The sequence below is a fragment of the Streptomyces stelliscabiei genome, assembly GCF_014873495.1.
Lineage (GTDB): Bacteria > Actinomycetota > Actinomycetes > Streptomycetales > Streptomycetaceae > Streptomyces > Streptomyces bottropensis.
Window position 1 is genome coordinate 4,356,584 of record NZ_JADBGF010000001.1, and the last position, 57,671, is coordinate 4,414,254.

General features: G+C 70.8%; 41 protein-coding genes, 3 rRNA genes and 1 pseudogene (2 of these 45 running past the window's edge). 19 read left to right on the top strand and 26 right to left on the bottom strand.

What is annotated here, in order from left to right; genetic code table 11:
* The 3 genes in view from mtrB to mtnA are tightly spaced (at most 8 nt apart) and all read right to left on the bottom strand, a layout consistent with a single transcriptional unit that may run on beyond the window.
* Positions 1-1,389, bottom strand: the 5' portion of a protein-coding gene (gene mtrB / locus H4687_RS19170; protein ID WP_046917251.1) for an MtrAB system histidine kinase MtrB. Its footprint begins 723 nt before the window's first position; the window shows 1,389 of its 2,112 coding nt (coding positions 1-1,389); it begins with the start codon at positions 1,387-1,389; its stop codon lies off the left edge, out of view.
* A gap of 1 nt (position 1,390) precedes the next feature.
* Entirely contained in the window at positions 1,391-2,080 is a 690-nt protein-coding gene (gene mtrA / locus H4687_RS19175) for a two-component system response regulator MtrA (RefSeq protein WP_189823911.1), read from the bottom strand.
* 8 nt (positions 2,081-2,088) lie between these two features.
* A complete protein-coding gene (gene mtnA, locus H4687_RS19180; RefSeq protein ID WP_046917252.1) occupies positions 2,089-3,234 on the bottom strand; it encodes an S-methyl-5-thioribose-1-phosphate isomerase in 1,146 nt (381 codons plus the stop codon).
* Positions 3,235-3,374: 140 nt separating this feature from the next.
* Here mtnA and H4687_RS19185 point away from each other — a divergent pair, with 140 nt between their 5' ends.
* From H4687_RS19185 to H4687_RS19205, 5 genes are read left to right on the top strand one after another with little or no spacing between them, the layout of a single operon-like run.
* Positions 3,375-4,709, top strand: a complete 1,335-nt coding sequence (locus H4687_RS19185) for a glycerophosphoryl diester phosphodiesterase membrane domain-containing protein (RefSeq protein WP_050399267.1) — start codon at positions 3,375-3,377, stop codon at positions 4,707-4,709.
* Positions 4,710-4,749: 40 nt separating this feature from the next.
* Positions 4,750-5,439 (top strand): DUF4129 domain-containing protein, encoded by a 690-nt coding sequence (locus H4687_RS19190; RefSeq protein ID WP_050399268.1) that lies wholly within the window; start codon positions 4,750-4,752, stop codon positions 5,437-5,439.
* On the top strand, positions 5,436-6,626 hold the full coding sequence (locus H4687_RS19195; RefSeq protein ID WP_050399269.1) for a DUF4350 domain-containing protein: 1,191 nt from the start codon (positions 5,436-5,438) through the stop codon (positions 6,624-6,626). The genes H4687_RS19190 and H4687_RS19195 overlap by 4 nt, the downstream gene beginning before the upstream one ends.
* The gene (locus H4687_RS19200; RefSeq protein ID WP_097250044.1) at positions 6,626-7,615 is read left to right on the top strand and encodes an AAA family ATPase; all 990 of its coding nucleotides are present in this window, start codon (positions 6,626-6,628) and stop codon (positions 7,613-7,615) included. Before H4687_RS19195 ends, H4687_RS19200 begins: the two co-directional genes overlap by 1 nt.
* Positions 7,615-8,925: a DUF58 domain-containing protein gene (locus H4687_RS19205; RefSeq protein WP_050399271.1), complete on the top strand. Its 1,311-nt coding sequence runs from the start codon at positions 7,615-7,617 to the stop codon at positions 8,923-8,925. The genes H4687_RS19200 and H4687_RS19205 overlap by 1 nt, the downstream gene beginning before the upstream one ends.
* 110 nt (positions 8,926-9,035) lie before the next feature.
* Here H4687_RS19205 and rrf read toward each other — a convergent pair.
* The 4 genes from rrf to H4687_RS19225 form a co-directional block, all read right to left on the bottom strand.
* Positions 9,036-9,152 (bottom strand): 5S ribosomal RNA (gene rrf, locus H4687_RS19210).
* 89 nt (positions 9,153-9,241) lie between these two features.
* Positions 9,242-12,365, bottom strand: a 23S ribosomal RNA gene (locus H4687_RS19215).
* A 315-nt stretch (positions 12,366-12,680) separates the two neighbouring features.
* Positions 12,681-14,208, bottom strand: a 16S ribosomal RNA gene (locus tag H4687_RS19220).
* The 16S, 23S and 5S rRNA genes sit together here, the layout of an rRNA operon.
* 597 nt (positions 14,209-14,805) lie before the next feature.
* A complete protein-coding gene (locus H4687_RS19225; protein WP_046920411.1) occupies positions 14,806-15,813 on the bottom strand; it encodes a stage II sporulation protein M in 1,008 nt (335 codons plus the stop codon).
* Positions 15,814-15,961: 148 nt separating this feature from the next.
* On the opposite strand from H4687_RS19225, the gene H4687_RS19230 reads away from it, so the two are divergent.
* Entirely contained in the window at positions 15,962-16,996 is a 1,035-nt protein-coding gene (locus H4687_RS19230) for an RDD family protein (RefSeq protein ID WP_192781693.1), read from the top strand.
* 43 nt (positions 16,997-17,039) lie between these two features.
* Here H4687_RS19230 and H4687_RS19235 read toward each other — a convergent pair whose 3' ends face one another.
* The 8 genes from H4687_RS19235 to H4687_RS19270 form a co-directional block, all read right to left on the bottom strand.
* A complete protein-coding gene (locus tag H4687_RS19235; RefSeq protein WP_050398372.1) occupies positions 17,040-17,654 on the bottom strand; it encodes a hypothetical protein in 615 nt (204 codons plus the stop codon).
* Positions 17,655-17,803: 149 nt separating this feature from the next.
* On the bottom strand, positions 17,804-19,261 hold the full coding sequence (gene ahcY / locus H4687_RS19240) for an adenosylhomocysteinase (protein WP_005485655.1): 1,458 nt from the start codon (positions 19,259-19,261) through the stop codon (positions 17,804-17,806).
* A 405-nt stretch (positions 19,262-19,666) separates the two neighbouring features.
* Positions 19,667-20,644 (bottom strand): cation diffusion facilitator family transporter, encoded by a 978-nt coding sequence (locus H4687_RS19245; protein ID WP_046919445.1) that lies wholly within the window; start codon positions 20,642-20,644, stop codon positions 19,667-19,669.
* Positions 20,645-20,829: 185 nt separating this feature from the next.
* Positions 20,830-21,981: a mannose-6-phosphate isomerase, class I gene (manA, locus tag H4687_RS19250; RefSeq protein ID WP_046919444.1), complete on the bottom strand. Its 1,152-nt coding sequence runs from the start codon at positions 21,979-21,981 to the stop codon at positions 20,830-20,832.
* Between the two features lie 65 nt (positions 21,982-22,046).
* Positions 22,047-23,174 (bottom strand): SIS domain-containing protein, encoded by a 1,128-nt coding sequence (locus H4687_RS19255; RefSeq protein WP_046919443.1) that lies wholly within the window; start codon positions 23,172-23,174, stop codon positions 22,047-22,049.
* Positions 23,175-23,282: 108 nt separating this feature from the next.
* Complete coding sequence (locus H4687_RS19260; RefSeq protein ID WP_005485663.1) at positions 23,283-23,453, bottom strand: Trm112 family protein; 171 nt, start codon at positions 23,451-23,453, stop codon at positions 23,283-23,285.
* Between the two features lie 184 nt (positions 23,454-23,637).
* Positions 23,638-25,002 carry a phosphomannomutase/phosphoglucomutase gene (locus H4687_RS19265; RefSeq protein WP_046919446.1) on the bottom strand — a complete coding sequence of 455 codons (1,365 nt, stop codon included), beginning with the start codon at positions 25,000-25,002 and terminating at the stop codon, positions 23,638-23,640.
* Between the two features lie 211 nt (positions 25,003-25,213).
* On the bottom strand, positions 25,214-25,636 hold the full coding sequence (locus tag H4687_RS19270; protein ID WP_046919442.1) for a DUF3499 domain-containing protein: 423 nt from the start codon (positions 25,634-25,636) through the stop codon (positions 25,214-25,216).
* Positions 25,637-26,008: 372 nt separating this feature from the next.
* Here H4687_RS19270 and H4687_RS19275 point away from each other — a divergent pair, with 372 nt between their 5' ends.
* The gene (locus H4687_RS19275; RefSeq protein WP_097251401.1) at positions 26,009-26,464 is read left to right on the top strand and encodes a metallopeptidase family protein; all 456 of its coding nucleotides are present in this window, start codon (positions 26,009-26,011) and stop codon (positions 26,462-26,464) included.
* A 181-nt stretch (positions 26,465-26,645) separates the two neighbouring features.
* Here H4687_RS19275 and H4687_RS19280 read toward each other — a convergent pair whose 3' ends face one another.
* From H4687_RS19280 to H4687_RS19290, 3 genes and pseudogenes are all read right to left on the bottom strand, one after another.
* On the bottom strand, positions 26,646-28,166 hold the full coding sequence (locus tag H4687_RS19280) for a DUF5719 family protein (protein ID WP_046919307.1): 1,521 nt from the start codon (positions 28,164-28,166) through the stop codon (positions 26,646-26,648).
* A gap of 2,858 nt (positions 28,167-31,024) precedes the next feature.
* Positions 31,025-31,804 (bottom strand): annotated as a pseudogene (locus H4687_RS48710) (glycosyltransferase family 2 protein); the annotation flags it as partial.
* A gap of 202 nt (positions 31,805-32,006) precedes the next feature.
* On the bottom strand, positions 32,007-32,270 hold the full coding sequence (locus tag H4687_RS19290) for a WhiB family transcriptional regulator (RefSeq protein ID WP_003975777.1): 264 nt from the start codon (positions 32,268-32,270) through the stop codon (positions 32,007-32,009).
* A gap of 719 nt (positions 32,271-32,989) precedes the next feature.
* On the opposite strand from H4687_RS19290, the gene H4687_RS19295 reads away from it, so the two are divergent.
* The 4 genes from H4687_RS19295 (at position 32,990) to H4687_RS19310 (ending at position 37,015) form a co-directional block, all read left to right on the top strand.
* On the top strand, positions 32,990-33,487 hold the full coding sequence (locus H4687_RS19295) for a cysteine dioxygenase (protein WP_046919305.1): 498 nt from the start codon (positions 32,990-32,992) through the stop codon (positions 33,485-33,487).
* 73 nt (positions 33,488-33,560) lie between these two features.
* The gene (cofD, locus tag H4687_RS19300; RefSeq protein ID WP_046919304.1) at positions 33,561-34,544 is read left to right on the top strand and encodes a 2-phospho-L-lactate transferase; all 984 of its coding nucleotides are present in this window, start codon (positions 33,561-33,563) and stop codon (positions 34,542-34,544) included.
* A complete protein-coding gene (locus H4687_RS19305; RefSeq protein WP_046919303.1) occupies positions 34,541-35,863 on the top strand; it encodes a coenzyme F420-0:L-glutamate ligase in 1,323 nt (440 codons plus the stop codon). The genes cofD and H4687_RS19305 overlap by 4 nt, the downstream gene beginning before the upstream one ends.
* Before the next feature lie 150 nt (positions 35,864-36,013).
* A complete protein-coding gene (locus H4687_RS19310) occupies positions 36,014-37,015 on the top strand; it encodes a DNA-3-methyladenine glycosylase family protein (RefSeq protein ID WP_046919302.1) in 1,002 nt (333 codons plus the stop codon).
* Positions 37,016-37,168: 153 nt separating this feature from the next.
* Here the strand turns inward: H4687_RS19310 and H4687_RS19315 are convergent, their stop codons facing one another.
* Positions 37,169-38,251 carry a mannose-1-phosphate guanylyltransferase gene (locus H4687_RS19315; protein WP_005485687.1) on the bottom strand — a complete coding sequence of 361 codons (1,083 nt, stop codon included), beginning with the start codon at positions 38,249-38,251 and terminating at the stop codon, positions 37,169-37,171.
* Between the two features lie 263 nt (positions 38,252-38,514).
* A complete protein-coding gene (locus H4687_RS19320) occupies positions 38,515-39,957 on the bottom strand; it encodes a peptidoglycan recognition protein family protein (RefSeq protein WP_046919301.1) in 1,443 nt (480 codons plus the stop codon).
* Positions 39,958-40,077: 120 nt separating this feature from the next.
* Here H4687_RS19320 and H4687_RS19325 point away from each other — a divergent pair, with 120 nt between their 5' ends.
* The 4 genes from H4687_RS19325 (at position 40,078) to H4687_RS19340 (ending at position 46,744) form a co-directional block, all read left to right on the top strand.
* Positions 40,078-40,833 carry a TIGR03089 family protein gene (locus H4687_RS19325; protein WP_097251399.1) on the top strand — a complete coding sequence of 252 codons (756 nt, stop codon included), beginning with the start codon at positions 40,078-40,080 and terminating at the stop codon, positions 40,831-40,833.
* 678 nt (positions 40,834-41,511) lie between these two features.
* Complete coding sequence (locus tag H4687_RS19330) at positions 41,512-42,702, top strand: LCP family protein (protein WP_050398371.1); 1,191 nt, start codon at positions 41,512-41,514, stop codon at positions 42,700-42,702.
* Between the two features lie 245 nt (positions 42,703-42,947).
* Positions 42,948-44,702, top strand: a complete 1,755-nt coding sequence (locus H4687_RS19335) for an LCP family protein (RefSeq protein WP_046920353.1) — start codon at positions 42,948-42,950, stop codon at positions 44,700-44,702.
* A 281-nt stretch (positions 44,703-44,983) separates the two neighbouring features.
* A complete protein-coding gene (locus H4687_RS19340; RefSeq protein WP_050398370.1) occupies positions 44,984-46,744 on the top strand; it encodes an LCP family protein in 1,761 nt (586 codons plus the stop codon).
* Positions 46,745-46,808: 64 nt separating this feature from the next.
* On the opposite strand, the gene H4687_RS19345 is transcribed toward H4687_RS19340, so the two are convergent.
* Positions 46,809-47,837 (bottom strand): glycosyltransferase family 2 protein, encoded by a 1,029-nt coding sequence (locus tag H4687_RS19345; RefSeq protein WP_046914451.1) that lies wholly within the window; start codon positions 47,835-47,837, stop codon positions 46,809-46,811.
* Between the two features lie 108 nt (positions 47,838-47,945).
* On the opposite strand from H4687_RS19345, the gene H4687_RS19350 reads away from it, so the two are divergent.
* Positions 47,946-49,412, top strand: a complete 1,467-nt coding sequence (locus H4687_RS19350; protein ID WP_434977084.1) for an LCP family glycopolymer transferase — start codon at positions 47,946-47,948, stop codon at positions 49,410-49,412.
* Positions 49,413-49,542: 130 nt separating this feature from the next.
* Positions 49,543-50,817, top strand: a complete 1,275-nt coding sequence (locus tag H4687_RS19355) for an LCP family protein (protein WP_192781694.1) — start codon at positions 49,543-49,545, stop codon at positions 50,815-50,817.
* A 73-nt stretch (positions 50,818-50,890) separates the two neighbouring features.
* Here the strand turns inward: H4687_RS19355 and H4687_RS19360 are convergent, their stop codons facing one another.
* Positions 50,891-51,256 carry a four-helix bundle copper-binding protein gene (locus H4687_RS19360; RefSeq protein ID WP_005485702.1) on the bottom strand — a complete coding sequence of 122 codons (366 nt, stop codon included), beginning with the start codon at positions 51,254-51,256 and terminating at the stop codon, positions 50,891-50,893.
* A 176-nt stretch (positions 51,257-51,432) separates the two neighbouring features.
* The gene (locus tag H4687_RS19365) at positions 51,433-52,590 is read right to left on the bottom strand and encodes an acyl-CoA dehydrogenase (RefSeq protein ID WP_046914454.1); all 1,158 of its coding nucleotides are present in this window, start codon (positions 52,588-52,590) and stop codon (positions 51,433-51,435) included.
* 215 nt (positions 52,591-52,805) lie between these two features.
* Here H4687_RS19365 and H4687_RS19370 point away from each other — a divergent pair, with 215 nt between their 5' ends.
* A complete protein-coding gene (locus tag H4687_RS19370; protein WP_046914463.1) occupies positions 52,806-54,149 on the top strand; it encodes a UDP-glucose dehydrogenase family protein in 1,344 nt (447 codons plus the stop codon).
* A gap of 135 nt (positions 54,150-54,284) precedes the next feature.
* Here H4687_RS19370 and H4687_RS19375 read toward each other — a convergent pair whose 3' ends face one another.
* Positions 54,285-54,791 (bottom strand): CGNR zinc finger domain-containing protein, encoded by a 507-nt coding sequence (locus H4687_RS19375; protein ID WP_046914455.1) that lies wholly within the window; start codon positions 54,789-54,791, stop codon positions 54,285-54,287.
* Positions 54,792-54,904: 113 nt separating this feature from the next.
* Here H4687_RS19375 and H4687_RS19380 point away from each other — a divergent pair, with 113 nt between their 5' ends.
* Positions 54,905-55,267, top strand: a complete 363-nt coding sequence (locus tag H4687_RS19380; protein WP_046914456.1) for a VOC family protein — start codon at positions 54,905-54,907, stop codon at positions 55,265-55,267.
* A 92-nt stretch (positions 55,268-55,359) separates the two neighbouring features.
* Here H4687_RS19380 and H4687_RS19385 read toward each other — a convergent pair whose 3' ends face one another.
* Positions 55,360-56,589 (bottom strand): dipeptidase, encoded by a 1,230-nt coding sequence (locus tag H4687_RS19385; protein ID WP_046914457.1) that lies wholly within the window; start codon positions 56,587-56,589, stop codon positions 55,360-55,362.
* A 166-nt stretch (positions 56,590-56,755) separates the two neighbouring features.
* A protein-coding gene (locus H4687_RS19390; protein WP_107082321.1) for a dipeptidase crosses the window boundary here: on the bottom strand, positions 56,756-57,671 show its 3' portion. 272 nt of this gene lie beyond the right edge of the window; 916 of the gene's 1,188 nt are visible here — the last part of the coding sequence; its start codon lies off the right edge, out of view; its stop codon occupies positions 56,756-56,758.

Here is a 57,671-nt window from a genome sequence, read left to right on the forward strand (position 1 = left end):
CCGCCGGGCGTCGGCCTCGGCCACGACGGGCTGCTGGTCCCCCAGCACCCGTATCCGCGTCCCCTTGCGCTCCGCGAGCGGCTCCGCCCCGCTGACGACCTTCCGCACCACCTCGCGCAGGTCTATCGGCTCGGCCTCCAGAGCCGCCGCGCCCGCGTCGAACCGGCTGATCTCCAGCAGGTCCGCGAGCAGCGACTCGAACCGGTCCAGCTGGTCGGCGAGCAGCTCGGCCGACCGCGCGGTGATCGGATCGAAGTCCACGCGCGCGTCATGGATGACGTCCGCCGCCATCCGGACGGTCGTCAGCGGCGTACGCAGCTCGTGCGACACGTCGGAGACGAACCGCCGCTGCATCCGTGACAGGTCCTCCAGCTGCTGGATCTTCAGCTGCAGGTTCTGCGCCATCTTGTTGAAGGCCTCACCGAGCCGCGCGATGTCGTCCTCGCCGCTGACCTTCATCCGTTCCTGCAGCCGTCCGGCGGACAGCCGCTCGGCGATCCCGGCCGCCATCCGCACGGGCGTGACGACCTGCCGCACCACGAGCCAGGCGATGGCCCCGAGCAGCACGACGACGAACAGCCCGGCCGTCGCGAGCGTCCCCTTGACCAGGCTCAGGGACTTCTCCTCCTGGGTGAGCGGGAAGAGGTAGTACAGCTGGTACGGCTTGCTGTTGGGGTCGCTGACCTGTTTGCCGATGATCAGCCCCGGCTCGGACTCCTGGCCGTTGTTGTAGTGGATCCGCGTGTAGCTCTGGACGGCGCTGGTGCCGTCGTCGACGCGCTCGCGCAGTTCCACGGGCACGCTGAGGTCCCACTGCACGCCACCGGAGACACGCGGTCCGAGCCCGCCGGTCTCGCCGTCGGCGGAGGCGGGACTGAGCGTCACGACGTCAAACGCGCCCTGGCCACCGCTGGAGAGCGAATTCACCAGGGTCGTCATCCACTCGACGACGTTCTGCACCCGGTCGCCGTCCGGGTCCGGGTTGTCGTTCCCGGCCGCGCTCGCCTCACTGTCGGCCCGCTGCTCGGCGACCGTGAAGCCGCCGGCGGCCTGGCTCTGCGAGGCCTTGACCTTCGCGTCCAGCAGTCCGTTGCGGACCTGCCCGATGACGACGAAACCCAGCAGCGACACGACGCTGAGCGACATCAGCAGCGTCGTCACGACGATCCTGAGCTGGATGTTGCGCCGCCACAGCCGCATCACGGGCAGCAACGGGCGACGCACCCAGCGCATGAACAGCCTCAGGACAGGGCTGCCCTGGACTCCGCCCTGGAGCAATCCGCCCTCCAGCAGACGCCCCCATCCGGAACCCGACGTCTTCCGGCCGACAGGCCGCTCCGCGCGGGTCCCCGGCTGGCCGGGCGCCGAAGCGGCACTGTCACCGGACATGTCAGCTGGGCCCTGCCTTGTATCCGACACCACGGACGGTCACCACGATCTCCGGCCGCTCCGGGTCCTTCTCGACCTTGGAGCGCAGCCGCTGCACATGCACGTTCACCAGACGGGTGTCCGCCGCGTGGCGGTACCCCCAGACCTGCTCCAGCAGGACCTCCCGGGTGAACACCTGCCACGGCTTGCGCGCCAGCGCGACCAGCAGATCGAACTCCAGCGGCGTCAGCGCGATCGACTGCCCCTCACGCTTCACCGAGTGCCCGGCCACGTCGATGACCAGGTCACCTATGGCGAGCTGCTCCGGCGCCGGTTCCTCCGACCGCCGCAGACGCGCCCGGATCCGGGCCACCAGCTCCTTCGGCTTGAACGGCTTCACGATGTAGTCATCCGCGCCCGACTCCAGGCCGACCACCACATCGACGGTGTCGCTCTTGGCCGTGAGCATCACGATCGGCACCCCGGACTCCGCCCTGATCAGACGGCACACCTCGATCCCGTCCCGGCCCGGCAGCATCAGATCCAGCAGCACCAGATCCGGTTTGGCCTCACGGAACGCGGCCAGCGCCTTGTCGCCGTCGGCTACGAAAGACGGCTCAAAACCTTCACCACGCAACACAATGCCGAGCATCTCGGCCAGTGCGGTGTCGTCGTCGACGACAAGGACTCGTCCCTTCATGAATGCCATCATCCCATTAACTAAATCGTTACCTGGCGTGACCTGTCACACAGCTCGGCAAGCGCATCAGCGGTCACGGGCGACACAGCCCCTTCCTCGGTGACGATCGCCGTCACCAACTCGGGTGGCGTCACGTCGAACGCCGGGTTGTACGCCTGGGTCCCCAGGGGCGCCACCGCGATCCCACCTCCCGCCTCTGCTCCCGCCCTCGGGACCTGAGGTGCCGTGATCTCCGTCACCTCGTGCCCCGCGCGCTGTTCCACCTCTATGGACGCCCCGTCCGGGGTGTCCACATCCACCGTCGTCAGCGGCGCCACCACGATGAACGGCACGTGGTGGTACCGGGCGAGCACCGCGAGCGGATAGGTCCCGACCTTGTTCGCCACCGATCCGTCGGCGGCGATCCGGTCGGCGCCCACCAGCACCGCGTCCACCTCTCCGGCCGCGAACAGCGAGCCCGCGGCATTGTCCGTGAGCAAGGTGTACGCCATTCCGCTGCGCGCCGCCTCATAAGCGGTCAACCTGGCACCCTGCAGCAACGGCCGCGTCTCGTCCACCCACAGCCTCCGCAGCCGCCCCACCCGGTGCGCGGCCAGCGCCACCGCGAACGCCGTGCCCTCGCCGCCCGACACCAGCGCCCCGGTGTTGCAGTGCGTGAGCACCCGGTGCCCGCCGCCCGGCAGCAGCTCGTCCAGCAACGCCAGACCGTGCGCGGCCATCCGGGAGCTGGCCTCGGCGTCCTCCCGGTGCAGCGCCCGCGCGGCGGCGAGCGCCGCCTCGGCGGCCCGCTTCTGGTCGCCCGTCCGGCCGAGCTCGGCCCGGTGCGCGGCCCGCGCCCGGCGCACACCCACCGCGAGGTTCACCGCGGTGGGCCGGGCGCCCTCCAGCGCCTCGGCGGCGTCCTCCACGTCGAACCCGCGGACGGCGGCGAGCGCGACGCCGTACGCCCCGGCGATCCCCAGCAGCGGCGCCCCGCGCACGGCGAGGACACGGATCGCCTCCACCAGCGCGGGCGCGTCCGTGCACACCAGCTCGACCTCCTCTGCCGGCAGTCTCGTCTGGTCGAGGAGGACGAGGACGGGGCCCTCGGGCGGCTCGTCCCATCGGATCGCCGGTATCCCGGTCGGCCGGGTGTCGTCGCCGGATCGCGCGTACTGATCAGCCATGCGGTCAGTCTGCCCCGTATCCGTCGGACAATTGAAGGTGCGCAGCGGATACGGCCCCCGGTCACTTCGCGGAGACCGCGTGGCACGATGGGCGCCAACCTGCCGCCGCGACCGCGGACGAGCACCGTGAAGGAGCGACGATGAAGGACACTCCGGGCTGGGCCTCGCCCGGATCCGCCCCCTCCGGCGGCCAGGAGCCGGACCACCAGGACTCCGCGCAGCCGGCGGACCGGGCCGAAGCCGACCGCACGCAGCCCGCGGACCACACCGGCGCCGACCAGACGCCCCCGCAGTCCAAGTGGTCCAAGGAACAGCCGCCGCCCGCCCAGTGGTCCGCTCCCACCCCCCAGGCCCCCGACCGGACCCCGCCACCACCGCCCGGCCCGGGCTGGGGCGGCCACCCCGGCCCCGGCGGCCGGCCCGGATACGGCGCCCCCGGTCACGGCACTCCCGGCTGGGGCGGCGGCTGGGGCGGCCCCCCGCCCGCGGCCAAGCCCGGCGTGATCCCGCTGCGCCCGCTCGGCATCGGCGAGATCCTGGACGGCGCGGTCTCCACCATGCGCACGCACTGGCGCACGGTCCTCGGCATCTCCCTGGCCGTCGCGGTCCTCACCCAGATCGGAGTCATCCTGCTCCAGGGGTTCGTCCTCGACGACACCGCGAGCGCCGACGCCCTCAACGACCCCAGCGCCACCCCCGGTGAACTGGGCCGCGCCCTGGGCGACACCCTGCTGAGCACCTCCGTCGTCATGGTGATCTCCCTGCTGGGCACCATCATCGCGACGGCCCTGCTCACGACCGTGACCAGCCGCGCCGTCCTCGGCAGGTCCGTGACCACCTTGGAGGCCTGGCGGGACGCCCGCCCGCAGCTCCTCAGGCTGGCGGGGCTGACCGTCCTGCTGCTCCTGATCGCCGCCCTGATCATGACCGTCGGTGTGCTGCCCGGCGTCCTCCTCGCCGCCGGCGGCTCCACCGGCGGAGGCGTCCTCCTCGCCCTCTTCGGCGGACTCGGCGGCTTCGTCCTCACCGTGTGGCTGATGATCCGCTTCTCGCTCGCCTCGCCCGCCCTGATGCTGGAGAAGCAGGGCGTCCGGAAGTCTCTCGGCCGCTCGGTCAAGCTGGTGCGCGGCTCCTGGTGGCGGGTCCTCGGCATCCAGCTCCTCGCCGCGATCATCGCCTACATCATCGCGTCGATCGTCGTGATCCCCTTCACCTTCGTGGGCGCGGCCCTGGACGGGGACGGCATCTCCGGCCTCCTCACCACCGGCGGCGCCACACTCGGCTGGACCTACCTCGTCATCAGTGGCGTCGGCGCGGTGATCGGATCCACGCTCACCTTCCCGATCAGCGCGGGCGTCACCGTGCTGCTCTACATCGACCAGCGCATCCGCCGCGAGGCCCTCGACCTCGAACTGGGCCGCGCCGCCGGTCTCCAGGGCTACGGCGACGCCCCGGGCGCCACCCCGGGGAGCTGATGGGGTGAGCCTGGCGGGGGGAGCACTGACTGCCGTACCGATGGCGTGGCGCTCGGCGGACGAGCCGCCCCTCACCCTCCCGCGCGACCCCGCGCGGGAGGCGGCGCGCCGCGAGCTGTCCAAGGGCATGTACCACCAGAACGACCCCAGTTGGTACGAGCGCGCGATGGACGCCTTCTGGGAGTGGCTCGACAAGGTGTTCGGCGCCGCCTCGGCCGCCACCCCGGGCGGCCCGCTCGGCCTCGTCGTCATCGTCCTGGCCGTACTGGCCCTCCTGGGAGCCCTGTGGTGGCGCCTCGGCACCCCACGCCGCGCCGCCGCCTCCGCCACCGTGCTCTTCGACGACCGCCCCCGCAGCGCCGCCGAACACCGGGCCGCCGCCGAGGCGCAGGCCGCCCAGGGCCACTGGAACCAGGCCGTCCAGGAACGCATGCGCGCCGTCGTCCGCTCCCTGGAGGAACGCGCCCTGCTCGACGCACGCCCCGGCCGCACCGCCGACGAGGCCGCCTCCGAAGCGGGCTCGGCACTCCCCGCCCACGCGGACCGACTGCGCGCCGCCGCCCGGGACTTCGACGATGTCACGTACGGCGGCCGATCCGCGTCCGAGGAAACGTACCTCCGGCTCGCCGCCCTCGACACCGACCTGGAACGCACCAGGCCCGCGCTGGCGGGCAGCGCCTCCGGCACCGCGGACACGGCCCGCGGCACCCGCCCGGGAGCCGCCGAATGACCACCGGGGCCACGCATCCGTCCACCTCGGCCTCGCCCACGGCCCGTCAGGTGTGGACCCGCGCGCGCGGGATCGTCCTCGCGGCGGTGATCCTCCTTGCGGCGGCCGCCGTGATCGCCGTGATCCGCTCCGGCGCCGAACACGGCCGCCTGGATCCGCGCTCCGCCGACACCGACGGCAGCCGCGCGATCGCCGAACTCCTCGACGACCGGGGCGTGTCCACCCGGCTGGTCACCACCCTCGACCGGGCGAGCAGCGCCGTCGGCCCCGACACCACCCTCCTCGTCGCCGCCCCGGACCTGCTGACCGACGCCCAGCAGAACCGCCTGCGCGCGGCGACCGAGAACTCCGGCGGACGCACGGTCCTGGTGGCCCCCGGCTCCCCGTCCGTGAGCACCCTCGCCCCCGGCGTCACCGCCGACGCCGCCCTCAGCCTGGACTCCGCCCTCAGGCCCCGCTGCGAACTGCCCGCCGCCCGCCGCGCGGGCAGCGCCGACACCGGCGGGATCCGCTACGACGTCACCGCGGGCGCGGCCGACACCTGCTACCCGGAGAACGGCCTGCCGACCCTGGTGCGCGTCCCGGCCGCCGAGGGCAACGGCGACACCGTCGTCCTCGGCGCCCCCGACATCCTCCTCAACAGCAGCCTCGACGAGCAGGGCAACGCCTCCCTCGCCCTCCAACTCCTCGGCTCGCGCCCCCATGTGGTCTGGTACCTCCCCTCGCTCGCCGACTCGGCCCCCGACGCGGGCAACCGCAGCTTCATCGACCTGCTCCCCTCGGGCTGGCTCTGGGGCACCCTGCAGCTCTTTTTCGCCGCCGCCCTCGCGGCCTTCTGGCGGGCACGCCGATTCGGCCCGCTGGTGCCCGAGAGAATCCCCGTCGCGATCCGCGCGTCCGAAACCGTCGAAGGCCGCGCCCGCCTCTACCGCAAGGCAGACGCCCGCGACCGCGCGGCCGCCGCTCTTCGCTCCACCACCCGCACCCGCCTCGCCCCCCTCGTCGGCGTCCCCGTCTCCCGGGCACACACGCCCGAGGCCCTGCTCCCCGCCCTGTCCGCCCACCTCCACGGCGACGGACAGCCCCTGCGCCCTCTCCTCTTCGGCCCGCCGCCCGGCGACGACAGGGCCCTCATCGCCCTCACCGACCAACTCGACGCCCTCGAAAGAGAGGTACGCCGTTCATGATGGACCCGACCACTGACAACGCCGCGGCCACCGGGGACCCGGGCACCGCCCGTGCCTCCCTGGAGGCCCTGCGCGCCGAGATCGCCAAAGCCGTGGTCGGCCAGGACCCCGCCGTGACCGGACTCGTCGTCGCCCTCCTGTGCCGCGGACACGTCCTGCTCGAAGGAGTCCCCGGGGTGGCGAAGACCCTGCTCGTCCGCGCCCTCGCCGCCGCACTCGAACTCGACACCAAGCGCGTCCAGTTCACCCCGGACCTCATGCCGAGCGACGTCACCGGCTCCCTCGTCTACGACACCCGCAGCGCCGAGTTCTCCTTCCAGCCCGGCCCCGTCTTCACCAACCTGCTCCTCGCCGACGAGATCAACCGCACGCCCCCCAAGACCCAGTCGTCCCTCCTCGAAGCGATGGAGGAACGCCAGGTCACGGTCGACGGCACCCCGCGCCCGCTCCCGGACCCGTTCCTGGTCGCCGCGACCCAGAACCCGGTCGAGTACGAGGGCACCTACCCCCTTCCCGAAGCCCAACTGGACCGCTTCCTCCTCAAACTGACGGTCCCGCTTCCGTCCCGCGAGGACGAGATCAGCGTCCTCACCCGCCACGCACAGGGCTTCAACCCGCGCGACCTGCGCGCCGCCGGCGTACGCCCCGTCGCGAACGCGGCCGACCTCGAAGCCGCCCGCACCGCCGTGGCCAGGACGACCGTCTCCCCCGAGATCACCGCCTACGTCGTGGACATCTGCCGCGCCACCCGGGAATCCCCGTCCCTCACCCTCGGTGTCTCCCCCCGAGGCTCCACGGCCCTCCTCGCGGCCTCCCGCGCCTGGGCCTGGCTGACGGGCCGCGACTACGTCACCCCGGACGACGTCAAGGCACTCGCCCTCCCGACCCTCCGCCACCGCGTCCAGCTCCGCCCGGAGGCCGAGATGGAGGGCGTGACGGCCGACTCGGTCATCAACGCGATCCTCGCCCACGTCCCCGTCCCCCGCTGATGGCCCCCACCGGACGCGCCGCGCTCCTCGCGGCCCTCGGCACCCTCCCCGTAGGCATCTGGGAGCCCAGCTGGACGGGCATCCTCGCCGTCAACGCCCCCCTGGCCCTGGCGTGCGCCTGCGACTACGCCCTCGCCGCTCCAGTACGCCGCCTGGGCCTCCTTCGCTCCGGCGACACCTCCGCACGCCTGGGCGAGACCGCGGACATCACCCTCACGGTCACCAACCCCACCAACCGCCCCCTGCGCGCCCACCTCCGCGACGCCTGGCCCCCCAGCAGCTGGCCGGCCGGCACCGAAGTGGCCGCCTCCCGCCACCGCCTCACGATCCCGGCGGGCGAGCGCCGCCGCGTCACCACCCGGCTGCGCCCGACCCGCAGGGGCGACCGTCAGGCGGACAGGGTCACGATCCGCTCCTACGGCCCCCTCGGCCTCTTCGCTCGCCAGGGCAGTCACAAGGTCCCCTGGACCGTACGCGTGCTCCCCCCGTTCACCAGCCGCAAGCACCTGCCGTCCAAGCTGGCCCGCCTACGTGAACTCGACGGCCGCACCAGCGTCCTGACCCGGGGCGAGGGCACGGAGTTCGACAGCCTCCGCGAGTACATCCCCGGCGACGACACCCGCTCCATCGACTGGCGCGCCACCGCCCGCCAGTCGTCGGTGGCGGTACGCACCTGGCGTCCCGAACGAGACCGCCACATCCTCCTCGTCCTGGACACCGGCCGCACCTCCGCGGGCCGCGTGGGCGACGCCCCCCGCCTGGACGCCTCCATGGACGCGGCTCTCCTCCTCGCCGCCCTCGCCTCCCGCGCCGGCGACCGCGTGGACCTCCTCGCCTACGACCGGCGGGTCCGAGCCCTCGTCCAGGGCCGCTCGGCGGGCGACGTGCTGCCGTCCCTGGTCAACGCCATGGCCCCGCTCGAACCGGAACTCGTCGAAACGGACGCCCGGGGCCTCGCGGCCACCGCCCTCCGCACGGCCCCCCGCCGCGCCCTGATCGTCCTGCTCACCACACTCGACGCGGCCCCCGTGGAACAGGGCCTTCTCCCTGTTCTGTCCCGCCTCACGCAGCGCCACTCGGTCCTGGTCGCGTCGGTCGCCGACCCGCACATCGCCCGTATGGCCGACTCCCGAGGCACCACGGACGCGGTCTACGAGGCCGCGGCGGCCGCCCAGTACCAGGCGGACCGCCACCGCACCGCCGAACAACTCCGGCGCCACGGTGTCACCGTGGTCGACGCGACCCCGGACGACCTGGCGCCGGCCCTCGCGGACGCCTATCTGGCGCTGAAGGCGGCAGGACGCCTGTGATGTGAGGGCTCGATATGAGGGATTGATATGAGGGGTGGGTGGGGAGCCCCGAAACGGTCCGGAAACGCAGAAAGGCCCACACCATAAGGTGTGGGCCTTTCCCAATATTTGTTCGGCGGCGTCCTACTCTCCCACAGGGTCCCCCCTGCAGTACCATCGGCGCTGTAAGGCTTAGCTTCCGGGTTCGGAATGTAACCGGGCGTTTCCCTCACGCTATGACCACCGAAACACTATGAAACACTCAACCGCACCACACCGTGACCATGGCATGGGGTTGTTCGTGGTTTCAGAACCAACACAGTGGACGCGAGCAACTGAGGACAAGCCCTCGGCCTATTAGTACCAGTCAACTCCACCCGTTACCAGGCTTCCATATCTGGCCTATCAACCCAGTCGTCTACTGGGAGCCTTACCCCATCAAGTGGGTGGGAATACTCATCTCGAAGCAGGCTTCCCGCTTAGATGCTTTCAGCGGTTATCCCTCCCGAACGTAGCCAACCAGCCATGCCCTTGGCAGAACAACTGGCACACCAGAGGTTCGTCCGTCCCGGTCCTCTCGTACTAGGGACAGCCCTTCTCAATATTCCTGCGCGCGCAGCGGATAGGGACCGAACTGTCTCACGACGTTCTAAACCCAGCTCGCGTACCGCTTTAATGGGCGAACAGCCCAACCCTTGGGACCGACTCCAGCCCCAGGATGCGACGAGCCGACATCGAGGTGCCAAACCATCCCGTCGATATGGACTCTTGGGGAAGATCAGCCTGTTATCCCCGGGGTACCTTTTATCCGTTGAGCGACGGCGCTTCCACAAGCCACCGCCGGATCACTAGTCCCGACTTTCGTCCCTGCTCGACCCGTCGGTCTCACAGTCAAGCTCCCTTGTGCACTTACACTCACCACCTGATTGCCAACCAGGCTGAGGGAACCTTTGGGCGCCTCCGTTACTCTTTAGGAGGCAACCGCCCCAGTTAAACTACCCATCAGACACTGTCCCTGATCCGGATCACGGACCCAGGTTAGACATCCAGCACGACCAGACTGGTATTTCAACGACGACTCCACCCGAACTGGCGTCCGAGCTTCACAGTCTCCCAGCTATCCTACACAAGCCGAACCGAACACCAATATCAAACTGTAGTAAAGGTCCCGGGGTCTTTCCGTCCTGCTGCGCGAAACGAGCATCTTTACTCGTAGTGCAATTTCACCGGGCCTATGGTTGAGACAGTCGAGAAGTCGTTACGCCATTCGTGCAGGTCGGAACTTACCCGACAAGGAATTTCGCTACCTTAGGATGGTTATAGTTACCACCGCCGTTTACTGGCGCTTAAGTTCTCAGCTTCGCCACACCGAAATGTGACTAACCGGTCCCCTTAACGTTCCAGCACCGGGCAGGCGTCAGTCCGTATACATCGCCTTACGGCTTCGCACGGACCTGTGTTTTTAGTAAACAGTCGCTTCTCGCTGGTCTCTGCGGCCACCCCCAGCTCAAGCAGCAAGTGCTATCACCGGTGATGGCCCCCCTTCTCCCGAAGTTACGGGGGCATTTTGCCGAGTTCCTTAACCATAGTTCACCCGAACGCCTCGGTATTCTCTACCTGACCACCTGAGTCGGTTTAGGGTACGGGCCGCCATGAAACTCGCTAGAGGCTTTTCTCGACAGCATAGGATCATCCACTTCACCACAATCGGCTCGGCATCAGGTCTCAGACTATGTGCCAGGCGGATTTACCTACCTGACGTCCTACACCCTTACCCCGGGACAACCACCGCCCGGGATGGACTACCTTCCTGCGTCACCCCATCACTCACCTACTACAAGTCTGGTCCGTCGGCTCCACCACTTTCCTTTCCCCGAAGGGTCCGGAACGGCTTCACGGACTTAGCATCGCCTGGTTCAGTGTTTGACGCTTCACAGCGGGTACCGGAATATCAACCGGTTATCCATCGACTACGCCTGTCGGCCTCGCCTTAGGTCCCGACTTACCCTGGGCAGATCAGCTTGACCCAGGAACCCTTGGTCAATCGGCGCAAACGTTTCTCACGTTTGTATCGCTACTCATGCCTGCATTCTCACTCGTGAACCGTCCACAACTCGCTTCCGCGGCTGCTTCACCCGGCACACGACGCTCCCCTACCCATCCCAGCAGGCGTTGGCCCTCAATGCTGGAATGACACGACTTCGGCGGTACGCTTGAGCCCCGCTACATTGTCGGCGCGGAATCACTAGACCAGTGAGCTATTACGCACTCTTTCAAGGGTGGCTGCTTCTAAGCCAACCTCCTGGTTGTCTCTGCGACTCCACATCCTTTCCCACTTAGCGTACGCTTAGGGGCCTTAGTCGATGCTCTGGGCTGTTTCCCTCTCGACCATGGAGCTTATCCCCCACAGTCTCACTGCCGTGCTCTCACTTACCGGCATTCGGAGTTTGGCTAAGGTCAGTAACCCGGTAGGGCCCATCGCCTATCCAGTGCTCTACCTCCGGCAAGAAACACACGACGCTGCACCTAAATGCATTTCGGGGAGAACCAGCTATCACGGAGTTTGATTGGCCTTTCACCCCTAACCACAGGTCATCCCCCAGGTTTTCAACCCTGGTGGGTTCGGTCCTCCACGAAGTCTTACCTCCGCTTCAACCTGCCCATGGCTAGATCACTCCGCTTCGGGTCTTGAGCGTGCTACTGAAACGCCCTGTTCGGACTCGCTTTCGCTACGGCTACCCCACTCGGGTTAACCTCGCAACACACCGCAAACTCGCAGGCTCATTCTTCAAAAGGCACGCAGTCACGACGCACCAAGTAAACTTGATGCGCGACGCTCCCACGGCTTGTAGGCACACGGTTTCAGGTACTATTTCACTCCGCTCCCGCGGTACTTTTCACCATTCCCTCACGGTACTATCCGCTATCGGTCACCAGGGAATATTTAGGCTTAGCGGGTGGTCCCGCCAGATTCACACGGGATTTCTCGGGCCCCGTGCTACTTGGGTGTCTCTCAAACGAGCCGTCAATGTTTCAGCTACGGGGGTCTTACCCTCTACGCCGGACCTTTCGCATGTCCTTCGCCTACATCAACGGTTTCTGACTCGTCCTGTCGCCGGCAGACGACAGAAGAGAGATCCCACAACCCCGTATACGCAACCCCTGCCGGGTCTCACACGCATACGGTTTGGCCTCATCCGGTTTCGCTCGCCACTACTCCCGGAATCACGGTTGTTTTCTCTTCCTGCGGGTACTGAGATGTTTCACTTCCCCGCGTTCCCTCCACTTGCCCTATGTGTTCAGGCAAGGGTGACAGCCCATGACGACTGCCGGGTTTCCCCATTCGGAAACCCCCGGATCAAAGCCTGGTTGACGACTCCCCGGGGACTATCGTGGCCTCCCACGTCCTTCATCGGTTCCTGGTGCCAAGGCATCCACCGTGCGCCCTTAAAAACTTGGCCACAGATGCTCGCGTCCACTGTGCAGTTCTCAAACAACGACCAACCACCCATCACCCCGAACCAGAAGTCCGAGTGCACTGGGGCCGGCACTGAAGGCAGCCATACGGCCATACCCTCAGACACCCAACAGCGTGCCCGGCATCCCTCACCACTCCGATCAGCTTTCCACGCCCCCGAAAGGACAGTACTCACAGCCTGAGATGACTCAAGACGCCGAATAATCAACGTTCCACCCATGAGCAACCACCGCAGAACATTCGCCTGCGTTATGGCCCTGGACCACCGGGCAAGCCCGGCAGCCTAGATGCTCCTTAGAAAGGAGGTGATCCAGCCGCACCTTCCGGTACGGCTACCTTGTTACGACTTCGTCCCAATCGCCAGTCCCACCTTCGACAGCTCCCTCCCCGTAAGGGGTTGGGCCACCGGCTTCGGGTGTTACCGACTTTCGTGACGTGACGGGCGGTGTGTACAAGGCCCGGGAACGTATTCACCGCAGCAATGCTGATCTGCGATTACTAGCAACTCCGACTTCATGGGGTCGAGTTGCAGACCCCAATCCGAACTGAGACAGGCTTTTTGAGATTCGCTCCGCCTCACGGCTTCGCAGCTCATTGTACCTGCCATTGTAGCACGTGTGCAGCCCAAGACATAAGGGGCATGATGACTTGACGTCGTCCCCACCTTCCTCCGAGTTGACCCCGGCAGTCTCCTGTGAGTCCCCATCACCCCGAAGGGCATGCTGGCAACACAGAACAAGGGTTGCGCTCGTTGCGGGACTTAACCCAACATCTCACGACACGAGCTGACGACAGCCATGCACCACCTGTCACCCGACCACAAGGGGGGCACCATCTCTGATGCTTTCCGGGCGATGTCAAGCCTTGGTAAGGTTCTTCGCGTTGCGTCGAATTAAGCCACATGCTCCGCTGCTTGTGCGGGCCCCCGTCAATTCCTTTGAGTTTTAGCCTTGCGGCCGTACTCCCCAGGCGGGGAACTTAATGCGTTAGCTGCGGCACCGACGACGTGGAATGTCGCCAACACCTAGTTCCCACCGTTTACGGCGTGGACTACCAGGGTATCTAATCCTGTTCGCTCCCCACGCTTTCGCTCCTCAGCGTCAGTAATGGCCCAGAGATCCGCCTTCGCCACCGGTGTTCCTCCTGATATCTGCGCATTTCACCGCTACACCAGGAATTCCGATCTCCCCTACCACACTCTAGTCTGCCCGTATCGAATGCAGACCCGGGGTTAAGCCCCGGGCTTTCACATCCGACGCGACAGACCGCCTACGAGCTCTTTACGCCCAATAATTCCGGACAACGCTCGCGCCCTACGTATTACCGCGGCTGCTGGCACGTAGTTAGCCGGCGCTTCTTCTGCAGGTACCGTCACTTTCGCTTCTTCCCTGCTGAAAGAGGTTTACAACCCGAAGGCCGTCATCCCTCACGCGGCGTCGCTGCATCAGGCTTTCGCCCATTGTGCAATATTCCCCACTGCTGCCTCCCGTAGGAGTCTGGGCCGTGTCTCAGTCCCAGTGTGGCCGGTCGCCCTCTCAGGCCGGCTACCCGTCGTCGCCTTGGTGAGCCGTTACCTCACCAACAAGCTGATAGGCCGCGGGCTCATCCTTCACCGCCGGAGCTTTCCACCACCCACAGATGCCTGTAGTGGTTGTATCCGGTATTAGACCCCGTTTCCAGGGCTTGTCCCAGAGTGAAGGGCAGATTGCCCACGTGTTACTCACCCGTTCGCCACTAATCCCCACCGAAGTGGTTCATCGTTCGACTTGCATGTGTTAAGCACGCCGCCAGCGTTCGTCCTGAGCCAGGATCAAACTCTCCGTGAATGTGTACCCGTAATCGGGTGCAAACCACGAGAGCGGAACAGCCAGGCGGAATAAGCCCGGCCGTTCACAGCGTCCTCGCTGTGTTTGTTTCAAAGGAACCTCGACCACCGGAACACTGCCCGGCGGACGGGGTATCAACATATCTGGCGTTGATTTTTGGCACGCTGTTGAGTTCTCAAGGAACGGACGCTTCCTTTGTACTCACCCAAGAACTTCTTCTCGGGCTTTCCTCCGGGCAGTTTCCCTTCGGTCTTGCGTTTCCAACCTTACCAGATCCGTTTTCCGTTCCGTTTCCGGTCGGAATTCATTTCCGGTGGCCGTTTGGAGGGCCTTGCCTATTTGATTGCCTTGCGGCTTTCTTTCGGCGAGTCCGACTTTATCAGAAGTTTTTGGCCGGACTGACCGGCCGTTCGTTTCCGAATCATCGGGTGGGCTCTCTCGGGAATCATATTCACGAGAAGCCGGTAGATTCTCACTGCGCCCTGGGGTATATCCACCTCTAGGCAACTGTTCAAATCTACCTCCCCACGCGCACCGTGTCAACGGCTCTTGCGGGAACGAAGAGGAGACTAACAGCCCGGCGGGGGTGGATGCACATCAGGCGGCTGTGGGGACCGCGGCGCTGCGTTCCTGCTCCTCCACGTCGCCCGTGTCACCGGCGCGCACGGCACGTCCGCCCAGGACATAGACGTAGGCGAGGAAGGCGAGTTCGGCGAGGACGCCGATGCTGATGCGGGCCCACGTGGGCAGGCCGGACGGGGTGACGAAGCCTTCGATGGCGCCGGAGACGAAGAGCACCAGCGCCAGGCCTATCGCCATGCCCAGAGCGGCCCGCCCCTCCTCGGCCAGGGCCACACGCCGGGTGCGCAGGCCCGGGTCGATGACGGTCCAGCCGAGGCGCAGGCCGGTGCCGGCGGCCACGAAGACGGCGGTCAGTTCCAGAAGTCCGTGCGGGAGGATCAGGCCGAGGAAGACGTCCAGACGGCCGGCCGAGGTCATCAAGCCGATGCCGACACCCAGGTTGAGCATGTTCAGGAGCAGGATCCAGAGGACCGGCAGGCCCAGGAAGATGCCCAGGACCAGGCACATCGCGGCGGCCTGGGCGTTGTTCGTCCACACCTGGGCGGCGAAGGACGCGGCGGGATGGCTGGAGTAGTACGTCTCGTACTGGCCGCCCGGGCGGGTCATCTCGCGCAGTGCGTCGGGGGCCGCGATGGAGGCCTGAACCTCCGGATGGGTGCCGATCCACCAGCCGAGGAGCACGGCGACGAGCGTGGAGAGCAGCGCCGTGGGGACCCACCAGTGCCGGGAGCGGTAGACCGCCGCGGGGAAGCCATGGGTCAGGAAGCGGGTGACGTCGCGCCAGGAGGCCCGGCGGTTTCCTGTCACGGCACTGCGCGCGCGTGCCACCAGTTGGCTGAGGCGTCCGGTCAGCTGGGGGTCGGGAGCGCTCGACTGGATCAGGGAGAGATGGGTGGCCGTGCGCTGGTAGAGGGCGACGAGTTCGTCGACCTCGGCGCCGTCGAGGCGGCGCTGGCGGCGGAGCAGGGCGTCGAGGCGGTCCCACTCGGCACGATGGGCGGACACGAAGACATCGAGGTCCATCGGGTGTGCTGCTCCTCGTCCCTCTGCATACCGCGCGTCGACTTGTCGTACTGATCGCACTGGTCGTACTCCGGCGCGATGTGTCCTCAGCTTGGCAGACTGGCCACTCTCGGGGCAGGTCAGGGGATGAACCGGAAGGACTACGGGTGTGAGTGAGCTAGTGACGGGCGAGGCGGTGGCGCTGGAGCTGCGTCCCGCGAAGCTGCCGAGCCGGGCGCTGGCCGTGCTGCTCGACCTGGTCGTGGCCGTGGTCGTGTACCTGGCGGTGGTCCTGATCCTGGTGCTGTCGACGGCCGGACTCGACGAGGCCGCGCAGATGGCGATATCCATCGCGAGTTTCCTGCTCGTCCTGGTGGGCGGGCCGATCGCGGTGGAGACGCTGAGTCATGGGCGTTCGCTGGGGAAGCTGGCGTGCGGGCTGCGGGTGGTGCGGGACGACGGAGGTCCGATCCGGTTCCGGCACGCGCTGGTGCGGGGCGCGGTCGGAGTGGTCGAGATCCTGATGACGTTCGGTGTCGTCGCGTGCATCGCCTCGCTCGTCTCGGCGCGGGGCCGACGGCTGGGTGACGTGTTCGCGGGAACGCTGGTGGTGCGGGAGCGGGTGCCGACCGGACAGACGGCGTTCGTGCCTCCGCCGCCGCCCTGGCTGGTGGGGCGGTTCTCCGAACTCGACCTGTCGGCCGTTCCCGACGGGCTGTGGCTGGCCGTCCGCCAGTACCTGACGCGGATGCGGCAGCTGGACCCGCACGTCGGCGCGGCGATGGCGGAACGTCTCGCCGCGGAGCTCGCGGCACGTACGGGAGCCCCGGCGCCGTACGGGGTGCCGCCGGGCGCCTATCTGGCGGCCGTGGTGCACGAGCGGCAGGCGCGGGAGGCTCGGCAGGCGTTCGCGGGCGCGGCCGGGGGGCCCGGTGGGCCGGGCGCGTCGGCCGGAGGGGCCGGATGGGGTGGGCCGGGGGCTCAGCCCGCGGTCGTCGCTCCGGCGTACGCGCCGCCCGGGGGGTACGTGAGCCCCACTCCGCCTGTGGGCGTCCCGCCGTACGCGGCGCCGGCGGGAGCCGGTGTGCCCGGCGCGGCCGCTCCCCAGGCGCCGGTGGCCGCCCAGCCGCCGCATGCGACGCGGACGCCGCAGACGGCACCGCCTGCCGAACGGCCGAGCACCGGGTTCGCGCCGCCCGCGTGAGCCCCTGCCCGCTCGCCGATCCGGTGTCCGCCGGGCATCACCCTCAGTCGAACGTCGACGGTGGTGTCTCCAGGTGCTCCAGTTCGATTCCGGGTGCCGCCAGGACGACGTCGCCCGCGAGGTGAACGGTGTGCTGCTCACCCGTGTCCAGGGCTGTGACCTGGTACGCGTCCACGGTCAGCGGGCCGTTGTCAGTGGCGTGTGCTTCTCTTTCGATCAACGCCCAGGACTGGTCCAGGGTGCGGGGGGCGAGGACCGGGTCGGTGAAGGCGACGAGGCGAACGCGCGTGGCGGGCGCGGAGGGGGTGAAGCGCAGGAGGCGGGCGGTGGCGATCAGGAAGGCGGGGGAGGTTCCGGTGAAGGCGTGGGCGCGGACGTTGCCTTCGGTGGCCTCCGTGCCGGAGGGATCGGTGCGGACCCAGGTGACGCCGTCGAGGGCGGCGCCGCGGACCTGCCAGCTCGCGGCGTGCAGTTCCAGGCGGATGGGGCGGCCGAGCTCGTCGAGGGCGAGGTCGACGGAACCGGCGTGATCACCGGCCGGGGTGGTCAGTTGCGAGACATAGCGCCAGCCGGACGGGCCGGGCGCGCAGTGGAAGTGTTCTTCGGCGAGGGGGGTGTGGTCGTGCGGGTCGTGGAGCGAATACCGGCCGCGGGGCATGGGGGTCCTGGGTCTTGACGGGCCGGCCCGGTCGACGGGCGGAGCGCGGGGCGAACGGGCAGGCCCCCGGCACGGGGGTGCGGGGGCCTGCCTGGGAGCTGCTGCCCGGACGGGTGCGTCCGTGAGCGACGCACCCTCCGGCGGGTGGATCAGTAGCGGTAGTGGTCCGACTTGTACGGGCCCTCGACCGCCACGCCGATGTACGAGGCCTGCTCGGGGCGGAGCGTGGTGAGCTTCACGCCGAGCGCGGCCAGGTGGAGGCGGGCGACCTTCTCGTCGAGGTGCTTGGGCAGCGTGTAGACGCCGGTGGGGTACTCGTCGGGCTTGGTGAACAGCTCGATCTGGGCCAGGGTCTGGTCCGCGAAGGAGTTGGACATCACGAACGACGGGTGACCGGTGGCGTTGCCCAGGTTCAGCAGGCGGCCCTCGGACAGGACGATGAGGACCTTGCCGTCGGGGAAGGTCCAGGTGTGGACCTGCGGCTTGACCTCGTCCTTGACGATGCCCGGGACCTTGGCGAGGCCGGCCATGTCGATCTCGTTGTCGAAGTGACCGATGTTCCCGACGATCGCCTGGTGCTTCATCCTGGCCATGTCCGAGGCCATGATGATGTCCTTGTTGCCGGTCGTGGTGATGAAGATGTCGGCCGTCTCGACGACCTCGTCGAGGGTCGTGACCTGGTAGCCGTCCATCGCCGCCTGCAGCGCGCAGATCGGGTCGATCTCGGTGACGATGACGCGGGCGCCCTGTCCGCGCAGGGACTCCGCGCATCCCTTGCCCACGTCGCCGTAGCCGAACACGACGGCGGTCTTGCCGCCGATCAGGACGTCCGTGGCACGGTTGATGCCGTCGATCAGGGAGTGGCGGCAGCCGTACTTGTTGTCGAACTTCGACTTCGTCACGGCGTCGTTCACGTTGATCGCCGGGAAGAGCAGCTGGCCGTCGCGCTGCATCTCGTACAGGCGGTGGACGCCGGTCGTGGTCTCCTCCGTCACGCCGCGGATCTCCGAGGCGAGCTGGGTCCACTTCTGGGAGCCGTCGGTGATGGTGCGGTTGAGGAGTTCGAGGATGACGCGGTGCTCGTCGTTCTCGGCGGTGTCGACGGCGGGGACCTTGCCGTCCTTCTCGTACTCGACGCCCTTGTGGACGAGGAGCGTGGCGTCACCGCCGTCGTCGAGGATCATGTTGGGGCCGCCGGTGGGGCTGTCCGGCCAGGTCAGCGCCTGCTCGGTGCACCACCAGTACTCCTCCAGGGTCTCGCCCTTCCAGGCGAAGACCGGGACGCCCTGGGGGTTGTCCACGGTGCCGTTCGGGCCGACGGCGATCGCGGCGGCGGCGTGGTCCTGGGTGGAGAAGATGTTGCAGGAGGCCCAGCGGACCTGGGCGCCGAGGGCGACCAGGGTCTCGATGAGAACGGCCGTCTGCACGGTCATGTGCAGGGAGCCGGTGACGCGGGCGCCGGCCAGGGGCTGTGCCTCGGCGTACTCCTTGCGGATCGCCATCAGACCGGGCATCTCGTGCTCGGCGAGGGTGATCTCCTTGCGGCCGAACGCGGCCAGGGAGAGATCGGCGACCTTGAAGTCCTGCCGGTTGTCGACAGTCGTCATGAAGAGCTGCTCCTCGGTATGTCGGGTCGAGGGTGGATAGGGCTGGTCTGCGCGGCGGCGGACACAGGGGTGCCCCGAAGGGACACGGGCAGGCCCGCGTGCGCGCAGCGCAGTCCGTCGGAGGCCCTCTCTCCCTCGGCCGGTCCTCGGTGGGACCGCCCGACCGCCATCAGCAGCGACGTCTGGCTCCGTCCCAAGCTACACCGGTCGGCCCTGCCTGCCCCAGTCCGCCTGCGTACGGATCGAGCCGAAGCGGGTGAGGGCCCGGCGCGATCCGCGGCCGAGGTGCGTGTGCGGCGGCCCGTGCGGGGCGGGAACGGGGAAGGGCCCGTCGCGCGTGTGCGCGACGGGCCCCGGGGCGACGGTGCCCGTGGTGCGGCCGGTGGATCGGTGCTCGGCGATGGATCAGTGCTCGGCGGTGGGGGCCGGGCCGCCGGGGGCGGCCTCGGGGTCGGCGCCCCTGGCGGCCTCGGCCTCGCTGTAGATGTCGGGTTCGAGGTAGATGACGCGGGCGATCGGGACGGCCTCGCGGATGCGGGCCTCGGCGGCGTCGATCGCACGGGCGACCTCGGTGGCCGTCTCGTCGTGCCGGACGGCGATCTTGGCGGCGACCAGCAGTTCCTCGGGGCCGAGGTGGAGTGTGCGCATGTGGATGATGGCGGGGACCGTGTCGCCGTCGACGATCGCGGCCTCGATCTTCCTGACCTGCTCCACACCGGCGGCCTCGCCGAGGAGCAGGGACTTGGTCTCGGCGGCGAGGATGATCGCGATCAGGATGAGCAGGACGCCGATGCAGAGGGTGCCGATGCCGTCCCAGACCCCGTCGCCGGTGAGCAGGGCGAGGCCGACGCCGCCGAGGGCGAGGACCAGACCGACGAGGGCGCCGAGGTCCTCCAGCAGGACGACGGGCAGCTCGGGGGCCTTGGCGTGACGGACGAAATCGGTCCAGGACTTGCCGTTGCGCAGGCCGTTGGATTCCTTGATCGCGGTCCGGAAGGAGAAGGACTCGGCGATGATCGCGAAGACGAGGACGCCGACCGGCCAGTACCAGTGCTCGATCTCGTGCGGTTCCTTGATCTTCTCGTAGCCCTCGTAGAGGGCGAACATGCCACCGACGGAGAAGAGGACGATGGAGACGAGGAAGGCGTAGATGTAGCGTTCGCGGCCGTACCCGAAGGGGTGTTGCGGGGTCGCCTCGCGCTTGGCCTTCTTGCCGCCGAGGAGGAGCAGCCCCTGGTTGCCGGAGTCGGCCAGGGAGTGCACCGACTCCGCGAGCATCGATGACGAGCCACTGAAGACGAACGCCACGAACTTCGCTGCCGCGATCGCGAGGTTGGCGGCGAGTGCCGCCACGATCGCCCTGGTGCCGCCTGACGCGCTCATGAGTCCGAGGTGTCCCTTCGCCTACGCGTGTGTCTGTGCGTGGACATGGGTACCCACGCTTCCGTCCGTCACCGGCCGGGCTTTGCCCGCCTTTTGCAGGGGGCATTGTTGCAGCCCGGTCCGGCGTCGGTGCGCCAGGCTGTGGATAAGGGCGTTGCCGCCTCTTCCGCGGGGGTGGCGTCCGCTCAGGCGATGACGGTGGCGCGGAACAGGGTGCCCGGTCCGGACACCTCCGCCTTCTCGTCCGCCGGTACGAAGACGGACTCTCCCGGGGCGAGCGTGTGTTCGCCCGCGCGGACCGAGCCGGCCGTGCAGAGGAGGATCTGCGGGGTGGCGCGGGTGAGGTCGTGCGCGGCGGTGGCCTCGGGCAGGACGTAGCGGGAGAGGCGGAACTCGTCGATGGGGGTCTCGTAGACCTCTTCGCCGTCGGGGGACGCCTCGGGGCGCAGGACGCCGGGGTCGGTCGCCTCGAAGCGGACGATGCGCAGGAGTTCGGGGACGTCGACGTGCTTGGGGGTCAGGCCGCAGCGCAGGACGTTGTCGGAGTTGGCCATGATCTCCACTCCGAGGCCGCTCAGGTAGGCGTGCGGGATGCCGGCGCCGAGGAACAGGGCCTCGCCGGGCTGCAGGGTCACGTGGTTGAGGAGCATGGCGGCGATGACGCCGGGGTCGCCGGGGTAGTGGTGGGCGATGTCGGCGTACGGGGTGTAGGCGCCGCCGAGGCGGGCGCAGGCGGCCGCGGCCTCGGTGACCGTGTGGGTCATCTCCTCGGGGTCGGCGGCCAGGACGGCCGTCAACACCTCGCGCAGGGCGGCCTCTTCGGGGTGGGCGTGCAGGAGGTCGACGTACGGCTTGAGGGAGTCGACCTCCAGTGCGGCGAGCAGGCCGGCGGCCTGGACCGGGTCGCGGAAGCCGCACAGGCCGTCGAACTCGGTGAGGGCGCAGATCAGTTCGGGCTTGTGGTTGGCGTCCTTGTAGTTGCGGTGACCCGCGTCGATCGGGACGCCGCGCCGCTCCTCGTCCTCGTACCCCTCCTTGGCCTGTGCGAGGTCGGGGTGGACCTGGAGGGAGAGGGGGGCGCCGGCGGCGAGGAGTTTGAGGAGGAACGGGAGGCGGGGGCCGAACTTGGCGACCGCCCGGGACCCCAACTCGCGTTCCGGGGCTGCGTCGATCACCTGGGTGAGGGGGCCGCGCCCGGTGCGTGAGGGGGCGCCGGGGTGGGCGCCCATCCACATCTCCGCCTGAGGTTCGCCGGTGGGGGCCACGCCGAGGAGCTGCGGGATGGCGGTGGTCGAACCCCAGGCGTAGGGGCGGACGGTGTTGTCGAGGCGGTCCATCGTGTGCGTTTCTCCGTAGGTGGGCAGCCGGCCGAGGACCCGGTCGGGTCGGGCTCCGGTCCAGGTCAGGCTCCGGAAGCGAGCGACAGGTAAACGGCGGCGAAATCCGTGATGGCGATCATCTCCGCGAGGGTCTCCAGGTCGCTGCCCTCCTCCGGTTCCAGCTCGCTGATCGCGGTGCCATGGCCGAGGGCCAGCTCGCGGGCGGCCGGGAGGGCACTCAGCCCACCGGTCGGGCGGTCGCGGACGAGGACCACGCGCGCGTGCAGGACGGGTGCGTCCTCGACGCGGTCGCGGAAGAAGTCGTCGGGGTCCGCGTTCGCGGCGAGCGGGCCGGAGAGCAGCACCGTGTGGGAGGCGAGGGCCTCCGGGAGCTGGGCGGCCAGAGCGGGGCGGCCCGCCAGATCGGCGAGGGCGGAGACGAAGCGGCGGCCCACGGGGCCCGCGGACTGGCCCTCGGTCCAGATCAACGGCAGCGAGTCGGCCAGCTCGGCGGCGAGCGTCTTGGCCGGGTTGCCGTAGGTGGCGATGGCCGGGCCGCAGCGCTCGGCGACCTGGTCGAGGCGGTCGGCGACCTTCTGCAGGGCCTCGGGCGGGGCGGCGACGACACCGGTGCGGTCCAGCAGCGCGAGCATCGGCGTGAGCAGCGCCCACAGGACACCGGGGGCGGCGGCACCGAGGGGCACCTCCTGCTCGTACGGGCCGGTCGCCATCGGTACGAAGAGGCCGTGGGCGCGTTCCATGGCCTCGGCGACGGGGGTGCGGGCGGGGGCCACGGCGACGACCGTGCTGCCCCGGCGGTACGCCTGGTCGACGAGGAGGGAGAGGCCGGGCTCGCTGCCGTCCGCGGTGGCGACCAGGAGGAGGTCGACCGGGCCCGCCCAGCCGGGCAGCTCCCAGCGGAGGGCGCCCGGAGCGGGGGCCACGCCGGTGGGGTGGAGGCGGGTGAGGGGGCAGTTGGCCCCCGCGAGGGCGCCGAGCAGGTCGGCGACGCCCGCGGACGCCATGCCGGGGCCCGCGACGAGGAGGGCGCGCGGGCGCCCGTCCGGTTTCAGGTCGGGGATTCCGGCCTCGATGCCGAGGCGGATGGCCGTACGGACCCGCGCGCCCGCTTCGGCGGCGCCGCGCAGCAGGTCGCGGCGGTCGGCCGCCGACAGGGCGTCGGGGGTGTCTAGCAGCGATTCGTCCAGCATGGGCGGCAGCCTCCGATTCGCCGGGTGCCCTGGTGCGCCTTGTCGCCTGTTCGCCGGGTTTCCCGGCTCGTGCGGGTCACGCCTTGCGCGAGAGCTTGATCGCGCGGGTCACGCGGGGCGGCGGGCCTCGTCGACGAGAAGGACCGGGATGCCGTCCCGGATCGGGTAGGCGAGGCCGCAGTCCTGGCTCGTGCAGGTCAGCTCGGTGTCCTCCTCCGTGAGGGGGGCGTGGCACGCCGGGCAGGCGAGGATCTCCAGGAGGCCGGCTTCGAGCGGCATGTCGGGTCCCTTCGGGGGCGGAATTCGTGCGGTGCGGCCTGGTCAGAGTACCGCCGTGCGGGGGTCGGCGCCGGGGTTGGGGCCGGAGGCGTTCCCTCTCCCCCGTCCCCTGTGCCGGCGGCCACGCCCCTTCGGCCCCGCGCGCCCCACGCGCCCTGTACGCGCGGGGCCCGCCGGTCGGCGCTCACGCCCTGATGATCCCCAGGACGTCGTCGCGGATCTTCGCCATCGTCGCCTCGTCCCTCGCCTCCGCGTTCAGCCTCAGCAGCGGTTCGGTGTTGGAGGGGCGGACGTTGAACCACCAGTCCGCCGAGGAGACCGTGAGGCCGTCGAGGTCGTCGAGGGTGACGTCCTCCCGTTCCCCGTAGGCGGAGCGCACCGCGGCCATGCGGTCCGTCTGGTCGGCGACCGTGGAGTTGATCTCGCCGGAGCCGGCGTAACGGTCGTACCGGGCGACGAGGCCGGAGAGCGGGCCGTCCTGGCCGCCGAGGGCGGCGAGGACGTGGAGGGCGGCCAGCATGCCCGTGTCGGCGTTCCAGAAGTCGGCGAAGTAGTAGTGGGCGGAGTGCTCGCCGCCGAAGATCGCGCCGGTTCTGGCCATCTCGGCCTTGATGAAGGAGTGGCCGACACGGGTGCGTACCGGCGTGCCGCCGTGCTCGCGCACCACCTCCGGGACGGACCAGGAGGTGATCAGGTTGTGGATGACCGTGCCCTTGCCGCCGTGCCTGGCGAGTTCGCGGGCGGCGACCAGGGCGGTGATCGCGGAGGGTGGGACGGGACGGCCCTGCTCGTCGACGACGAAGCAGCGGTCGGCGTCGCCGTCGAAGGCGATACCGAGGTCGGCGCCCTCCTCGCGGACCCGCTGCTGCAGGTCGACGATGTTGGCCGGGTCGAGGGGGTTGGCCTCGTGGTTGGGGAACGTGCCGTCCAGCTCGAAGTACATCGGGACGAGGTCGAGGGGCAGGCCGGCGAAGACCGTGGGGACGGTGTGGCCGCCCATGCCGTTGCCCGCGTCGACGACCACCTTCAGCGGGCGGACGGAGGTCAGGTCGACGAGGCCGAGCAGGTGTGCCGCGTAGTCCTCCAGCGTGTCCCGCGGGGTGATCGTGCCCCGTGTGGCGGCCGGTGCCGGCGCGCCCGACTCGCTCCAGTCCTCCACCAGTTCGCGGATCTCGACGAGGCCGGTGTCCTGGCCGACGGGGGCGGCGCCCGCGCGGCACAGCTTGATGCCGTTGTACCGGGCGGGGTTGTGGGAGGCCGTGAACATCGCGCCGGGCAGGTTCAGCGCGCCCGACGCGTAGTACAGCTGGTCCGTCGAGCAGAGGCCGATCTCGGTCACGTCGACCCCGAGCGCCGCCGCCCCGCGCGCGAAGGCACGCGAGAGGCCGGGCGAGGAGGGCCGCATGTCGTGGCCGGTCACGATGGCGTCCGCGCCGGTCACCCGTGCGAAGGCCGCCCCGAAGAGTTCGGCCAGGGTCTCGTCCCACTGGTCCGGGACCACCCCGCGCACGTCGTACGCCTTCACGATCGTCGACAGATCAGCAGCCACGGCCACATCCTCCAAAGTCCTCGGCGGCGACCCAAACTACCCGCCCGTGCCGGCGGTGGGCCGTGTGACCTCCTGGAACGGTCGGCTGTACGGCGCCGAGGACGACGGGGTGGTGCGCGGACGGGGGAGGGCGGCCACTCGACGAGCGGCTCCGGGACCGCCAACGGCCCGGCTCAGGGCGTCGGTTGACGGCTGTCGGAGAAGGCGGTGCTCAGTTGTCGGGAGAGCGCAGTACCCGGAGGTGGCCGCGGCGGGCGACCTCCATGGGGTCCGCCGCGCGGGGGCCGCCGCCGGCCTCCGCGGTGCGCTGCTGCGGACGGGCCGCCTCGCGCACGGCGTTGGCGAGGGCTTCCAGATCGTCACCGCTGGGGCGCGCGGGGGCCGAGGCGTCCAGCAGCCGTACGACCTCCCAGCCGCGCGGCGCGGTGAGGCGCTCGGAGTGCTCGGCGCACAGGTCGTAGCAGTGGGGTTCGGCGTAGGTGGCGAGCGGGCCGAGGACCGCGGTCGAGTCGGCGTAGACGTACGTCAGCGTCGCGACGGCGGGGCGGCCGCAAGCGGTGCGCGAACAGCGACGTACAGGGCTCACGACGTTGGACGGTACCGCACTCTTGAGCGGGCCGCGACGACTCTCCATCAGGTCACTCCACCGTGTCGTGCTGTGAAACGCCCCACACGCCCCTGCGAACCCAGTGCCGTGACCTGCGAGTAACCCCTCGTCCGGGATGCCGAACGGCACGGAATTCGGTCAAGTATGCGTATAAACCATGCCAATTGGCGCGAGATCAACGGTCTCACAGGGGTACGGAATCGAGCCCAACGTTGGCTGGAATGGTCATCCTCCGACACCGCAGACACCCCTCAAGGCACCGCCGTGCGGCGAGCCGGTTGGACGTGCGGGGTCGGCCGTGGCAGGTCAGCGGCGGCGGGCCGGGGGTGCGGGTCTGGGGTGGCGGCGGGGGCGTGGAGCCGGGCGGGCGGGCCCCTCGGGGATTACGCTTCACAGGTGATGGACAACCTCGTACCGCCCCGCGCCGCCTCCGCACCCGGGCCCCGCCGCCGAGATCGGCACGGCCGGGGGATGCGCGGGCCCATCGCGCCGCCCCAGGTACCGCTCGCGGCGAGTCGCGCGGATGTGTTCGCGGATCTGGTGCAGGACTCCGTGGAGCGGCTGGAGCGGCGGTTGCCGCAGCTGGCGGACATCGACTTCCTCGTGCTGGAGGTGCCTCGGCTCGACGGGCCCGGGGACGGGGCCTGGAACGACGAGGCCGTGCCGCTCGGGGGGACCGTCGCGGCGCGGGAGGGGCGGCCGGCCCGGGTGGTGATCTACCGGCGGCCGGTGGAGATCCGCACCAAGGGGCGCGACGAGCGGGCCGCGCTGGTGCATGAGGTCGTGGTGGAGCAGGTGGCGGAGCTGTTGGGGCTGAATCCGGAGACGGTGGATCCTCGGTACGGGGAGGACTGACGCGGAGGGGTGTGCCTGGGGGTTTTCGCCCCCCGCCGCCCCTCCCCGTCCCGTCCCCCAGGGGCTGCGCCCCTTCGACCACCGTCCGACGGTTCGGTGGGGGCTTGTCGCGCAGTTCCGCGCCCGTGGAAATGCGGGGGCCGCGCCCCCTGCGTTTCCACGGGCACCCCTCGCCCGGCGGCTACCTCTGCAGGATCGACAGGTCCTGTCCGGCCTTCGGGACTGCCACTGTTCCCCTGTCGTCCGGGAGGGTCTGGATCGTGAAGGCGGGGATCGTGTCCAGCTTGGATGCGAGGGTGCGGGAGGCGTGGACGGGGCCGCCGGAGATCGGCTCGACCGTGAGGGCGTAGGTGCCCTTGAGGCCGGTGGGGGCGGGCATGTCGACGTGCTGGGTGGTGCCTGCCTTGATCGTGAAGGTCTTGGTCGTGGCTTCGCCGCCTCCGCTGCCGGCGGACGCGGTGACCCTGACCTTCGCCGTGCCGGTCGGGGCGGTGAGGGAGAGGGTCGTGCCCTTGGCGCGGTTGTCGGCGACCGTGGCGCGCGCGCCCACCGGGCGGGTCGCCGGGATGAAGGCCGTCTCCTGGTTGTCGCCCTTGCCGCGGACGACGCGGAGCGCGGCCACCACCGGGACCGGCCGACCGGTGGGGGTGAGGAAGAGGGAGCCGTCCTCGCCCCGGGTGATGTCACCCAGATCGGCGGAGGCGGTCATGCCCGCCTTGACGTGCAGCGTCTCGTTGCCGGCCGGGGTGATCGGGCCGCCCGGCGAGGCGAGGCGGAGCTTGAGGTCGGCGTCGGTGTCGCCCGGGGTGAAGGCGACGAGGGTCACGGAGGTCGCGTCCTTCGGGATGCCGGGGAGGACCAGGCTGCCGGCCGGGTCGGCCGCCGTGGCGAGCCAGTCGCCGCCCAGCTTGTCGTCGAGGGCCTGGACCGCGGCGGCGACCCGGCCGCTGCGGACGCTGACGTGGACCGTGAGGTCGGCCTCCTTCGCCGTGGCGAGCGTCGACAGCAGGACCGGTTCGGCGGCTCGGGGCTGGACCGTGATGCCGTCCCCCACCGTCGACTTCAGGGCGCCGTTCTTGCCGTACAGCTCGATGTCGACGACGGCCGCCGAGTCGTCCGGGTTGACGAGGTGGACGTAGTCGGTGCGCCCCGCGGCCGTGCTGGCGCCCGGGAACCAGAACTCCGTGTCCGGGGCGGTGCAGTTGACGCCGAGCAGACCACGGCCGGTGCCGGCGGCGACCTCGGTGGTCTCCTGGACCGTCCAGCCGGGCGCGAACCTCCCCCCGGCCGTGCCGATCAGCGCGGGGGAGTCTCCGCCGTCGGTGCTGCCGGTGACGGGCTTGCCGGGCTCCTTGGCCTCGACGACGGGCTTGGCGGCCTTGCCCTTGTCGCCCTTTCCTCCCTTGTCGCTCCCGTCACCCTTGTCGGGGTCCGTCGACTGCCCGCCCGCCGCGACGAGTTCGGCGCCGCCTTCACCTCCGGTGCCCTTGGTGACAGGGGTGAAGGACGTGTACGCGGTCTCCGCCAGGTCCGAGGTGCTCGGCTGGGGGCAGAGCAGGCTCGTGCGCTGCACGGGCAGTTGGGCGGCCGCCTTCGCGGTGGTCCCGCCGCCGGAGGTGTCGGGGGCGCTGAGCGCGGCGAAGCCGGTGACGGCGGCGAGGGCGGTCGCGCCGGCGATCAGGGACAGGGTCTGGCGGTTCACTGCTGGCTCCCGTCGGGGCGCTCACTGTCGGCGCCGGTGCCGTGCGACGGGTCGTACGTCGCGTCGTAGCCCTGGGTGTACGTCTGGTCGTACGAGCCCGTGGTGCCCCCGTAGGTGGCGTACGGGTCGTACTGGCCGCCCTGGTAGGGGTCGGCCTGGTAGTGCTGCTGGTCGTACGTGCCCGCCGGGTACTGCTGCTGGGCGCTCTGGTACTGCTGGTCGTACTGGCCGTACCCGGCGCCCGCGCCCGCGTGGGTCGGTGTTTCCCACTCGCCATAAGGCTGCTGCTGCGGAACGGGGGCGGCGACCGGTGCCTCCTCCTCAGGGGCGGGCAGGCCGGGGTCGGTGGACTGTTCGGCCTCGGCGTCGGCCTCGGCCTGGGCGCGCAGGCGGCGGGCGCGGCGGCCGTCGCCGGTGACGTCCTGGGCGGGTACGGCGACGGGCTCGTCGGGGAGGTCGTCGTCGACGTCCCGGCGGCGGCCCGGCAGGGCGAGGACCACGAGGACGACGGCGAGCGCGCCCTGGGCCCACAGCCGGCCGGTGTGGCTGACGGGTGCGTCGAAGGTGACGTCCAGCCTGCCGCCGTCCACGGGCAGCTGGAAGCCCTGGGCCCAGCCGTCGACCGTGGTCGGGGTGAGCGGCTTGCCGTCGAGGGTGGCGGTCCAGGACTCGTCGGCGGTGTCGGCGAGGCGCAGGACGCGGCCCGAGCCGCCGGCCGGGAGGGTGGTGTGCACCTCGACGGGGCCCGCGGCGACCGGCTTCGGGGCGCCGGAGGCGGCCTCGACGGTGACACGGGCGACCTGGCGGTCCACCCGCCACAGGGCGCTGCCGTCCTGCTGGCTGAGGCGGCTCAGGCCGGGGGTGGCGTCCAGGACCCGGCTGACCTCGCGGGGGGAGCCGGGGCGGACGAGGACGTAGCGCACGGCGAAGCCGCCGAGTTCGTCGCTCTGGTCGGCGCCGGAGCCCGCCACGAGGTTGGCGACGACCTTGTCGAGCTGCTTGTTCTCCCCCGCGGCGGCCGTGAGTTCGGCGTCGCCGAGGCGGACGCCGGAGCCGCGGACCAGGGTGTAGCCGACCTCGGCGGTGGAGTCGCTGTCGAGGACCAGGGTGCGGGCCTGGTCACGGGTGCCGCTCTCCTCGGCGACGAAGGCGGGCACCTGGACGGGGTCCCGGCGCTCCACGGGGCCGTCGGCGCCGCCGAGCACCCAGCCGGCGGCTGCCAGCAGCGGGCCGACGGCGGCGGCGAGCGCGATGAGCACGGCCACCGGCTGCCGCCAGCCGAAGCTCTGCTCGGCCACGCGGTGGCGGGCGCCGTCCGCGCCGAGCACGGCGGCGGCGAGGAGGGCGAGGCCGTAGACGAGGGTCGAGGGTCCGGCCCAGCTGGAGCCGTTCGAGAGGACCGCGAGGACAAGGGCCACCAGGGCGGCTGTCCACGCGGTCCGGATCGCCGGCCCGCGCTCCGTGCGCAGCAGGGCGGCCAGCGCCGCGAGGACGACGCCGATGAGGGTCAGCCCGCCGACCGTGCCGGGTCCGCCGGGGCTGATGCCGAGCAGATCGATCGCCGAGGCCGAGCTCCCGCCGTACTCCAGACCGGCCTCCTCGAAGAAGCCGAACGGCAGCAGCGTCAGCGACCAGGGGGCGAGCATCAGCAGCGGGGTGCCCAGCTGGGCGACGAAGCGCGGGCCGTAGGCGGTGATCTCGCGGCGGCGCACGACGAGGACCCCGAGGCCGAGGAGCAGCGCGAGGGGCCAGACGACGGGGGTGAACGCCGTGGTGATCGTCAGCAGCAGCGCGTACGCCCAGGTGGCACGCCAACTGCCGCGCGCGCCCGTGCGGTTGGCGAGGCCGCCGGCCGCGGCGCCCGCGCGGGCGACGAGGGGCAGCAGGACCGCGAGGACGGCGGTGCCGATGCGGCCGGTGGCGAGCGCGCCGGTGACGGCGGGCAGGAAGGCGTACACGACGGCCGCCCAGGCCCGCAGCAGCCGGGACTCGACCAGGGAGCGGGAGGCGAAGTAGGCGGTGAAGCCGGCCAGGGGCACGGAGGCCACGAGGAGCACGGTGACCGCGAGTCCGGCGGAGCCGAACAGCAGGGAGCCGAGCATGGCCACGATCGCCAGATACGGCGGCGCGGCCTCGGCGCCGCCCGCGCCGACCGGGTGCCAGCCGTCCAGGTAGCGCGACCACAGCGCGGCGGAGTCGGCGGGGGCGGGCAGCAGGGTGCCGCCCGCGAGCGCGCCGCCGCCGAGCAGTTCACGGCAGGCGGCCAGCGAGGCGAGCAGCAACAGGGCGAAGAGCACGGGCCCGGGTGCGCGCGCGACGCGCTTGAGCCGGGCGAACTGCTCGACCTGCAGGAAGTCGGCGTCGTCGTCACCGGGTCCGGACTCGACCGCGCCGCCGTGCCGTCCGGCCGGGGTGGTCTCGGCGTCGGCGTTGCCGAACAGGTCGCCCGCGACCTGTTCGACGGTGGCCCGGACGGTCGCGCCGGGGGGTGGGAACAGCGGGCGCAGCTCGCCCTTGTCGAGCTGCGAACGGCCTCGTCTGCGCCGCCCGGCGATGATCCGCTCGGGGCGCAGCAGCGTGCTCAGCAGACCGCGGATCTCGTCGACGGCCTGTCCGGGAACCTTGCCGACGAGGTAGGCGACGGTCCTGAGCAGGGTGCCGAGGACGATGCGCAGCAACACCCAGGGCAGCTGGGCCGTACGGGAGTTGACGAGGAGGGTGTAGACCGCGCCGGCCTTGTCGACCATGTGCGGGGAGGCGGCGCTGCGGCCCACGCAGTCGACGGTGCGGCGCTCGCGCGAGGCCGCCTCGGCGTGCCGTACGACGGCTTCGGGGGCGACGAGGACGCGGTGCCCGGCGGTGGTCGCGCGCCAGCACAGGTCGATGTCGTCACGCATGAGGGGCAGGCGGCGGTCGAAGCCGCCCAGCTCCTCGAAGACGTCGCGGCGGACCAGCATGCCGGCGGTGGACACGGCGAGGCTGGGCTTGACGTGGTCGTGCTGGCCCTGGTCCTGCTCGCGGCGGTCCAGTCCGGTCCAGCGGCGGCCGGAGTCGGCGATGGTGACGCCGACCTCCAGGAGCTGCCGGCGGTCGTACCAGCCGCGCAGCTTGGGGCCGACGACGGCGACGTCGTCGCGGCCCAGCTCGTGTTCGTTCTCCACGACGCGCAGCAGTTGGGCGAGGGCGTCGGGCTCGGGGGCGCAGTCGTCGTGCAGCAGCCACAGCCACTGGACCGGTTCTCCGTGGGGGAGCTCCGGCAAGTCGTACGCGTCGTCGCGCCAGCTGCGGGTCACCGGGTCCCAGCCGCTGGGGCGCCTGAGGTACGCCAGGTCGTCCTGGGTGAGGACGCCCGCGGTGCGGTTGGCCTCCTCGACGGCCTGGCCGAAACCGGTGCGTCGGGCGAGGTGCAGGACGCGGTCGGCGCCGAGGGCGTCGGAGAGGAGCTGGGCGGATTCGTCCGCGCTGCCGGTGTCGGCCGCCATGGCGCTCTGGACGGGGCGCTCCTGGCCGAGCAGCCCGGCGAGCGCGTCGGGCAGCCAGCGGGCGCCGTCGTGCGCGACGAGGACCGCGGTCACCACATGACGTGGGAACTCAGGAGCGGCGTCCTGGTGAGCTGAGGTGTGGCTGTGCACGGACATCGAGGTACGGGCCCCGGTTCGGTGGACTGCGGTGGACGTCTGTGTCCGGCGGGGACAGCGGGACGTCTCGGACGAGGGCCCACACTAACGGCTGAGCAGCACGGCGGCCCGCCGCCTGTGGACAACCCACGTGCGACGGGCCGTACATGTTCGGTTATCGCTGTTCGACTGTTCCGGGACGGGTCAGGTGTTCCGGGACGGGTCAGACGGCCGCCTTCTTCAGGCGGCGGCGCTCGCGCTCCGACAGGCCTCCCCAGATACCGAACCGCTCGTCGTTGGCGAGGGCGTACTCAAGGCATTCGGAGCGGACCTCGCAGGCGAGGCAGACCTTCTTGGCCTCACGGGTCGAGCCGCCCTTCTCGGGGAAGAAGGACTCGGGATCGGTCTGGGCGCACAGCGCGCGCTCCTGCCAGCCGAGTTCTTCGTCCGCGTCGTCGACCAGCAGTTGCTGCACGAGCTCGGTCATGTGCGCCCCTCGTCCGTCTTTCGCGTCCCCGTCGTGCGGCCGTTACCGATTTCGGCTGAACGACACGAGTGAAATTACAAGTGTGCTGCTACGGGCGAGTCAAGCCGAGATCTGCTATTGAGCCCCTTATTCACTCTGCGGAACCAAGGCTATGCGGAAAGTGTTCAAATCGGCATAAACCTGACAGCAGCCTGACGACAGGCGGGAGTTCCGGAGGGGGTTCTCCCTCCCTTACGGGAAGAGACGCCCAGGAGTTCGATCTCGTTCCGACTCGTTCGAGCCGACTCGCTCCGGACGCACCCACGACCCTCCACGCGCGCGTGCCGACGGCTTGCCCGGTTGGACGCCATGTCTCCCCGACACCCGGGGCACAAACCTTTCACCGCGCGGATGCACCGAAAGAGGTGAATCGGCATCCACATACCGGACGGGAAGTTGACAGCGGAGGTGTGAACCGCTGTGCTGGTGGGCATGCTCGCGAACTTGGCACTCACCTCGACCCGCTCCGCCGGGTCCCTCGGTGCTGCTCGCTGTCGCTGTAGCTGTTGCTGTCCCAGCTGTTGAGCCTCACGCGCTCCGGCTGCCACTGAGCCCGTCCGGCTCGGTCGCTGCTCCTCCCTTTCGCCCGGAGACCGGGCACCCGCCCCGTCCGCGACCCACGCGGACGGCAGGGACACCCCGCCTTCCCCCACGCACTCCGTCGAGGACCTCCCCACTTCATGAACAGCGACAGCGACCTCCAGATCGCCGGCGACCTTCTCGAAGTACCGCACCTCCTCCAGGCGCCGCGCCAACACCCGGTCACCGTGGCCGAGTTCGCCGGGCTGGCCCGCTCGCTCGCCGAGGACCGCTCCCAGTGGGAGCACCTCGTCGAGTACGACGCGACCACCCGCTGGTACCACCGGCTGCTGACCGGTCCCGGCTACGAGGTGTGGCTGCTGTCATGGCTGCCGGGGCAGGGCACCGGGCTGCACGACCACGGGGGCTCCTCCGGCGTACTGACGGTGCTCGACGGCACGCTGACCGAGCGCACCGACCGGGGCACGCGCGTGCTCGGCGCGGGCGCGCAGCGCGTGTTCGCGCCGGGTTACGCGCACGAGGTCGTCAACGACACGCTGGAGCCGGCCGTCAGTCTGCACGTCTACTACCCGGGCCTGACGGACATGCCGATGCACCCGAAGGCCTGCGCGGCGGCGACGGCGGCCGTCACGGCGTGAGCGGAGACGCGGGAAACCGGCCGTGGTCGCGGGCGGGCGACCCGATGTCCGACCCGCCTGCGAGACTGCTCCCATGCGCATTGTGGTTCTGGCAGGCGGCATCGGTGGTGCCCGGTTCCTGCGCGGTCTGAAGCGGGCCGCGCCGGACGCGGACATCACGGTCGTCGGCAACACGGGGGACGACATCCACCTCTTCGGGCTGAAGGTCTGCCCGGACCTCGACACGGTGATGTACACGCTCGGTGGCGGCATCAACGAGGAGCAGGGCTGGGGCCGGGCCGACGAGACCTTCCACCTCAAGGAGGAGCTCGCGGCGTACGGCGTCGGGCCCGAGTGGTTCGGGCTCGGTGACCGGGACTTCGCCACGCACATCGTGCGGACGCAGATGATCGGCGCCGGCTATCCGCTGAGCGCCGTCACCGAGGCGCTGTGCGACCGGTGGAAGCCGGGTGTGCGGCTCATCCCGATGACCGACGACCGCGTCGAGACCCATGTCGCCGTCGCGGTGCCCGACAGCGGCTCCGACGCGGGGTCCGGCGAGCGCAGGGCGATCCACTTCCAGGAGTACTGGGTGCGGCTGCGGGCCTCCGTTCCGGCCGAGGCGATCGTGCCGGTCGGGGCCGAGCAGGCGAAACCGGCGCCCGGGGTCCTGGAGGCGCTCGCCGAGGCGGACGTGATCCTCTTCCCGCCGTCCAACCCGGTGGTCTCCATCGGCACCATCCTCGCCGTGCCCGGCATCCGGGAGGCGATCGCGGAGGCCGGGGTGCCGGTCGTGGGCCTCTCCCCCATCGTCGGCGACGCGCCCGTGCGCGGTATGGCCGACAAGGTCCTCGCCGCCGTCGGCGTGGAGTCCACGGCCGCGGCCGTGGCCGAGCACTACGGCTCGGGGCTGCTGGACGGCTGGCTCGTCGACACGGTCGACGCGGGCGTCGTCGAGCGCGTGGAGAGCGCCGGGATCCGGTGCCGGGCCGTGCCGCTGATGATGACCGACCTGGACACGACGGCGGAGATGGCCCGCGAGGCGCTGGCGCTCGCGGAGGAGGTACGGGGAGCGTGAGCGAGCGGAGCGAGGCGACGCCCGGCGCCGCATACCGGGTCTGGGCCCTGGCCGGCATCCCCGAGGTGCGGGAGGGGGACGACCTCGCCAAGCTGATCGCCGCGGCCGAGCCGGGGCTGGCCGACGGGGACGTGCTGCTCGTCACCTCGAAGATCGTGTCCAAGGCGGAGGGGCGCGTCGTCGAGGCCGTCGACCGGGAGGCCGCGATCGACGCCGAGACCGTACGGGTGGTCGCGCGGCGCGGGGCGTTGCGGATCGTGGAGAACCGGCAGGGCCTGGTCATGGCCGCCGCCGGGGTCGACGCCTCCAACACCCCCGCCGGGACCGTGCTGTTGCTGCCCGAGGACCCCGACGCCTCCGCGCGGGCGATCCGGGACGGCGTCCGGGACGCGCTCGGCGTCGAGGTCGGGGTCGTCGTCACCGACACCTTCGGGCGGCCCTGGCGCAGCGGGCTGACGGACGTCGCCATCGGCGCGGCCGGTGTGCGCGTCCTCGACGACCTGCGGGGCGGCACCGACGCGCACGGCAATCCGCTGAGCGCCACCGTCGTCGCCACCGCCGACGAGCTGGCCGGCGCCGGCGATCTGGTGAAGGGCAAGGCCGCCGGGCTGCCCGTCGCCGTCGTCCGCGGCCTGGGGCATGTGGTGGCCGAGGACGACGGCGAGGGGACACGGGCCCTGGTGCGGGGCGCCCGGGACGACATGTTCCGGCTCGGCACCTCCGAGGCCGTACGGCTGGCGGTGACGCAGCGGCGTACGGTCCGGGCGTTCACGGACGAGCCGGTCGATCCCGGGGCGGTGCGGCGGGCCGTGGCCGCGGCGGTGACCGCGCCGGCGCCGCACCACACGACTCCGTGGCGGTTCGTGCTGCTGGAGTCCGGGGAGTCGCGGGTACGGCTGCTCGACGCCATGCGGGACGCGTGGATCGCGGACCTGCGGCGGGACGGCAAGAGCGAGGAGTCCGTCGCGAAGCGGGTGCGGCGCGGGGACGTGCTGCGCCACGCGCCGTATCTGGTGGTGCCGTGTCTGGTGATGGACGGGTCGCACTCCTACGGGGACGCGCGGCGGGACGCGGCCGAGCGGGAGATGTTCGTCGTCGCGGCCGGCGCCGGGGTGCAGAACTTCCTCGTCGCGCTGGCCGGGGAGCGGCTGGGGTCCGCGTGGGTGTCGTCCACGATGTTCTGCCGGGATGTCGTGCGGGAGGTGCTGGGGCTGCCGCAGGGGTGGGACCCGATGGGCGCGGTGGCTGTGGGGCATGCGGCGGTCGCGCCCGCGGCGCGGGCCGGGAGGGATGCGGAGGCTTTTGTCGAGGTGCGGTGAGGTGAGGGACTGTGCGCCTGCTGTTCGGGGTGGTTCGGTCCGTGGGCGGGTGCGGGTGCGTCGTGGCTGATCGCGCGGTTCCCCGCGTCCCTGGAAACGTACGGGCCCTCTAGGCTCATAGGGCACCGCATCTCTGACTAGGACCTTCCTGTGGCCGGACGTTTCCCTCAGCGGCCCACTCGTACGACCGTGCGGGGTGGGCATGTCGTCGTGCCCGGAGGGGTGCCTCGGCAGGCCGTGGCGGCGGGGAAGCGGCGGACCTGGGTGCCGGAGGGCCCGCTCGACCTGGGGCTCGTGCTGGGGCCGCTGCGGAGGGGGCCCCAGGACCCGACCTTCCGGGCCGTGCCGGACGGGTCCGTGTGGCGGACGAGCCGGACACCGGTGGGGGCCGGGACGCTGCGGGTCGCCGTGCGGGGCGGGGCCGTCGAGGCGGAGGCGTGGGGGCCCGGGGCCGAGTGGCTGCTCGACCGGGTGCCGTCGCTGCTCGGGGCGTCGGACGAGCCGGACGCCTTCGTGCCCCGGCACCGGGTCGTGGCGATGGCCTGGCGGCGGCGGCCGGGGCTGCGGCTGACGCGGACCGGGCTGGTCCTGGAGTCGTTGATCCCGTCGGTGCTGGAGCAGAAGGTCACGACGGACGAGGCGTACCGGGCGTGGCGGTCGCTCGTACGGAAGTTCGGGGAGCCGGCGCCGGGGCCCGTGCCGCCGGGGATGTTCGTGATGCCCTCGGTCCGGGAGTGGGCGTTGATTCCGTCCTGGGAGTGGCATCGGGCCGGGGTCGACGACAAGCGGGCGTCGACGATTCTGCGGGCGGTGCGGGTGGCGGGGCGGCTGGAGGAGGCCGTGGGGATGTCGCCGGTGGAGGCGCGGGCTCGGTGGGAGTTGGTGCCGGGGATCGGGCCGTGGACCTCGGCGGAGACGGTGCAGCGCAGTCATGGGGCGGCGGACGAGGTGACCGTGGGGGATCTGCATCTGCCGGGGATCGTGGGGTTCGTGCTGGCGGGGGATCGGGACGCGGACGACTCGGTGATGCTGTCGTTGCTGGAGCCGTATGCGGGGCAGCGGCATCGGGCGGCTCGGTTGATTCTGTTGTCGGGGCGGGGGCCGGCTCGGCGGGCGCCGCGGATGCCGCGAGGGGATATCGGGCGCCTGTAGTTCAGGGGCTGCGCCCTTCCAGGCCCCTTCGAGCGCCCTTCCAGGCCCCATGTGCCGGGCCGGTGGGGGCTGGTCGCGCAGTTCCCCGCGCCCCTGAAAAGCAGGGGGCTGCGCCCACTGCTTTTCAGGCCCGCGGTCGGAGTCGGCCGGTGGTCACTGGTCCGACGAGAAGCGGAGCGCCCCCGTGGGGATCTGGGCGTCGCACCAGACTCGGACTCCTGTGCGGAGTTCGTTGTCGGCGCCGATGATCGCGCCGTCGCCGATGACGGCGCCGGTGAGGATGGAGCGTTCGCCGATGCGGGCGCGGGCGCCGATGAGGGAGTCGGTGATGACCGCGCCGGGTTCGACGACCGCGCCGGCCAGGACCGTGCTGCCGAAGACGCGGGCACCCTCGCCGACGAACGCGCCCTCGCCCACCACCGTGCCGCCGGTCAGCTTGGCGTCGCCCGCGACCCGGGCGGTGGGCAGGACGAGGCGGTCGCCGCAGCGGCCGGGGACGGCGGGCGACGGGGCTCGGCCGAGGACGAGGTCCGCCGAGCCGCGGACGAAGGCCGCGGGGGTGCCGAGGTCCAGCCAGTACGTCGAGTCGACCATGCCCTGCAGATGGGCGCCCGCCGCCAGCAGGTCCGGGAACGTCTCGCGTTCCACCGAGACCGGGCGGCCCGCCGGGATCGTGTCGATGACCGAGCGGCGGAAGACGTACGCCCCCGCGTTGATCTGGTCGGTGACGATCTCCTCGGGGGTCTGGGGCTTTTCGAGGAAGGCGAGGACCTTGCCCGTCTCGTCGGTGGGGACGAGGCCGTAGGCGCGCGGGTCGGTCACCTGGGTCAGGTGGAGGGAGACGTCCGCGCCGGTCCGCTCGTGGGTGGCGACCAGGCGGCGGATGTCGAGGCCGGTGAGGATGTCGCCGTTGAAGACGAGGACCGGGTCCTCGGGCCCGGAGTGGAGGTGCGAGGCGGCGTTGCGGATGGCGCCGCCCGTGCCCAGGGGTTCCTCCTCCGTGACGTACTCCAGGTGGAGGCCGAGGGCGGAGCCGTCGCCGAAGTGGGGTTCGAAGACCTCGGCCAGATAGGAGGTGGCGAGAACTATGTGGTCGACGCCCGCGGCTCTGGCTCTCGCCAACTGGTGGGTGAGGAAAGGGACTCCGGCCGCCGGGACCATGGGCTTGGGAGTGTGCACCGTGAGCGGACGCAGCCGGGTGCCTCTGCCGCCGACCAGGAGGATCGCTTCTGTCACCTGTCGTCTCTGCTTCCTGCCGGGACCGGCCGAACTGTCATTCGACCGGCCAGTCTATGCAGACCGTTCCATGGCGCCTTCGCGGCCGTGCGGTGGTGGGCCGTCGACGTGCGGCGAGGCGCGTCGGCGGTGAAGTCCGTCGAGGGCGCGGCGTGCGCGCCCTCGGGTCGTGCTGCGTGTCGGGTCCGGGGTACCCCCGGCGGGTCACCGGATTCCGATGGGGGCTCGCACCCCGCATTCCCCCTCGCCCTGCCGCCGCCCCGCTATCGGCCTTGATAGCGGGCGGCGTCCGTGCGGGCCGTACCGAGCTTTCCGTAAAGGCGCCCCCCCGGGCACTCGGTCGCGAACCCGTCACGGTGGCCGGAGATCACGTGCAGTAGTACCTTCTTACCTTTTGCGTAGAGATTGCCACCACCCGAAGTGAGGTATGTCTTGCCCTTGGGGTTCGCTCCGTAAAGACCGAGTTTCCAGGCGGTTAGTTGCGCGATTCCCTTCACCGCCACCGCGGGGGGCTTGGTGGTGCCGTAGCTGCCGATGACCGCGATACCCATGCTGTTCGTGTTGAAGCCGAGGGTGTGCGCCCCCATGACGGCCTTCGCGACACCACCCGCGCGTCCCTCGTAGATGTTTCCGCACTTGTCGACCAGGAAGTTGTAGCCGATGTCCCGCCAGCCGCTGCTCACGACGTGGTAGCGGTAGATACTGCGGATGACGGAAGGGGCCTGCGCGCACTTGTAGTTGTTGCCCGACGCCGTGTGGTGCACGAAGGCCGCGCTGACCCGCGTGGTGTAGCGGAAGTCGCGCTCGCGCAGCTTCTCGTCGGCGCCCCAGCCGGCTCGTGTGACGATGCGGGGGCGCGGTCCGATGAACGGCTTCACCCCGGGCACCACGTTCGCCAGCCGCTCCTCCGTCTCCTTGCGCGACAGCGCCGGGATCGAGGTGGCGCCGAGCGGCGCGAGGTCGGCGTTGACGGCGGAGGCGGCGGCCGACTCGGCGGTCAGGGTGCCCAGCCGCGGCGCGTCCACGGGGGTGCCGACGGGCGGGGGGTCGGCCGCGTGCACGGCGCTCGGTCCCGCGGCGCCCTCCAGGGTGCCGGTGCCGGGGTCGACCAGTTCGAGACGTAGGCCGTCCGGGAGCGTCTGGACGCCCGGAGCGGTCGTACGGCCCTGGGTCTCGGCGCGTACGCGCACCTCGACCCCGTCGGAGTCGCCGACCCACAGCGGGGCGGTGGAGCCGCGCACGCGGCCGGAGGCGCGCTCGGCGGTGTCCGGGTCGGCGGCGTGCTCGTGGTTGTGCGTCTCCACGTCCTGCCAGCCGGACCAGTGGTCGGTGCCCCTGGCGCGGGCGCGGACCTGGACGCGGCCCTGGAGTTCGGTGTCCGGGTTGTCCCAGACGACACCGACCAGGGAGAAGGACCGTACGTCCCGCTTGCCGAGGCCCTGTTCGGCGGCGGCCGGGCCGAGGTGCCGGGCCGCGCCGAGGGGGAGGAGGGGGAGGGACTGGGTGCTGCCGGACGCGGGCGCGAGCGGGGCGGCCCGTGCCGGGGTCCGCGCCGGGGCCAGGGTCGCCGTGGAGGACGAGTCCGTCGGGGTCGCCGCGGATGCCGTCGCCGGGAGTGCCGCCGGGAGGGCGAGTGCCGCCGCGCAGGTGACGCCGATCGAGGACGCGAGGAATCGTGATCTACGCATGCGTCCGATCCTGGACATAGTCATACATATCTGTCCATCGCGGAATTGACGGGTCGTCGGCCGTGCTCCGCCGAACCGGTGGCGATTCAGGTCCGCCCGGAGCCGCGGACGGGCGGGGCCGCGCGTACGCTTACGCGGGTGAACGCCACCGACCGCACCCCTGCCGACCTGCTGCGATCCGCGCTGGCCGCGGATCCCGCGCGCCCCCTGGTGACCTTCTACGACGACGCCACGGGCGAGCGGGTCGAATTGTCCGTGGCCACCTTCGCCAATTGGGTGGCCAAGACCGCGAATCTCTTGCAGGGCGAGTTGTCCGCTGAGCCGGGTGACCGGGTCGCGCTGCTGCTGCCGGCGCACTGGCAGACGGCGGTGTGGCTGTTGGCGTGTTCGTCGGTGGGGGTGGTCGCCGAGGTCGGTGGGGATCCGGGGGCGGCGGACCTCGTGGTGAGCGGGCCGGACACGCTGGACGCGGCTCGGGCGTGCTCCGGGGAGCGGGTCGCTCTCGCGTTGCGGCCGCTCGGGGGGCGGTTCGCGCAGGTGCCGGACGGCTTCGCCGACTATGCGGTGGAGGTGCCGTCGCAGGGGGATCGGTTCGTGGCGTACGCGCCGGTGGATCCCGAGGAGGCGGCGTTGGTCGTGGCCGGGCGGGAGTTCAGTGGGGCGGAGGTCGTGGAGCGGGCCCGGGCGGAGGCGGGGGGGCTCGGGCTGACGGGGCCCGGGTCACGGTTGTTGTCGGGGTTGGGGTACGACACGTGGGAGGGGCTGTCCGCGGGGTTGTACGGGCCGCTCGCGAGTGGGGGGTCCGTGGTGTTGTGCCGGCATCTTGGGGCGTTGGGTGAGGATGCGCTGGCCAAGCGGATCGAGAGTGAGCGGGTTACTTCGACTGCGCGGTGACGCGCGGCGGGGGCCGGGGGTCTGGGGGGCCGGGGGTTGCCGGTGTGGCGGGGGTGGTCGGGCGGCTGCGGGTTCGTCGTGGTTGCTCGCGCAGTTCCCCGCGCCCCTTCAAGCACGCGGTGGCGTCGTAAGGGCGAGGTGGTCGGGCGGCTGCGGGTTCGTCGTGGTTGCTCGCGCAGTTCCCCGCGCCCCTTGGGGCGCGGCTGCCGCTCGGCCCCGTAGGACAGCGCGGCACCATGCCGTGCAGGCCCGGGGCCCCGCCGGACAGCTCGCTTTCTCTGCTACCTGCCAGAGCCACAGCCAGCCCACTTTCACGTCCAGGCCCATAGGACAGCAGCCCCTCCGCGCCCAGGCGCGCTGGACAGCAGGCCCCTCACCGCTCGAACCCACGCCCCAGCCGGCCTCCCCCCTCAGGCCTCGGGCCCGCAGGGCAACCGCGCCCCAGCCGGCCTCCCCCTCAGGCCCGCAGGGCAATCGGCGCCCTTCCAAGCTCGCCCCCTGAGACCCGCCAGACGGCCCGCCCCTCCCCTCTCACCCCGCGAAACACGCCCCCTCCCCCAGCCGCCCCCCAGAGCACTCCTCCCCCGTTCGGCCTAGTCCCGGCCGCCCCTGGGGCTTCTCGCGGGCCATCGTCGTAGGAGCAGCGACTCGCTCGTACGCCGTGAGGGGTGGCCGGAAGTGGACGACGTCGGAGGCAAGGTGGTGGGGCTGGGGCCCGGTGCGGGGGGCACGCCCACCGGGGCCGGGGCGCGGCGTCGGCGGCGGTGGGTGCGGTGGGTGGCCGGTGGGGCGGGGCTGGTGATCGTCGGGGCCGTGGGGGTGGGGTGGGCGGCGTACCGGAAGCTGGACGGGAACATCACGTCGGACCGGACGGCGGCGGACGAGTTGGCGCGGTTCGAGAAGGAGCGGCCGACGGCGCTCGTGCGTGGCGCGCAGAACATCCTCGTGATCGGGTCCGACTCACGGGCGGGGAACGGCAACGGCGAGTACGGGCGGGACTCGGGGACCGAGCGGTCGGACACCACGATCCTGCTGCATCTCGCGGCCGACCGGCGGAGCGCGACCGCGGTGTCGCTGCCCCGGGACCTGATGGTGGAGGTGCCGAGCTGCCGGCGGGCGGACGGGCGTCGTAGCGAACCGGCGTTCACTCTGTTCAACTACGCGTTCCAGGCGGGTGGTTCGGCCTGCACCATCCGGACGGTCGAGCGGATGACCGATATCCGGATCGACCACCACATCGTCGTGGACTTCAGCGGCTTCAAGGAGATGGTCGACGCCGTCGACGGGGTCGAGGTGTGCCTCGCCGCACCCATTCACGACAAACAGGCCGATCTGCGGCTGCCCGCGGGCCGGGTGAAGCTCAGCGGGGAACAGGCGCTGGGATACGTGCGGGCCCGTAAGTCGCTGGGGGACGGAAGCGACACGGAACGCATGGACCGGCAGCAGCGTTTCCTCGCGGCGCTGGCCGCGAAGGTGCGCGGCAACGAGGTCCTGCTGAATCCGGTGAAGCTGTATCCGGTCCTGGACGCGGCCACGTCCTCGCTCACCACGGATCCCGGACTCGCGAGTCTGCGCGGGCTCTACGACCTTGTGCGCGGTCTGCGCACGATTCCCATGGAAAAGGTGCAATTCCTGACTGTTCCCAGGAAGTCGTATGCGTACGACGCCAATCGTGATGAGCTCGTCGAACCGGCGGCACGGAGACTTTTCGCACGACTGCGTGCCGACGAACCCCTGGCGATCGCCCGTGAACTGCCCGGCGGGAAGCGGGAAGGGCGCACGGAACAGCTTTCGGGAAGCCTCTCCGGGACACCGGATCCGATGCCGACATTCCGCGGAAGTACGGCCGCGGAGGAGGACTGCGTGTGACCCCGAAGGGGTTCCGCAGGTAAAGCGCGCGTCAACACCAGGAACAAATGCTCTAGGAAATGGGCAGATTGCCCAGTTGTAGGGACGTGCAATTTGTCACCGCCGTCGCTTGACGCCTGATCGGGCGGCTAGTGTGAGCGATCCGGTGTGTCAGGCCTTCTCGGCCACACACCAGTTGTATCGAGACCCGAGCGTCCTTTGAGGGGGAAGGCGCCGCGTGGCCCCGACGGAGGAATCAGACAACCGTGGACGCGCAAGGCCGTGGGCGGGCGGACGACATCGACCCCGCAGATCAGTGGGTACTCAACCCGAGCACCGGTGAATACGAACTGCGACTGAGTCCTTCCGCACCGCAGTCGGCGGTGCCGAGGCCGCGCAGGGCCGCTCCCGCCGCGGCGGGAGCCAGGGCGACGACGAGCGCCTCGACGCGGTCCGCGTCGGCGGGCACGGACACCCGGGAGATCCCCGACACGCTGCCGGGACCCCGGCGCCGGCGGGGCACGCCCGAGGAGGACCCGCTGCCGGGCCGCCGGGGTGGCCGGGGCAAGTCCAAGGCCAAGCCCAGGAAGTCGACGGGCAAACGGATCCTGGTGTGGACGGGCGGCACGCTCGCCTTCGTGCTGGTCGGCGTGAGCGGCGCGGCCTACCTCTACTACCAGCACCTCAACAACAACATCCAGAAGATCTCGGACGACGGGGCGAGCACCGGCGGCTTCAGCAAGGACCGGGCGATCAACCTGCTGGTGATCGGCACGGACAAGCGCACCGGCGCGGGCAACGAGAGCTACGGCGACAAGGAGAGCGTCGGCCACGCCGACACCACGATCCTGCTGCACGTCTCCAAGGACCGGACGAACGCGACCGCGATGAGCATCCCGCGCGACATGATCGTGGACATCCCGGAGTGCCCGACCGAGCAGGAGGACGGCTCGACCAAGGACATCCAGGGCACGTCCAACGTCCGGTTCAACACGAGCCTCGGCCAGGACGGCCGTACTCCGAGCTGCACCATGCGCACGGTCACCGAACTGACCGGCATCAAGCCCGACCACTTCATGGTGGCCGACTTCAACGCGGTGAAGACCCTCTCCACGGCCATCGGCGGTGTCGAGGTCTGTCTGGCCAAGGACATCAAGGACTCCAAGTCCAAGCTGGACCTCAGCGCCGGCAAGCACACCATCGAGGGCGAGGAGGCGCTGGCGTTCCTGCGCACCCGCTACAGCGTGGGCCTCGGCAGCGACCTGAGCCGGATCGAGCTGCAGCAGCAGTTCCTCAGCTCGATGATCCGCCAGATGAAGTCGCAGGACACGCTCACCGACCCGACGAAGGTGGTGAACCTCGCCGAGGCCGCCACCAAGGCGCTGTCCGTCGACTCCAAGATCACCGACATCAAGAAGCTGGCCTCGCTCGGCCAGGAGGTCGGCAAGGTGAAGACGAAGAACATCACCTTCACCACCGTGCCGGTCGTCGACAACACCGACGGGGCGACCGTGCTGCCCACGCCGGGCAAGGCCGAGCAGCTGTTCTCGACGATCCGGGACGACATCTCGCTCACCGAGGTGAAGAAGCAGGCCAAGGAGAAGGAGGCCGCGAAGCTCAAGGGCAAGCGCGCCGACGCCTCCGAGGTCCGGGTCAGCGTCTACAACGGCGGTGCCCAGGCCGGCAGCGCACAGGCCACTCTCAGCTGGCTGCAGAATGATGTCGGCGTGACCAAGTCGAGCCAGCTCGGCAACGCCGACAAGACGTTGAAGAAGACGACCCTCGCGTACGACCCCGGCCAGGCCGACCAGGCGCGCAAGCTGGCCGACCTCATGGGTCTGTCCGCGTCCGCGCTGAAGCCGGGCAAGGGCAACAGCGAGACCAACGCCCAGGGACTGCCCTCGATGGTGCTGACCCTCGGCGAGGACTTCAAGGGAGCCGGGGTGCCGCTGAAAGCGACGTCGGCGGCGGACCTGGACGTCGAGAAGAACACCGCGGACAAGGAAAAGTGCGCCAGTTGATGACCTGACGGGGTCATGGCGCGTCTAGTACGACGCGAACAGTCGAGAGAGAACGTCGGTGACTCACCGGGCGGGCGCGGGAACGCGTCCGGCCGGTCGGTTCTGATGTCGTCGTGATGCCGTGGGCGGCCGGTGCCGCCGTACCGACCCGTGTCCGCATGTCATCCGGTCGGAACGTATGACGCGTTCAACAGAACATGAGTACATCCCAGTCGGGGTCTCGACAGTCCAACAGGAGGCGGGGGCGGCCCCGTCACGGCAGGGTGGGGAGGGGCAGGGAGATGGTACGCAGTGACGTGCGCGGGGACGGGGGGCAGCCGCGTGTCGAGGAACCCGGCGATCAGGAGGGGGACCTGGAACCGCGGGGCGAGGCGTCCGGCTCGGACGGTGACGCGTCCAGCTCGGACGGTGACGCGTCCCGCTCGGACGGTGACGCGTCCCGCTCGGACGGTGACGCGTCCCGCTCGGGCGGTGACGCGGACGTCAAGGTTCCCGAGCAGCGCCGGGGGAACCGGCGCGCCGGGGGCGGTGGGGGCCGGGGGCGCGCGAAGACCGCCGCGAAGCCCCGGCGCAGACGGGTGCTGCGCTGGTCGGCGACGATCCTGGCGGTGGTGATACTCGGCACCGCGGGTGCCGGTTATCTCTACTACCAGCACCTCAACGGCAACATCAAGAAGGAGAAGCTGAACCTCGGCGAGACGAAGATCGCCGAGCCGACGCCGAACGCGGCCGGCCAGACCCCGCTGAACATCCTGCTCATCGGCTCGGACGCGCGGGACACCGCGGAGAACCAGAAGCTCGGCGGCGCCCGCGACACCTTCGACGGCCCGCCGCTCGCCGATGTGCAGATGCTGGTGCACCTGTCCGCGGACCGCAGCAACATGTCGGTCGTCAGCATGCCCCGCGACACCCTGCTCGACATCCCCAAGTGCACCGACCCGGACAGCGGCGAGGTGTACGGGGCGCTCACCTACACGATGACCAACCAGTCGCTGGAGCGCGGCGGTCCCGGCTGCACGGTCGCCACCTGGGAGAAGCTGACCGGCATCCGTATCGACCACTTCATGATGGTCGACTTCTCCGGTGTGGTGTCGATGGCCGACGCGATCGGCGGTGTGCCGGTGTGCGTGACCGCCAACATCGAGTCCAAGGACAGCCAGGGCCACGGCTCCGGGCTGAAGCTGGAGAAGGGCACCACGTACGTCAAGGGCAAGCAGGCGCTGCAGTGGCTGCGCACCCGGTACGGCTTCGAGGACGGCAGCGACATCGCGCGGGCCAAGGCCCAGCACCAGTACATGAACTCGATGGTCCGCGAGCTGCGCGCGAACGCCACGATCAGCAACCCGAACAAGCTGCGCAAGCTCGCCGAGGAGGCCACCGAGTCCCTCACCGTCGACGAGGGCCTCGGTGACGTCGCCGCGCTCTACGACCTCAGCACGGAGCTGCGCAAGGTCGAGCCGGCCCGGATCACGATGACGACGATGCCGTTCACGTACGTCGGCGCGCGCGTCGTGCCGAAGGAGGGCGACGCGGAGAAGCTGTTCCGGCTGGTGCGGGAGGACATCGCGCTGGACGGCAAGGACAAGAAGAAGGCGGCCGTCGAGGAGGCCGGCTCCGACGACCCGGCGGCGGCCAAGGACAAGATCGGCGTGCTGGTGCGCAACGGCACCATGACCTCCACCCTCGCCCCGGTCAGCGGCCGCGCGCACACGGTGTCGCAGTTGCTCGTCGAGGAGGGCTTCGCCAAGTCCACGTCCGACACGACCACCGCGGTCGTCGAGGACAAGACGGTCGTGCGCTATCCGAGCGCCGAGCTGGAGGGCGACGCCCAGGAGGTCGCCAGGGCCCTCGGCATCCCACTGGGACAGGTGGAGAAGTCCACCGAGGTCAGCGGAGTCACGCTGCTCGTCGGCGCCGACTGGCGCGAGGGCACGACGTACAAGGCCGCGAAGGCGGACGACCGGACGCCGAAGTCGGCGGACGCGCTGAACGGGGCGAACACGGACGCCTGCATGGAGGTCAACCCGGCCTTCAGCTGGTAGGTCCCGCACACGACTCGGGCCCCTCTCGCGAACGGGAAGGGCCCGAGGCGTACGTCCTTCGTGCTCAGCTCTCGGCGAGCACCGCCGGGCGGCGGGAGGCGATGACCTTGCGCGCCAGGGACTTGGGGCTGGTGAGGAAGCCGAAGCCCCAGGACATGTGCATGGTGGCGAGGGCGACCGGGATCTGGAGGCGGGCCTTGAGCGGCAGCCCCCTGCCCGCCGGGACCGAGCCCGCGACGATCGCGGCGAGGTAGCCGCCGGGGACGACGAAGCCCAGCGGGGTCAGCAGGGCGCCGACCAGGACACCGGCCGCGATCGCGCACACCGCGGCCGGCGGGGCGAGATAGCGCAGGTTGATGGAGCCCTCGTGGTAGCGGGCGACGACGTGCCGCCAGCGCCCGTAGTCCTTGTACTGCTTGGCGAGCGCCTTGACGCTCGGCCGCGGCCGGTACGACACCCGCAGCTCGGGCGAGAACCAGATGAGGCCGCCCGCCTCGCGGATGCGGAAGTTCAGCTCCCAGTCCTGGGCGCGGACGAACTCCACGTTGTAGCCGTCCTGCCGCTCCAGCGCCTCGCGCCGGAAGACCCCCAGATAGACCGTGTCCGCGGGACCGGCCTGGCCGCCCGTGTGGAAGGCCGCGTTGCCGACGCCGATCTTCGAGGTCATGGCGGCGGCGACCGCGTGCTCCCAGTCGTTCTCGCCCTCGGCGTGCATGATGCCGCCGACGTTCTGCGCGCCGGTCTCCTCCAGGAGCCGTACGGCGGTGGCGATGTAGTTCGGCGAGAGGATGCCGTGGCCGTCGACACGGACCACGATCGGGTGGCGGGAGGCCTTGATCGCGGCGTTGAGCGCGGCGGGCGTACGACCGGTGGGGTTGGGGACGGTGTGCACGCGCGGGTCCTCGGCCACGAGCGCGGCGGCGATCTCGTCCGTGCGGTCCGTGGACGGACCGAGGGCGATCACCACCTCCATCTCGCCGGCGTACTCCTGGGCGAGGATCGCTTGGACGGCTCCGCGCAGATGCCGCTCCTCGTCGAGGACGGGCATGATCACGGACACGGCGGGGAGCTGCGCGTCGGGCTTGGCGTTCATAGAGGGCTCACGTTACCGCGAACGGGGGACACCGACGCGCGCCGCCCGGTCGCGTGGACGGGCCGCCGATGCCGGGGCCCTACGGTGCTCACGGTTCCCCGACTCCCCATGACCGGTCTCGCGGAGGTGTCCCCCGTGTCCACACCGCCCCGCCGTCCAGCTCGTCCGCAGCAGCCCCGGCCTCCCGTACCCCCCAGGCGGCGGAGCTGGGCCATGCGGGCGGCGACCACGCTCTCCGTGGTGGTGCTGGCCGCCGCGGGTATCGGGCACGCGGTGGTGACCCGCCTGGACAGCGAGATCAAGCGGGTCGACGCCTTCAAGGACATGAAGAACCGTCCCGAGGCGGGCCACGGCATGAACGTCCTGCTGGTCGGCACCGACGGCCGCGACCGGATCAGCGAGGAGGAGCGGCGCAAGTACCGGCTCGGCGGCGCCCCCTGCCACTGCACGGACACGATGATGATCGTGCACATCTCGGAGGACCGGGAGCGCGCGAGCGTGGTGAGCCTGCCGCGCGACTCGTACGCCGAGACGCCCGCGCGGACCGACCGCGCCACCGGCAAGGCCCACCGGGGCCATCCGATCAAGCTGAACGCGGCCTACGCGGAGGGCGGGCCCCAGCTCACCGTGCGCACGGTCGAGCACATGACCAAGGTGAAGATCGACCACTACGTCGAGGTCGACTTCACCAGCTTCATGCGCACGGTCGACGTCCTCGGCGGCGTCAGGATCTGCACCGCCGAACCCCTCAAGGACTCCTACACCGGGCTCGACCTGACCGCCGGCACCCATGAGCTGGACGGCGGGCAGGCGCTGCAGTACGTCCGTTCCCGGCACGCCGACGGCTCCTCCGACCTCGGCCGGATGAAGCGCCAGCAGCGGTTCATGGCCTCGCTGATGTCCCAGGCGACCTCCTCCGGCGTCCTGCTCAACCCGATGAAGTTCCGCGACATCACCCAGGCCGTCCTCGGGTCCGTCCGCGCCGACAAGGAGTTCGGCACCGGCGAGCTGATCGACCTCGGCCGCGCGATGCGCAACCTCACGCCCGCCTCCTCCGAGTTCACCACCGTGCCCATCGGGCGCATGGGGTACGCCGTCAAGGGCATCGGCTCGACCCTCAAGTGGGACGACGCGAAGGCCGCCCGGCTGTTCGAGGCCCTGCGCGACGACCGGCCCCTCGCCCCCTACAAGGCGCGCGCCCGACACACCCTCGTCGACGTCGCCCCCCAGCAGATCCGCGTCCAGGTCGAGAACGGCACGGCGGTCCCCGGTCTCGGCCGGGAGGTGGACCGCCAGCTGGCCGCCACGGGTTTCCGCACCACGAGGACCCCGGTCAACGCCCCACGGCAGGACGTCCGCCGCACGGTCGTCGTCTACGACCCCCGCTGGGACCGCTCCGCCCATTCCCTCGCGACCGCCCTCCCGGGCGCGGAACTGCGTCCGGTGCGTGCCCAGGGGCCCACCCTCAGGGTCGTCGCCGGCACGGACTTCAAGCAGGTCCGCAAGGTGCGGGCGGAGAACCCCGGGCAGGGCGAGTCGGGCGTGGTGCGGGGCGACCAGGTCTCGTGCCCGTGAGCCCCGCGATCGTCCGAAGCGTCTGCTCCCCTACAAAACCGTGCAATTTGTGTCGGCTTCGCAACAGCCCTGCCTTTGTTTTTCATCGACCCTTGTAAAGGGCATGGCCGGACCCGGCACACTGGGGCGCATGAACGATTGGCCCGAGGGATGGTCCGGCAACAACCGCGGCGGCGACTTCGCCCAGCCCGACGGTCCGCGTGTGATGCGCCAGGTCCGTCGCGGCCCGTCGGCACCCCCTCAGGGTGGTGTGCCCCAGCAGCCGTCGTACGGCGACGCCTACGGTGACGGCTACGGCAACAGCGGCCCCGACCAGTACGGCGGCGGCCACAACAGCGACTACAACACCGGCCAGGTCTACGGCTCCGGCGGCGTCGGCGGTGCGGGCGGCCACGGCGGCGGCCGGGGCGACCGTCCCGCGCCGGACTGGCGGCGCCGCATCAAGCTGACGGCGATCACGGTCACGGTGGTGGTGCTCGCGACGACGATCGGCACGTACTTCTGGGCCGACTCCAAGCTGAACCGCGAGGTCGACCTGTCGAAGGTCATCGACCGGCCGGAGGCGGGCGAGGGCACCAACTACCTGATCGTCGGCTCCGACAGCCGTGAGGGCCTGTCCGCCGACCAGAAGAAGGAACTCCACACCGGGTCCGCCGACGGCAAGCGCACGGACTCGATGATGATCCTGCACACCGGATCCAACGGCCCGACGCTGGTCTCGCTGCCCCGTGACTCGAACGTCACGATCCCGACCTTCGTCGGCTCCGAGTCCGGCAAGACGTTCAAGGGCACCGGCCGCCAGGTCAAGCTGAACGCGGCCTACGCGGAGGACGGGCCCGAGCTGCTGGTCCGCACCGTGGAGGCCAACACGGGTCTGCACATCGACCACTACGTGGAGATCGGCTTCGCGGGCTTCGCGAACATCGTCGACGCGGTCGGCGGCGTGGAGATCGACATCCCCAAGGGCGGTCTGAAGGACACCAAGTCCGGCGCCAACTTCGAGGCGGGCAAGCAGACGCTGAACGGCGAGCAGTCCCTCGCCTTCGTCCGCACCCGCTACGCCCTCGCGCGCAGCGACCTGGACCGTACGAAGAACCAGCAGAAGTTCCTCGCGGCCCTCGCCAGCCAGACGGCGACGCCGAGCACGATCCTGAACCCCTTCAAGCTGTACCCGACGATGAGCGCGGGCCTGGACACCCTGATCGTGGACAAGGACATGGGCCTGTTCGACCTGGCCGACATGTTCTGGGCGATGAAGGGTGTGACGAGCGGCGACGGCAAGTCCATGAACATGCCGATCTCGGGCAACGCCAGCAACGGCAACCTCCAGTGGAACACCGAGAAGGTGAAGCAGCTGGTGGAGCAGTTGAAGAACGACGAGACGGTGACGGTGTCCGACAGCTGACCCGTACCGTGTGGCGGAGGGGCACCCCGGTGACGGGGTGCCCCTCCGTCGTGTGCGTGCGTACGGGTGAGGGTCAGGCGGTCGCGCCCGCCATTGTCCGGCACGTCTCCGAGCAGCGTCGACACGCCTCTGCGCAGCGCATCATCTGCTGATCGTCCGGCATGGACATACACGCCTCGGCGCACATGTCACAGGCGCGGGCGCACATCGCGCACATCTCGGCGGACAGCGGCGAGCGCCGCATCATCATGTCCGCGCACATACGGGTCATCTCGGCGCAGTCCATCAGGGCGCGCATGATCTGCATCTGGGCCTGGCCGCCGGCCTGCATGCAGGAGCTCATGGTCTCCTCGCACATGCTGTGGCACGTCATGCAGGCGTTGACGCACTCCTGCATCTCCTTGCTCATCGCGGTCATGGCTCCGGCGTGCTGCGTCATGGCTCCTCCTGGGGGTGGTGGGTGCGGGGTCCGGGGCGGACCCCGTGCACTTCCGTCCTACGCCCGACCGCCCCCGTCCGCCATCGGGCGGACGGAAACAATCCGCCCCATCCGCCCCATAAGGCAACAGCCCCCGGCGGGGTGCCGGGGGCTGTGCACGCGCTGCGCCGAAGGGGTTACGGCAGGTTGCGGGCCATCACGATCCGCTGGACCTGGTTGGTGCCCTCGTATATCTGCGTGATCTTGGCGTCGCGCATCATGCGCTCGACCGGGTAGTCGCGCGTGTAGCCGTAGCCGCCCAGCAGCTGGACGGCGTCGGTGGTGACCTCCATGGCGACGTCCGAGGCGAAGCACTTGGCGGCGGCGCCCTGGAAGGTGAGGTCCTTGTCGCCGCGCTCGGACTTGGCGGCGGCCTGGTAGGTCAGGGCGCGGGCGGCCTCGATCTTCATGGCCATGTCGGCGAGCATGAACTGGATGCCCTGGAAGTCGGCGATCGGCTTGCCGAACTGCTTGCGTTCCTGGACGTAGCCCTTGGCGTAGTCGAGGGCGCCCTGGGCGACACCGAGGGCCTGGGCGGCGATGGTGATGCGGGTGTGGTCCAGGGTCTTCATCGCCGTGGCGAAGCCGGTGCCCTCCTCGCCGATCATGCGGTCGGCGGGGATGCGGACGTTGTCGAGGTAGACCTCGCGGGTCGGGGAGCCCTTGATGCCGAGCTTCTTCTCCGGGGCGCCGAAGGAGACGCCCTCGTCGGACTTCTCGACGACGAAGGCGGAGATGCCCTTGGAGCGCTTGTCCGGGTCCGTGACGGCCATGACCGTGTAGTAGTCGGAGACGCCCGCGTTGGTGATCCAGCGCTTCACGCCGTTGAGGATCCAGTGGTCGCCGTCGTGGACCGCGCGGGTCTTCATGCCGGCCGCGTCGGAGCCGGCGTCCGGCTCGGAGAGGCAGTACGAGAACATCGCGTCGCCCTTGGCGAGCGGACCCAGGTACTTCTTCTTCAGCTCCTCGGAGCCGGAGAGGATCACGGGCAGGGAGCCGAGCTTGTTGACGGCCGGGATGAGGGAGGAGGACACGCAGGCGCGGGCCACCTCCTCGATCACGATGACCGTGGCGAGCGCGTCGGCGCCGGCGCCGCCGTACTCCTCGGGCACGTGCACGGCGTGCAGGTCGTTGGCGACGAGCGCGTCCAGCGCCTCCTGGGGGAAGCGGGCCTCCTCGTCCACGGCGGCGGCGTGGGGCGCGATCTTCGCCTCGGCGAGGGCGCGGATCGCGTCGCGGAGCATGTCGTGCTCCTCGGACGGGCGGTACAGGTCGAAATCAGCCGATCCGGCCAAGGTCTCTCACGCTCCTGACGCTAACTACCGTTAAGTAACCCAATTTTAGTGGTCCGCCCACGCGAGTGATACGTGAGCTTGACGACAGGCCGCCACCCCGGGTGATCTGCCCGGTGAAGGGCTCGAACACGCCCCGACTATGCTCGTGCAGCGCCACGACAGAGCATGTGCGACACATGTTCGACACCCTCGGCCGGACATCCCAGGAGCACCCCATGGCCCTCAAGATCACCGTGATCGGCACCGGCTACCTCGGCGCGACCCACGCCGCCGCCATGGCCGAGCTGGGGTTCGAGGTGCTCGGGCTGGACGTCGTCGAGGAGAAGATCGACATGCTCCGGCGGGGCGAGGTCCCGATGTACGAGCCGGGGCTGGAGGAACTGCTGCGCAAGCATGTCGCCGGCATCGAGGGGTCCAGCGGACGGCTGCGCTTCACGACCGACTACGCCGAGGTCGCGGCCTTCGGCGACATCCACTTCGTCTGCGTGAACACCCCGCAGCGGCACGGCGAGTACGCCTGTGACATGTCCTACGTCGACGCGGCCTTCGCCTCGCTCGCCCCGCATCTGACGGGCCCGGGCCTGGTCGTCGGCAAGTCGACGGTGCCGGTGGGCTCCGCCGACCGGCTGGCCGCGTATCTCGCGGAGCACGCGCCCGCCGGGGCCGATGCCGAGCTGGCCTGGAACCCGGAGTTCCTGCGCGAGGGCTTCGCCGTGAACGACACGCTGCACCCGGACCGGATCGTGGTGGGCGTGCGGAGCGAGAAGGCCGAGAAGCTGCTGCGGGAGGTGTACGCGACGCCGGTGACCGAGGGCTCCCCCTTCGTCGTCACCGACTTCCCGACCGCCGAGCTGGTGAAGACCTCCGCGAACTCCTTCCTCGCCACCAAGATCTCCTTCATCAACGCCATGGCGGAGGTGTGCGAGGCCGCCGGGGGCGATGTCGCCAAGCTGGCGGAGGCCATCGGGCACGACGACCGGATCGGGAAGAAGTTCCTGCGGGCCGGCATCGGCTTCGGCGGGGGCTGTCTGCCGAAGGACATCCGGGCGTTCATGGCCCGTGCCGGTGAGCTGGGCGCCGACCAGGCGCTCACGTTCCTGCGCGAGATCGACTCCATCAACATGCGCCAGCGCGGTCAGATGGTGGAACTGGCCCGGCAGGCGCTGGGCGGCGGTTCGTTCCTGGGCAAGCGGGTCGCCGTGCTCGGCGCCACCTTCAAGCCCGACTCCGACGACGTACGCGACTCCCCCGCCCTCAACGTGGCCGGGCAGATCCACCTCCAGGGCGGCCAGGTCACCGTCTACGACCCCAAGGGCATGGAGAACGCCCGGCGGCTCTTCCCGACGCTCGGCTACGCCGACTCCGCGCTCGCGGCCGTGCGGAACGCCGACATCGTGCTGCATCTGACGGAGTGGCGCGAGTTCCGTGAGCTGGACCCGGCGGCGCTGGGCGAGGTCGCGTCGACCCGGCTCGTGCTGGACGGGCGCAACGCCCTCGACCCGGAGCTGTGGCGCCGGGCGGGGTGGACGTACCGCGCGATGGGGCGGCCGACGGCGTAGGGGCCCGTATCCGGGACTCGGCGGCGGAGCCCTTGAGGAGAGACGGGGCGACGCCGCTCCGGCCGAGGCTCAGTCGGCCGGAACGACGTCTTCCCGCATTCTCCACCGTTCCGGCGGCCGGTGGGGGCGAAGCGCTTACTTCGCCCGGTAGCGGCGCATCTTCGCGCGGGCGCCGCACACCTGCATCGAGCACCAGCGGCCCCGTCCTGCCGGGCTGCGGTCGTAGTACGCCCAGTGGCAGTCGGGGGCCTCGCAGGCCTTGAGGCGCTGCCAGGTGCCCGCCGTGAGGGCCTCGGCGACGGCCGCGGCCACGCGGGAGACGAGGGGCGCCGGGTCGGCGGCGGGGCGCAGGGCCGCGGAGCCGTCCTCGGCCGAGACCGCGACGACCAGGGGTGCGGCGGCCAGCAGCTCGCCGAGCGGGGTCACCGTGCGGTGCGGTGCGTGACCGGCGTGGGCCAGCAGGGTCGCCCGGAGGGATTCCCGCAGGTCGCGTACGGCCGTGACGTCCTCGTCGGCCGCCAGGCCCAGGCGGACGCGCCCTTCCGGGGCGTCCAGCGCGTCGGCGCCCGTCTCCAGGTCCAGCGTGTTCACCAGGCTCTCGACGAGGGCCAGGCCGCCGGGGGCGGACGCTCTCTCACTCATGCCGCCGACGTTACCTCTCAGAGGGATGCATCGGGTAACCGTTACTGGTTACTCTCTTCTACAGGTAACCGCAGCAACCGAAGTCACGCGCACCAACGAGCAAGGAGAAGGCCATGGCCATCGCCAAGCTGGATGTCGTCGTCCTGGACTGCCCCGACCCGGCCGCGCTCGCCGGCTTCTACGCCGAGGTGGTCGGCGGGAAGGTCAGCGGGGAGGGGGACTGGGTGGATCTGGAGGTGCCGGGCGGGGGTGTGCGGCTGGCGTTCCAGCAGGCGCCCGGGTTCGTGGCACCGCGGTGGCCCTCGGCGGAGCGCTCGCAGCAGTTCCACCTCGACCTGGACGTGGAGGACATGGACGCGGCGGAGAAGGAGGTGCTGGCGCTGGGGGCGACGGTGCTGGACGCCGAGGACCGCGCGCGGGGGTTCCGGGTGTACGCGGACCCCGCGGGGCATCCGTTCTGTCTGTGCCGGAGCTGATGACGCCGTAGGGGCCCGAGCCCCCGCAGCACCGACACCCCCGACAGCGTTTCCGCGCCCCTGCGCCGTCCGGCAGGGGCGCGGGTCGGCGGTCAGCCGTCCAGCTCCGCGATCCTCGCCGTCGACGCCTCGCGGCGGTCCCGTGCCGCTCGCGCCGTGAAGTCGGCGGTGCGCAGGACCCGTTGGACGTTGCTCCAGGTGAGCAGGGCGAGGTCGGCCTCGGACCAGCCCCGGTGCATGAGTTCGTCGACGAGGCGGGGGTAGCAGGAGGCGTCGGTGAGGTCCTGGGGGTGGGCGGCGCCGGAGTCGTAGGTGCCGGACAGGCCGACGCACTCGGGGCCGGCGATCGCGCGGACGTGGTCGAGGTGGTCGGCGACGTCGCGGACGGACGGGCCGGTCTGCTCGGCGGTGAGCGGCACCATGCACAGGCCCCGCGCCTCGCCCAGCGCGGTGAGGAGGTCGTCGGGGAGGTTGGCGGCGTGGGGCCGCAGGGCGTGCGCCGCCGAGCGGGTGCACACGACCGGCGCGCGGGAGAGCGCGAGCGTCCGGCGGATGGTCGCCTCACCGGCGCCGGAGAGGTCGGCGAGGACGCCGATGCGGTTCATCTCGCGGACCACCTCCTCGCCGAACCTGGTCAGCCCCGACTCGCCCGCCCAGGACGCGCCGGCCAGGGTGAGGACCTTCAGGCCGAGCGCGTGCAGCGAGCGCAGGATGCCCAGGGAGTCGCCGATCGCCGGTGCTCCGGCGGGGCCGAGCAGCACGGCGACGCGACCGCAGTTGCGGGCGTCGGTGGTCTCCCCCGCGCTGTTCACCAGCCGCAGGCCCTCGGGGTGGGTGTGGACGACCGTCCGGACCAGGTCCAGCTGCTCCAGCGTGGCGTCGACGGCCCGCTCGCCCGCAGGACCCTCCGGGAGGTGCAGCGACCAGAACAGCGCGCCGATGTGGCCCTTGCGCATCCGCGGCACATCGGTGTCCACACCGCCCTCGCCCAGCTCCAGGTCGTACCGGGGCAGCTGCCGCAGCACCCAGGGCAGTCCGCTGTAGCCGTCGGCCACGGGGTGGGCGGCCAGGAAGGCGTGTGCCTCGGCCAGCTCCGAGTCGGGCTCGGCGGTGCGGGAGGCGTCCTCGGCCCGGCTGCCGGCCGGGCGGTCGTCGGCCGCTCCGTCGTCGTCGGGTCGGCTGCCGTCGCCGGAGGCTATGGGCTCCGCACCCGGCGGGTGGTGGCCGCGTTTCGGCCCGGGCTCGGCGCGGGTGGGGTCGGCGGGCGTGTCGAGTTCGCCGGCCTCCCCCGCGGCTTGCAGTTCGTCCTGCAGATCTGCCATGGCGGACCTCCGTAGCCGTTGGGTGATCGCAGTACTCGTCACCGTGGCACGGGGGCCGCCCGCCTTCCTGGTGGGTGGGGCGTTCGGGTTGTACGGCGGTGCCGGGGCCGCCGTACGCCACCCGGGTGACGGCCGGGCGGCGCCCGGCGTCACCCGTCCGGCCGTGTCACCCGTCCAGCTGCTCCGGCGTCGCGTTCGACGGGCCCGTGCGGACCTGGAGGTCCCGGGCCACGTCCTCCGCCGCGCCCAGCACCCGGACCGCGTTGCGCCAGGTCAGCTTGGCCAGGTCGGTCCGGGACCAGCCGCGGTCGAGCAGCTCGGCGATCAGGTGCGGGTAGCAGGAGACGTCGCCCAGGCCGTCCGGGGTGAAGGCCGTGCCGTCGTAGTCGCCGCCGATGCCGAGGTGGTCGATGCCGGCGACCTCGCGCATGTGGTCGAGGTGGTCGGCGACCGTGGACACCGTGGCGACCGGGCGGGGGGTGCGCTCCTCGAAGGCGCGGTGGACCGCCATCGCCTCCGGGGTGGTGTCGAGGTGGTGCAGACCGTGGGCCCGCATGTTCTCGTCGGCGGCGGCCGTCCAGTCCACCGCGGCCTGGAGCACGAACTTCGGCACGAACGTCACCATCGCCACGCCCCCGTTGGCCGGGAGCCGCTCCAGGACGTCGTCCGGGATGTTGCGGGGGTGGTCGCAGACCGCCCGCGAGGAGGAGTGGGAGAAGATCACCGGGGCGACGGAGGTGTCCAGCGCGTCGCGCATCGTCGTCGCGGCGACGTGCGAGAGGTCGACGAGCATGCCCTCGCGGTTCATCTCCCGCACGACCGCCCGGCCGAAGGCCGACAGACCGCCGACCGCCGCCTCGTCGGTCGCGGAGTCCGCCCAGGGGATGTTGTCGTTGTGGGTGAGCGTCATGTAGCGCACGCCGAGCGCGTACAGCGCCCGCAGGGTGGCGAGGCTGCTGTCGATGGAGTGGCCGCCCTCGGCGCCCATCAGGGAGGCGACGCGGCCCTCGGCGCGGGCCGCCTCCATGTCGGCGGCGGTCAGCGCGGCCCGCAGCTCGGCGGGGTAACGGTCGATCAACTGC

Excerpts from the sequence above, each read along its gene's own strand:
- manA (WP_046919444.1), bottom strand. The coding sequence starts at position 21,981 with ATGGACCGCCTCGACAACACCGTCCGCCCCTACGCCTGGGGTTCGACC.
- H4687_RS19190 (WP_050399268.1), top strand. The coding sequence starts at position 4,750 with ATGGCGTGGCGCTCGGCGGACGAGCCGCCCCTCACCCTCCCGCGCGAC.
- H4687_RS19295 (WP_046919305.1), top strand. The coding sequence starts at position 32,990 with ATGAACAGCGACAGCGACCTCCAGATCGCCGGCGACCTTCTCGAAGTA.
- mtrA (WP_189823911.1), bottom strand. The coding sequence starts at position 2,080 with ATGATGGCATTCATGAAGGGACGAGTCCTTGTCGTCGACGACGACACC.
- H4687_RS19350 (WP_434977084.1), top strand. The coding sequence starts at position 47,946 with ATGACCGGTCTCGCGGAGGTGTCCCCCGTGTCCACACCGCCCCGCCGT.
- H4687_RS19245 (WP_046919445.1), bottom strand. The coding sequence starts at position 20,644 with ATGAGCGCGTCAGGCGGCACCAGGGCGATCGTGGCGGCACTCGCCGCC.
- H4687_RS19205 (WP_050399271.1), top strand. The coding sequence starts at position 7,615 with ATGGCCCCCACCGGACGCGCCGCGCTCCTCGCGGCCCTCGGCACCCTC.
- H4687_RS19340 (WP_050398370.1), top strand. The coding sequence starts at position 44,984 with ATGGTACGCAGTGACGTGCGCGGGGACGGGGGGCAGCCGCGTGTCGAG.
- cofD (WP_046919304.1), top strand. The coding sequence starts at position 33,561 with ATGCGCATTGTGGTTCTGGCAGGCGGCATCGGTGGTGCCCGGTTCCTG.
- H4687_RS19195 (WP_050399269.1), top strand. The coding sequence starts at position 5,436 with ATGACCACCGGGGCCACGCATCCGTCCACCTCGGCCTCGCCCACGGCC.
- H4687_RS19380 (WP_046914456.1), top strand. The coding sequence starts at position 54,905 with ATGGCCATCGCCAAGCTGGATGTCGTCGTCCTGGACTGCCCCGACCCG.
- H4687_RS19375 (WP_046914455.1), bottom strand. The coding sequence starts at position 54,791 with ATGAGTGAGAGAGCGTCCGCCCCCGGCGGCCTGGCCCTCGTCGAGAGC.
- H4687_RS19355 (WP_192781694.1), top strand. The coding sequence starts at position 49,543 with ATGAACGATTGGCCCGAGGGATGGTCCGGCAACAACCGCGGCGGCGAC.
- H4687_RS19255 (WP_046919443.1), bottom strand. The coding sequence starts at position 23,174 with ATGCTGGACGAATCGCTGCTAGACACCCCCGACGCCCTGTCGGCGGCC.
- H4687_RS19235 (WP_050398372.1), bottom strand. The coding sequence starts at position 17,654 with ATGCCCCGCGGCCGGTATTCGCTCCACGACCCGCACGACCACACCCCC.
- H4687_RS19260 (WP_005485663.1), bottom strand. The coding sequence starts at position 23,453 with ATGCCGCTCGAAGCCGGCCTCCTGGAGATCCTCGCCTGCCCGGCGTGC.
- H4687_RS19185 (WP_050399267.1), top strand. The coding sequence starts at position 3,375 with ATGAAGGACACTCCGGGCTGGGCCTCGCCCGGATCCGCCCCCTCCGGC.
- ahcY (WP_005485655.1), bottom strand. The coding sequence starts at position 19,261 with ATGACGACTGTCGACAACCGGCAGGACTTCAAGGTCGCCGATCTCTCC.
- H4687_RS19200 (WP_097250044.1), top strand. The coding sequence starts at position 6,626 with ATGGACCCGACCACTGACAACGCCGCGGCCACCGGGGACCCGGGCACC.
- H4687_RS19385 (WP_046914457.1), bottom strand. The coding sequence starts at position 56,589 with ATGGCAGATCTGCAGGACGAACTGCAAGCCGCGGGGGAGGCCGGCGAA.
- H4687_RS19345 (WP_046914451.1), bottom strand. The coding sequence starts at position 47,837 with ATGAACGCCAAGCCCGACGCGCAGCTCCCCGCCGTGTCCGTGATCATG.
- H4687_RS19275 (WP_097251401.1), top strand. The coding sequence starts at position 26,009 with ATGGACAACCTCGTACCGCCCCGCGCCGCCTCCGCACCCGGGCCCCGC.
- mtnA (WP_046917252.1), bottom strand. The coding sequence starts at position 3,234 with ATGGCTGATCAGTACGCGCGATCCGGCGACGACACCCGGCCGACCGGG.
- H4687_RS19320 (WP_046919301.1), bottom strand. The coding sequence starts at position 39,957 with ATGTCCAGGATCGGACGCATGCGTAGATCACGATTCCTCGCGTCCTCG.
- H4687_RS19270 (WP_046919442.1), bottom strand. The coding sequence starts at position 25,636 with ATGGAGAGTCGTCGCGGCCCGCTCAAGAGTGCGGTACCGTCCAACGTC.
- H4687_RS19225 (WP_046920411.1), bottom strand. The coding sequence starts at position 15,813 with ATGGACCTCGATGTCTTCGTGTCCGCCCATCGTGCCGAGTGGGACCGC.
- H4687_RS19370 (WP_046914463.1), top strand. The coding sequence starts at position 52,806 with ATGGCCCTCAAGATCACCGTGATCGGCACCGGCTACCTCGGCGCGACC.
- H4687_RS19360 (WP_005485702.1), bottom strand. The coding sequence starts at position 51,256 with ATGACGCAGCACGCCGGAGCCATGACCGCGATGAGCAAGGAGATGCAG.
- H4687_RS19290 (WP_003975777.1), bottom strand. The coding sequence starts at position 32,270 with ATGACCGAGCTCGTGCAGCAACTGCTGGTCGACGACGCGGACGAAGAA.